The organism is Labrenzia sp. OB1 (genome assembly GCF_001624695.1).
Classification (GTDB): domain Bacteria; phylum Pseudomonadota; class Alphaproteobacteria; order Rhizobiales; family Stappiaceae; genus Roseibium.
On sequence record NZ_JSEP01000010.1, the window covers coordinates 57074 to 113949 of the forward strand.

The 56876-nt window shown below is 60.3% G+C and carries 51 protein-coding genes and 1 pseudogene (1 of these 52 cut by a window edge); 34 read left to right on the forward strand and 18 right to left on the reverse strand.

All coding sequences use genetic code 11. The features are described from left to right. On the forward strand, positions 1–881 hold the 3' portion of the coding sequence (locus tag OA90_RS14830) for an FAD-dependent oxidoreductase (RefSeq protein WP_068413220.1). The gene continues 568 nt to the left of window position 1, outside the view; 881 of the gene's 1449 nt are visible here — the last part of the coding sequence; the start codon falls outside the window, past its left edge; the stop codon is at positions 879–881. Beyond that, entirely contained in the window at positions 878–2068 is a 1191-nt protein-coding gene (locus OA90_RS14835) for an MFS transporter (RefSeq protein ID WP_068413223.1), read from the forward strand. The genes OA90_RS14830 and OA90_RS14835 overlap by 4 nt, the downstream gene beginning before the upstream one ends. 204 nt (positions 2069–2272) lie before the next feature. Here the strand turns inward: OA90_RS14835 and minE are convergent, their stop codons facing one another. Genes minE through minC form a run of 3 tightly spaced genes read right to left on the reverse strand, consistent with a single transcriptional unit; the run spans position 2273 to position 4230 of the window. Next, entirely contained in the window at positions 2273–2533 is a 261-nt protein-coding gene (gene minE, locus OA90_RS14840) for a cell division topological specificity factor MinE (RefSeq protein WP_068413226.1), read from the reverse strand. After that, entirely contained in the window at positions 2530–3351 is an 822-nt protein-coding gene (gene minD, locus OA90_RS14845) for a septum site-determining protein MinD (RefSeq protein ID WP_068413229.1), read from the reverse strand. The genes minE and minD overlap by 4 nt, the downstream gene beginning before the upstream one ends. Positions 3352–3405: 54 nt before the next feature. Further along, positions 3406–4230, reverse strand: a complete 825-nt coding sequence (gene minC, locus OA90_RS14850; protein WP_068413232.1) for a septum site-determining protein MinC — start codon at positions 4228–4230, stop codon at positions 3406–3408. 342 nt (positions 4231–4572) lie between these two features. Between minC and OA90_RS14855 the strand changes: the two genes are divergently transcribed. Then, entirely contained in the window at positions 4573–4905 is a 333-nt protein-coding gene (locus tag OA90_RS14855; protein WP_068413235.1) for a helix-turn-helix domain-containing protein, read from the forward strand. A gap of 26 nt (positions 4906–4931) precedes the next feature. On the opposite strand, the gene OA90_RS14860 is transcribed toward OA90_RS14855, so the two are convergent. Together OA90_RS14860 and OA90_RS14865 are read right to left on the reverse strand one after the other, a co-directional pair. Further along, positions 4932–7439: an ATP-binding protein gene (locus OA90_RS14860; protein WP_068413240.1), complete on the reverse strand. Its 2508-nt coding sequence runs from the start codon at positions 7437–7439 to the stop codon at positions 4932–4934. Then, complete coding sequence (locus OA90_RS14865) at positions 7436–8167, reverse strand: response regulator (protein WP_068413243.1); 732 nt, start codon at positions 8165–8167, stop codon at positions 7436–7438. Before OA90_RS14865 ends, OA90_RS14860 begins: the two co-directional genes overlap by 4 nt. A 347-nt stretch (positions 8168–8514) precedes the next feature. Between OA90_RS14865 and phnD the strand changes: the two genes are divergently transcribed. From phnD to OA90_RS14890, 5 genes are all read left to right on the forward strand, one after another. After that, positions 8515–9492, forward strand: a complete 978-nt coding sequence (phnD, locus tag OA90_RS14870) for a phosphate/phosphite/phosphonate ABC transporter substrate-binding protein (protein ID WP_068413246.1) — start codon at positions 8515–8517, stop codon at positions 9490–9492. 62 nt (positions 9493–9554) lie between these two features. Further along, a complete protein-coding gene (gene phnC / locus OA90_RS14875) occupies positions 9555–10328 on the forward strand; it encodes a phosphonate ABC transporter ATP-binding protein (protein WP_068413249.1) in 774 nt (257 codons plus the stop codon). Beyond that, on the forward strand, positions 10325–11119 hold the full coding sequence (gene phnE, locus OA90_RS14880) for a phosphonate ABC transporter, permease protein PhnE (RefSeq protein ID WP_068413253.1): 795 nt from the start codon (positions 10325–10327) through the stop codon (positions 11117–11119). The genes phnC and phnE (OA90_RS14880) overlap by 4 nt, the downstream gene beginning before the upstream one ends. Then, positions 11119–11916 (forward strand): phosphonate ABC transporter, permease protein PhnE, encoded by a 798-nt coding sequence (phnE, locus tag OA90_RS14885; protein ID WP_068413256.1) that lies wholly within the window; start codon positions 11119–11121, stop codon positions 11914–11916. The genes phnE (OA90_RS14880) and phnE (OA90_RS14885) overlap by 1 nt, the downstream gene beginning before the upstream one ends. A 329-nt stretch (positions 11917–12245) precedes the next feature. Further along, positions 12246–13166 (forward strand): DMT family transporter, encoded by a 921-nt coding sequence (locus OA90_RS14890; protein WP_068413259.1) that lies wholly within the window; start codon positions 12246–12248, stop codon positions 13164–13166. 36 nt (positions 13167–13202) lie between these two features. On the opposite strand, the gene OA90_RS14895 is transcribed toward OA90_RS14890, so the two are convergent. From OA90_RS14895 to OA90_RS14910, 4 genes are all read right to left on the reverse strand, one after another. Next, positions 13203–14348 (reverse strand): ABC transporter permease, encoded by a 1146-nt coding sequence (locus OA90_RS14895; protein ID WP_068413262.1) that lies wholly within the window; start codon positions 14346–14348, stop codon positions 13203–13205. Then, entirely contained in the window at positions 14345–15283 is a 939-nt protein-coding gene (locus OA90_RS14900; RefSeq protein WP_068413265.1) for an ABC transporter ATP-binding protein, read from the reverse strand. The genes OA90_RS14895 and OA90_RS14900 overlap by 4 nt, the downstream gene beginning before the upstream one ends. Next, positions 15280–16236, reverse strand: coding sequence for an HlyD family efflux transporter periplasmic adaptor subunit (locus OA90_RS14905; protein WP_068413269.1), 957 nt, complete (start codon positions 16234–16236; stop codon positions 15280–15282). The genes OA90_RS14900 and OA90_RS14905 overlap by 4 nt, the downstream gene beginning before the upstream one ends. 360 nt (positions 16237–16596) lie before the next feature. Further along, complete coding sequence (locus OA90_RS14910) at positions 16597–17301, reverse strand: ParA family protein (protein WP_068413640.1); 705 nt, start codon at positions 17299–17301, stop codon at positions 16597–16599. Positions 17302–17726: 425 nt separating this feature from the next. On the opposite strand from OA90_RS14910, the gene OA90_RS14915 reads away from it, so the two are divergent. Continuing rightward, positions 17727–18635 (forward strand): alpha/beta hydrolase, encoded by a 909-nt coding sequence (locus OA90_RS14915; RefSeq protein ID WP_068413271.1) that lies wholly within the window; start codon positions 17727–17729, stop codon positions 18633–18635. A 107-nt stretch (positions 18636–18742) separates the two neighbouring features. Here OA90_RS14915 and OA90_RS14920 read toward each other — a convergent pair whose 3' ends face one another. Continuing rightward, positions 18743–19654, reverse strand: coding sequence for a LysR family transcriptional regulator (locus OA90_RS14920; RefSeq protein WP_068413275.1), 912 nt, complete (start codon positions 19652–19654; stop codon positions 18743–18745). A gap of 95 nt (positions 19655–19749) precedes the next feature. Between OA90_RS14920 and OA90_RS14925 the strand changes: the two genes are divergently transcribed. Together OA90_RS14925 and OA90_RS14930 are read left to right on the forward strand one after the other, a co-directional pair. Further along, positions 19750–20400: a class I SAM-dependent methyltransferase gene (locus tag OA90_RS14925; RefSeq protein ID WP_068413278.1), complete on the forward strand. Its 651-nt coding sequence runs from the start codon at positions 19750–19752 to the stop codon at positions 20398–20400. 130 nt (positions 20401–20530) lie between these two features. Further along, positions 20531–21697 carry an MFS transporter gene (locus OA90_RS14930; RefSeq protein WP_068413281.1) on the forward strand — a complete coding sequence of 389 codons (1167 nt, stop codon included), beginning with the start codon at positions 20531–20533 and terminating at the stop codon, positions 21695–21697. A gap of 6 nt (positions 21698–21703) precedes the next feature. On the opposite strand, the gene OA90_RS14935 is transcribed toward OA90_RS14930, so the two are convergent. Then, a complete protein-coding gene (locus OA90_RS14935) occupies positions 21704–22648 on the reverse strand; it encodes a LysR substrate-binding domain-containing protein (protein WP_068413284.1) in 945 nt (314 codons plus the stop codon). 275 nt (positions 22649–22923) lie between these two features. On the opposite strand from OA90_RS14935, the gene katG reads away from it, so the two are divergent. The 8 genes from katG to OA90_RS14970 all read left to right on the forward strand — a co-directional run bounded on the left by katG (position 22924) and on the right by OA90_RS14970 (position 33063). Beyond that, positions 22924–25101 carry a catalase/peroxidase HPI gene (katG, locus tag OA90_RS14940; protein ID WP_068413288.1) on the forward strand — a complete coding sequence of 726 codons (2178 nt, stop codon included), beginning with the start codon at positions 22924–22926 and terminating at the stop codon, positions 25099–25101. A 453-nt stretch (positions 25102–25554) separates the two neighbouring features. Further along, positions 25555–26319, forward strand: coding sequence for an enoyl-ACP reductase FabI (gene fabI, locus OA90_RS14945; protein WP_068413291.1), 765 nt, complete (start codon positions 25555–25557; stop codon positions 26317–26319). Positions 26320–26328: 9 nt separating this feature from the next. Next, positions 26329–28566, forward strand: a complete 2238-nt coding sequence (locus OA90_RS14950) for a DUF3141 domain-containing protein (RefSeq protein WP_244274636.1) — start codon at positions 26329–26331, stop codon at positions 28564–28566. Positions 28567–28596: 30 nt separating this feature from the next. Beyond that, on the forward strand, positions 28597–28980 hold the full coding sequence (locus tag OA90_RS29515; RefSeq protein WP_244274638.1) for a hypothetical protein: 384 nt from the start codon (positions 28597–28599) through the stop codon (positions 28978–28980). A gap of 338 nt (positions 28981–29318) precedes the next feature. Beyond that, on the forward strand, positions 29319–30680 hold the full coding sequence (locus OA90_RS14955; protein WP_068413643.1) for a DUF2157 domain-containing protein: 1362 nt from the start codon (positions 29319–29321) through the stop codon (positions 30678–30680). Next, on the forward strand, positions 30677–31255 hold the full coding sequence (locus tag OA90_RS14960) for a GDYXXLXY domain-containing protein (protein WP_068413294.1): 579 nt from the start codon (positions 30677–30679) through the stop codon (positions 31253–31255). Before OA90_RS14955 ends, OA90_RS14960 begins: the two co-directional genes overlap by 4 nt. 58 nt (positions 31256–31313) lie before the next feature. Further along, positions 31314–32357 carry a class I SAM-dependent methyltransferase gene (locus OA90_RS14965; RefSeq protein WP_068413297.1) on the forward strand — a complete coding sequence of 348 codons (1044 nt, stop codon included), beginning with the start codon at positions 31314–31316 and terminating at the stop codon, positions 32355–32357. Between the two features lies 1 nt (position 32358). After that, positions 32359–33063 carry a 16S rRNA pseudouridine(516) synthase gene (locus OA90_RS14970; RefSeq protein WP_068413300.1) on the forward strand — a complete coding sequence of 235 codons (705 nt, stop codon included), beginning with the start codon at positions 32359–32361 and terminating at the stop codon, positions 33061–33063. A 124-nt stretch (positions 33064–33187) separates the two neighbouring features. Here the strand turns inward: OA90_RS14970 and OA90_RS14975 are convergent, their stop codons facing one another. Then, positions 33188–34309 (reverse strand): TauD/TfdA family dioxygenase, encoded by a 1122-nt coding sequence (locus OA90_RS14975; protein ID WP_068413646.1) that lies wholly within the window; start codon positions 34307–34309, stop codon positions 33188–33190. Between the two features lie 265 nt (positions 34310–34574). Then, positions 34575–35138, reverse strand: a complete 564-nt coding sequence (locus OA90_RS14980) for an HdeD family acid-resistance protein (RefSeq protein WP_068413303.1) — start codon at positions 35136–35138, stop codon at positions 34575–34577. A 138-nt stretch (positions 35139–35276) separates the two neighbouring features. Between OA90_RS14980 and OA90_RS14985 the strand changes: the two genes are divergently transcribed. The 7 genes from OA90_RS14985 (at position 35277) to OA90_RS15020 (ending at position 42019) form a co-directional block, all read left to right on the forward strand. Further along, positions 35277–35696, forward strand: coding sequence for a MarR family winged helix-turn-helix transcriptional regulator (locus OA90_RS14985; protein WP_082837064.1), 420 nt, complete (start codon positions 35277–35279; stop codon positions 35694–35696). A gap of 102 nt (positions 35697–35798) precedes the next feature. Then, complete coding sequence (fabF, locus tag OA90_RS14990) at positions 35799–37061, forward strand: beta-ketoacyl-ACP synthase II (protein WP_068413649.1); 1263 nt, start codon at positions 35799–35801, stop codon at positions 37059–37061. A gap of 435 nt (positions 37062–37496) precedes the next feature. After that, entirely contained in the window at positions 37497–38054 is a 558-nt protein-coding gene (locus OA90_RS14995; RefSeq protein ID WP_082837065.1) for an XRE family transcriptional regulator, read from the forward strand. Next, positions 38051–38647 carry a GNAT family N-acetyltransferase gene (locus OA90_RS15000; RefSeq protein WP_068413312.1) on the forward strand — a complete coding sequence of 199 codons (597 nt, stop codon included), beginning with the start codon at positions 38051–38053 and terminating at the stop codon, positions 38645–38647. The genes OA90_RS14995 and OA90_RS15000 overlap by 4 nt, the downstream gene beginning before the upstream one ends. 482 nt (positions 38648–39129) lie before the next feature. After that, complete coding sequence (locus tag OA90_RS28040; RefSeq protein ID WP_082837066.1) at positions 39130–39714, forward strand: hypothetical protein; 585 nt, start codon at positions 39130–39132, stop codon at positions 39712–39714. A gap of 131 nt (positions 39715–39845) precedes the next feature. Then, positions 39846–41018 carry a hypothetical protein gene (locus OA90_RS15015; RefSeq protein ID WP_208986147.1) on the forward strand — a complete coding sequence of 391 codons (1173 nt, stop codon included), beginning with the start codon at positions 39846–39848 and terminating at the stop codon, positions 41016–41018. Next, positions 40955–42019, forward strand: coding sequence for a DegT/DnrJ/EryC1/StrS family aminotransferase (locus tag OA90_RS15020; RefSeq protein ID WP_082837067.1), 1065 nt, complete (start codon positions 40955–40957; stop codon positions 42017–42019). Before OA90_RS15015 ends, OA90_RS15020 begins: the two co-directional genes overlap by 64 nt. A gap of 330 nt (positions 42020–42349) precedes the next feature. Here the strand turns inward: OA90_RS15020 and OA90_RS15025 are convergent, their stop codons facing one another. Then, complete coding sequence (locus OA90_RS15025) at positions 42350–44161, reverse strand: ATP-binding cassette domain-containing protein (protein ID WP_068413327.1); 1812 nt, start codon at positions 44159–44161, stop codon at positions 42350–42352. A gap of 217 nt (positions 44162–44378) precedes the next feature. Between OA90_RS15025 and OA90_RS15030 the strand changes: the two genes are divergently transcribed. From OA90_RS15030 to OA90_RS15050, 5 genes and pseudogenes are all read left to right on the forward strand, one after another. Next, the gene (locus OA90_RS15030; RefSeq protein WP_208986148.1) at positions 44379–44903 is read left to right on the forward strand and encodes a BA14K family protein; all 525 of its coding nucleotides are present in this window, start codon (positions 44379–44381) and stop codon (positions 44901–44903) included. A 221-nt stretch (positions 44904–45124) separates the two neighbouring features. After that, positions 45125–46711, forward strand: a complete 1587-nt coding sequence (locus OA90_RS15035; protein ID WP_068413331.1) for a peptide ABC transporter substrate-binding protein — start codon at positions 45125–45127, stop codon at positions 46709–46711. 88 nt (positions 46712–46799) lie between these two features. Further along, on the forward strand, positions 46800–47723 hold the full coding sequence (gene oppB, locus OA90_RS15040) for an oligopeptide ABC transporter permease OppB (RefSeq protein WP_068413334.1): 924 nt from the start codon (positions 46800–46802) through the stop codon (positions 47721–47723). Positions 47724–47738: 15 nt separating this feature from the next. Continuing rightward, positions 47739–48862 (forward strand): annotated as a pseudogene (locus tag OA90_RS15045) (ABC transporter permease subunit). A 10-nt stretch (positions 48863–48872) separates the two neighbouring features. Next, the gene (locus tag OA90_RS15050; protein ID WP_068413656.1) at positions 48873–50498 is read left to right on the forward strand and encodes an ABC transporter ATP-binding protein; all 1626 of its coding nucleotides are present in this window, start codon (positions 48873–48875) and stop codon (positions 50496–50498) included. Positions 50499–50606: 108 nt separating this feature from the next. On the opposite strand, the gene OA90_RS15055 is transcribed toward OA90_RS15050, so the two are convergent. Then, a complete protein-coding gene (locus OA90_RS15055; RefSeq protein ID WP_199823720.1) occupies positions 50607–51344 on the reverse strand; it encodes a GntR family transcriptional regulator in 738 nt (245 codons plus the stop codon). 500 nt (positions 51345–51844) lie between these two features. Continuing rightward, positions 51845–52912, reverse strand: a complete 1068-nt coding sequence (locus OA90_RS15060) for a dipeptidase (protein WP_068413340.1) — start codon at positions 52910–52912, stop codon at positions 51845–51847. A 150-nt stretch (positions 52913–53062) separates the two neighbouring features. On the opposite strand from OA90_RS15060, the gene OA90_RS15065 reads away from it, so the two are divergent. Further along, positions 53063–53794: a L,D-transpeptidase gene (locus tag OA90_RS15065; RefSeq protein ID WP_068413659.1), complete on the forward strand. Its 732-nt coding sequence runs from the start codon at positions 53063–53065 to the stop codon at positions 53792–53794. A gap of 162 nt (positions 53795–53956) precedes the next feature. Here OA90_RS15065 and OA90_RS15070 read toward each other — a convergent pair whose 3' ends face one another. Further along, on the reverse strand, positions 53957–54586 hold the full coding sequence (locus OA90_RS15070) for a hemolysin III family protein (protein ID WP_208986149.1): 630 nt from the start codon (positions 54584–54586) through the stop codon (positions 53957–53959). Positions 54587–54932: 346 nt separating this feature from the next. Between OA90_RS15070 and OA90_RS15075 the strand changes: the two genes are divergently transcribed. Continuing rightward, positions 54933–55517 carry a nitroreductase family protein gene (locus OA90_RS15075; protein ID WP_068413347.1) on the forward strand — a complete coding sequence of 195 codons (585 nt, stop codon included), beginning with the start codon at positions 54933–54935 and terminating at the stop codon, positions 55515–55517. 109 nt (positions 55518–55626) lie between these two features. Further along, positions 55627–56181: a DUF2867 domain-containing protein gene (locus OA90_RS15080; protein WP_068413351.1), complete on the forward strand. Its 555-nt coding sequence runs from the start codon at positions 55627–55629 to the stop codon at positions 56179–56181. Here OA90_RS15080 and OA90_RS15085 read toward each other — a convergent pair. Continuing rightward, positions 56140–56805 carry a cupin domain-containing protein gene (locus tag OA90_RS15085; RefSeq protein WP_068413354.1) on the reverse strand — a complete coding sequence of 222 codons (666 nt, stop codon included), beginning with the start codon at positions 56803–56805 and terminating at the stop codon, positions 56140–56142. The two genes, OA90_RS15080 and OA90_RS15085, sit on opposite strands and share 42 nt — an antisense overlap. Positions 56806–56876 lie beyond the last annotated feature (71 nt).

Sequence of the window (56876 nt, forward strand, 5' to 3'; positions counted from 1 at the left end):
AGGGCGCGGCGCGGCAGCGTTACGAGGGCAGGCACACGCTCGTGGTCGGAGCGGGGCACTCGGCCATCAATGCGGTGCTCGATCTGGTCGACCTTCAGGAAGATGCCCCACAGACCCGGATAACCTGGGCAACCCGGGCAGGCGGCATTTCCAGACTGCTCGGAGGCGGGCTGAACGATGATTTGCCAGGCCGAGGCAGGCTGGGTTTGCGCTCTGTCGAAGCCATCCGCGCGGGACGGGTGGATCTGAAATCTCCCTTTTCGATCCGGCGTATCCGGAATTTGGAAGAGACGATGCTCGTGGAAGCGCTTCACGGGGAGCAACCGGTCGAGATCGGAGTGGACAGAATAATCGTTGCGACCGGGTTCCGTCCGGATCTATCTATCTTGAGTGAATTGCGCCTGTCCCTTGATCCTGCGGTGGAGGCAACGCCTGCGCTGGCGCCGTTGATAGATCCGAACCTTCATTCATGCGGAACCGTGCGTCCGCATGGCGTCACCGAACTCACGCATCCGGAGAAGGATTTTTACATCGTGGGATCCAAAAGCTACGGGCGGGCCCCGACCTTCCTCATGACAACCGGATACGAGCAGGTGCGCTCCGTGGTTGCCGAACTCGCCGGTGATCATCTTGCGGCTCGTGAAGTTCATCTCGTGCTGCCCGAAACCGGCGTTTGCAAGAGCGAGCCGGCGGAAAGCAGCGTCAGTTGTTGCGGGGCTGGCGGTGTAAGTGAGTCTGCCGGGGAAGCCGGCTGTTGTGGCGGAGCGCCACTGAAAAATGACGATGCCTGTTGCCTGAAGGACGAACAGGCGAAGGGCGAGGGGCAAGCCGGATGCGGCTGTGGCACGGCCGGTCAGCTCGCAGAGCCCGTTCCGGTATGATCAGGAACGAGCGGGCGCGCACGATTTCCGTACTCGGTATTGTCGAGATCTTTGCCTGGGGCAGCTCCTTTTATCTGCTGGCGGTTCTCGCCGCCCCGATGGCCCGGGATACCGGCTGGAGTTCCGCGGCGATTACGGGAGGGATTTCGCTCGGCCTGCTCGTTTCCGGGATGTTCGCAAGGAAAGTGGGCCGTCTGATTCAGGCCGAAGGGGGAAGGCGGGTCATGGCCGTGGGCATGCTCTTGCTTGCCTGCGGGCTTGCCTTGCTGGGCTTTGCCACGAACTTGCCGACCTACTACGCGGCCTGGTGCCTTCTGGGCTTGGGCATGTCGGCGGGTCTGTATGACGCGGCTTTCTCCACCCTGGGTCGCCTCTACCGGCGCGACGCCCGGTCCGCAATCACGGTCCTGACGCTCTGGGGCGGGTTCGCCAGTACCGTTTGCTGGCCAATCTCGGCGTTTCTGGTCGAAAGCTACGGCTGGAGGGTGGCCTGCCTGGTCTATGCGCTTGTCCACCTGTTGATCACGGCGCCCATGTGCTGGTTTTCAGTGCCGGACAAGCAAGACGATCCGGCGATGGACGTCTCTTCCGAACCGCGCGGCGGTAAGGTCGGCAACACATTCCGGTTGCGGTTCTGGTGCATTGCGGCTGCAGGGACAGTGCTTGCCATGGTTGCCTCGATCTGGTCCGTCCATCTCATCACGATCTTGACCGCACAAGGGTATGCACTTGCCGTCGCTGTCGGCCTGGGAACCCTGATCGGCCCGGCGCAGGTCGGCGCACGTGTTCTGGAGATGCTCGGCAGAGAACGGCACCATCCGGTCTGGACGATGATCGCCTCCACAACGTTCGTTTTCTTCGGCTTTGCCGGCCTGCTGACGGGCGTTCCGGCAGCGGTGGCTCTTCTGGCCTACGGCGCAGGCAACGGGCTCTGGTCGATCGCACGCGGAGCGCTGCCGCTCGTTGCCTTCGGGGCGGAGGATTACCCGCGCATGATGGGACGTCTGGCAATGCCGATGCTGATAGCGGCCGCCGTCGCACCCCTGATCGGATCCGTGCTCATCGATCGGTTCGGAACACAGGGCACCCTGCTTACCCTGACGTTTGCCTCAATCGTTCCCTGCCTCGCTGCGGCCATTCTCTGGCTTGATCTTGCCAAAAGCCGACATCGAATGTCTTTCGAATGAGAAGAGCGTGCCCGATTTCTCGAGGTCACTCCCTGTCCGTCGGGAGGAGGGCGCCAACGAAACGGCGACAAGAATACGACCCCGGTCGACAGCCCTTCCAATCAAAAGAGATTGGCGGGCTGCCTGCAGGTTGAGTTCAGCATGCCGGACCGCCCTGCGTTCAGCCGCAGGCGGAAAGGCAGCGTATCCGGCGGTTTTGTCCGCTCAGGATGCCCGCGCGGCGGGCAGTTCGATGTCGATCCCCAGCGTGGTGACGTCGCCCGTCCGGTCCATTTCGAGCCGCACGGAGTCCGGGTCGATATCGACGCGCTTGGCGACCACGGCGAGAATGTCTTCCCTCAGGCTTGAAATCAGCAACGCGTCGGAACCGTCATCCGCCCGTTCGTGGGCCAGCAGGATCTGCAGACGGTTTTTGGCAACGGAAGCGCTCTCATCCCTTTTGCCGAAGAAGCTCAGGATATTCATGCGGCCCTCCCCTTGAAGAACTTGCCGAGCAGGCTCTTCTTCTCTTCGGGAATGGTCACCGGGATATTCTCGCCCAGAAGCCGGCGTGTCGCTTCCGTATAGGCCTTCGCGGCCGGGGAATTTTCGTCCGACACGGTGACCGGCACGCCGACGTTGGAAGCTTTCAGAACGTCCTTGCTTTCCGGAACGACCCCGATCAGCGGTACGGAGAGAATATCGACAACATCGTCGGTCGCCAGCATGTCGCCGGCCTTCGCGCGTTCGACGTCGTAACGTGTGATCAGCAGATGCTTGGGCATGCGCTCGCCGTCTTCCGCGACCTTTGTCTTGGCGTCCAGCAGGCCGATGATCCGGTCGCAGTCCCGCACAGAAGAGACTTCCGGATTGGAGACGATGATCGCCTCATCGGCATATCGCATGGCAAGCGTCGCGCCGCGCTCGATACCGGCCGGGCTGTCACAGATCACCCAGTCGAAATACATGCGCAACTCGTTGATGACGCTGGCAACGCCTTCTTCGGTCAGGGCATCCTTGTCGCGGGTCTGCGAGGCAGGCAGCAAAAACAGGTTGTCGAGCTTCTTGTCGCGCACCAAGGCCTGTTTGATGGAGGCTTCGCCGCGCACAACATTGACCAGATCGAACACGACGCGCCGCTCGGCACCCATGATCAGGTCGAGATTGCGCAGACCGACGTCGAAATCGACCGCGCAGACCTGATAGCCTTCCTTGGCGAGCGCCGAGGCAATGGCGGCGGTGGAGGTGGTTTTGCCCACTCCACCCTTGCCTGACGTGACCACGACGACTGTGGCGTTGCTCATGCGTTTATCCTGTTTTTTGTCGCCGCCGGTCTCTTTCAGAAAGCCGGCGCGGTGTTAAGTCAGTTCTTCAAAGACCAGCGTCTCGTTCTCGAACCGGATTTGCGCCGGCGCGTTGAGCAGCGTTCCGTCAAAATCGTCCGCGACCTTGTAAAGACCGTTTATGGAGACAAGCTCCGCATCGAGCTTCGAACAGAAGATGCGGGCGTTGTCCTTGCCCGAGACCCCGGCAAGCGCCCGGCCGCGCAAGGCGCCGTAGACGTGGATCGAGCCTCCGGCGATGATCTCCGCGCCGGAACTTACGGAGCCGATCACCGTCACATCGCCATCGGGATGCAGGATGCTCTGTCCCGAACGGACCGGTTCGGTGATGACTATGGACGCGCCATCCGCGAAACCGGTCGGTCCCGATAGCGTGTCGCCGCCCGCTTCGCCCCCGTCACTCCTGTACTGTCCATTTGTCTTCGCAGTTTCCGAGCCGGAGTTTGCCGATTTTCCGTTGCTCCTGGCTGCTGTCTTGCCCTCCTGGAGGGGGTCCGAAGCGCCGTTGCTTTTTTTGTTCGCTTCGCCCGACGGGTCCGGGACGTCCACATCCGATGCCAGACGGCCGCCGGAAAAGCTCGGCGGCATACCGGGTTTCAGCCGGGTTCCAGCAACCCCGTCGATGCCCATCACCCGGACGGATCTTTCCCCAAGTCCGGCGAGCAGGTCTTCAAGCTCATCTATCGGGATCTTGCTGCCGCGCACATCCAGAATGATGGGCCTGTCGATGAAAAAACCGGGCGAGCGCGCAATAATGCGATCAATCTCCTTGAACCAGTCCGGAAAGGGCGGTTCAGGTGTCAGAACGATTGCAATGAAGGATTTTCCCTTGAACTTCATTAAGAGGTCCGGCGGCACGCGAAAAGTCAGGTTGATTTGCTTTCATAAACTTATCATTAACCGAACCGGACATTCGGGCAGGCATCCGTTTTCCACCGATATCGATTTTGTTCAGGTATTTCATGTGATTGGTGGAACCAACAGCCCCCTCCGGACATTGCCCGGACAGCTCCTCCGCAGAAGTGCCGGGCCCATGCGCGAGAATCGCGGGTTCCTGCCAGATGCGGATCGTTTGCCAGTGCAGGAGTTAACTAAATTCTTGTAAAGGGCTGGAAATTTGCCATATTGCAATGCAATATAGATTTTCGAATGTCGGCGACGCATAGGCGTCTGGGAAAATTAATGAGCAATTTCAGCGATATCATGAGCTATGTTGGCCTCAGCACCAAAGAGGCTGCAGCGGCATTGAATGTATCGGAAGATGAAATTGTTCGCTGGTGCAACACGAATGAGGCGCCGCCACTGCACATCTGGCAGGGGTTGGTGAAGATGCTCGACGAAATCCGCTTTTCCGCCGAGGAAGCAGCAAAATCCGCTGATCTGGATCAACTCGACGCGTCCGATCTCAATCGGGTCAAGTTGATGGTTCCGGGGCAGGCGGCATCAGAGTTCGCCGGCCCAAAACGCGCTGCGACCGCCCTGGCCGTGGCGGCGCTTGCCCGCGTGTTCGTTTAAAGGACGTTCCGGGCTTCCTGCCGGTTTCAAGGATTTGGGGGGCCGATACCCAGGTGCCTGCCAAGATCTTCTGCGGTAACCGGTTTCGGGAGCTTGGCGAACCTGTCGCGAAAAGCATTGGAAACCGGGTCCTTTTCCGGCAGATGTCCGGAAACAGCCACAACCCTGCAGTCCTGATGCGTTTCCAGCGCCTCCTGCACCAGCGACCAGCCGGAATGCCCGTCATCAAGTTGCAGATCGGTTATGACGGCTGAAAGCGGCCGGTCGGACCGGACCTGAAGCAGCGCCTCGTTGTACGAATGCGCGGTGACGACCGAATACCCGAGATCTTTCATGAGCAGGGTGATCGCCCTGGCCGACTTGACGTCATCGTCGACGACAAGCACCTGCTCCTGATGGGAAGGGAGGGGCTGCTGTCTGCAAGGCCCTGCCTGCTCGGGAAACAGCAGGGTGACGCAGGTTCCCTGCCCGGGGGTGGAGTCGATCCGGATCGACCCTCCGGACTGATGCACGAAACCGTGTACCATGGACAGGCCGAGACCTGTCCCTTCGCCATCGGAGCGGGCGGTGAAAAACGGTTCGGCCGCCTGCCGGAGCGTGTCCATATCCATCCCGCAGCCATCGTCCCTGACCGAAAGCGCAATGCGCCCGTCCGCCTGCCTGGCAACGCCGATCTCGATCTCGCCGCGATCGGGGATCGCCTGACCGGCATTGACGCAAAGGTTCAGGATGGCGCTTTCCAGCTGTCCCGGATCGATGCGGGCAAACATCGGCCCGTCATCGCATGCGATGGACAGGGCAACCGTTTCCGGCAACGCCATGGACAGAAGATCCTCCATTCCCTCGGCGATTGCGGCGATATCGGTCTGTTGTGGCTCCAGATGCTGTTTGCGGGCGAAGGCCAGCAGGCGTTCAATCAGGGACACGCCGAGTTCCACCGCATCGTTGATGCGCGCACGCAAGACCGATGCCTTTGGCGACAACTCGCCTTCCAGCATGTGCAGGTTGCCGGAAATGGTGGACAGGATGTTGCCGAAGTCATGCGCCACTTCGCCGGTAACCTTGCCCAGGCTTTCCACGCGCCGGATTTCCTCAAGACGCTCGTCGATGCGCTTGCGTTCCGTGGTCTCGGAAAACAGCCACACCGATCCGCCATCGGGCAGCGAAGACTGGCGGACTTCCAGGACGTGCCCTGAGGCATCGGCATATTCGCCGAACCCTGCGCGGTCGTTTTCATTCGCGCGCCGCTTGAAGGCGGATCTCCCGATCAGCTCATGCAGCGTGAGACGGCCATTCTCCCGGGCCGGTTCCAGCCGCAGAAGTTCGCGTACCCGGCCGTTCTCTGCCAGGATCTGCCCCGTGGGCGACAACACGGCGACGCCGTCGCTGATGTTCTGAAACACCGTGATGAACAGTTCGTTGCGCTGCCAGACTTCCCTGGTCTTGCGTTCCAGTCGCAGGGCGTTTGAGCGGAACTTGCGGAACGCCTCCGACAGCTGCCCGATTTCATCGGAAGAACTGCTTTTCTTCGAAAGCCGTGCCTTCAGGTCGCCAGCGGCAAGCCGGCGCATGACATCGGTGATCCGGTGAAGATTGGCAGTGACATATCTCGAGACGAACAGGGCGGACATCGCGGCGACGATCATGCTGATCACAGTGAGCACCACGATCACAGCCTTGGCGAAGGTGAGGCTCGTGGTCGTCCTCTCGCGTGAGGCCTGCAGTCTGACCTTGGCGTCTGTGACCTTCTGCAGCGCATGGGCGTTCACCTGGGCAACTTCCGTACGGATGCGGAAAAGCGCGTTTTCCGCATCCAGCTTCGCCGCCAGTTCGGAATAGCGGAGCGAAAACAGGTCGCCCCGGTTGCGCACGGCACCCTCGACCTCCGCCAGCGCTGCATTCACGTAACGCGGCGGATCGGCGTCGATCTCCTGGCGGATACGGCGATAGTTGCTCTGGTGTTCGCCAACCTTGATCAACTCGCGGCTGCGCAGGGCGCCGGTGGCGGCCATGACGAGCTGTTGCAGCGATGACCAGGCCTGGCGTTCCTGCGGCGACGCCGCGGAGGCCTGGGCCAGTGTGCGGAAGCGCCTTTGCAGGCGTTCGAGATCCTGATCGATCAGCGCAAGGGTCGCCGCGTATTTCACCTGCGGGGCCATGGCCCGGACGAGATCGTCAATAGCTGCATGGATCCGGGCAAGCGGCATCGCCACGTCCGGATCGCCTCCGCCCAGTTTCTGGATGTGTTCCAGCGTCTGAAGGATTTCCGCAGCCTCGCTTTCCAGTTGGAAACTCGGGCTCAAGGTCATCAGAAAGGGAGCTGAAGTCGCCAGTTCGGACGCACTGCCGGAAAGTTCAAGCGCATCGGACACCTCAATCAGCGTCTGGTCATGAAACGTCGCGAGCCGGTCCTCCGCACTGTGGAGGGTCATCAGGGCGATCGTCCCGATCACCATGATGACGACCAGCAGGAGCCCGATTGCCGAAAGCAGCAGCAGCCGGATACTCGGTTGCCTGATGCGGGACGCCTTCATGTGCCCTCGGCCTGAAGCACAAAGATGTAGCCTTGCCCTCTGCGGGTCTGCAGATGGACGGGTTTTGACGGCACACTCTCGATCTTGCGGCGCAGGCGCAGGATCAGGACATCGATGGTCCGGTCCACATAGCGCTGCATGTCGCTGCCGATCTCCTGCATGAGCTCGATGCGGGGAATGATGCGCTCGGGGTTTTTGACGAAATACTCAAGCAGCACGTATTCCGCATTGGTGAGCGGGATCTCGTCGCCGTTGCGGTCGAGAAGCTCCCGGCGTTTGAGGTTGACCCGTTTGTCGCCGAAGGCGATCTCAGGATCCTTGCCGGCTTTGGGGGCTGCGGACAACCCGTGGCCGTAGCGGCGCAGAACCGCCCGGATGCGCGCCACCAGTTCGCGCGGGTTGAACGGTTTCATCAGGTAGTCATCGGCGCCGGTTTCCAGACCGATGATCTGATCGATCTCATCGCCCACGCCCGTCAGCATGACGATGGGAAGTTCGTGGAACTCGCGGATGTGAATGGCCAGTGACAGGCCGGATTCGCCCTTCAGGCGCAGATCGATCAGCGCGAGGTCGAAATCTTCCGGATTGCCGAACGCCTTGAACCCGGCGCTGTCGGCAAATGCGACCGGCGCAAAGCCGCTTGTCTCCATCAATGCGGAGAGGGTTTCGCGCACATCTGCATCGTCGTCGACGATGGCGATTAGCGGCCGTGCCGCGTTTGCGTCCATAGCATTGCTCTTCTGCAATTCCCTGAGGTGTCAGTGCGCCTGATCGGGCAAATGGCCCTTTGAGCACGCTCTTCCTCCCGCAATTCTGCCATTCCGGCCACTTCATATTCGTTCATGAGGTCCAGACCTAGCATGAAGATCTGAGCGGGGAGGGCGGAATCTCGTTACATTTGTTTCAGCCGGAAACCCGGCGCTGTAACATTGTTAACAAAAAAGGCCGGGTGCCTGTGTTCTGTTAACATATCTCCGCTCGCTTTCCTCCGTTTCCTGTCGCTAGCCTGAGGGCGATCTTTCAAGGTGCCTTGCAGCCTCTGCCTGGCGGGATCGATCCATAATGGGAGGAAAATATGAGAAACTTGTTGGCCCGGCTCGGATCCGTGGCTTTCGTGGCCGGTTTTGCCATGACGGCGGCACATGCCGCCGATTGCGCAAATCAGGGCGCACTCGACAGCATCTATTGCGATGCGAACGGAGACCTCGTCGCCGATGCGCCGGCGGATCCGGCCAAACTGAGCAATCCCGACACGCTGGTATTCGCCTATACGCCCGTGGAAGACCCTGCGGTCTATGCGGATATCTGGGCGCCTTTCATCGAGCATCTGGAAAATGTCACCGGCAAGGATGTCCAGTTTTTCGCCGTGCAGTCCAACTCCGCCGAAGTTGAAGCCATGCGGTCCGGCCGTCTGCATATCGCCGGTTTCTCCACGGGGCCGACTCCCTTCGCGGTGAACCTTGCCGGCGCGGTGCCATTCGCGATCATGGGCGGGGATGACGGTCAGTTCGGGTACCGCCTGCAGGTCTTCACCCAGGCCGACTCGGACATCAAGACACCCGCCGATCTGGCCGGTAAACGCGTTGCCCATACGTCGCCGACATCCAACTCCGGCAACCAGGCTCCCCGCGCCCTGTTCCCCGCGCTCGGCGTCGTGCCGGACGAGGACTACGAGGTCATCTATTCCGGTTCGCACGACCAGTCGATGCTGGGCGTTGTGGCCGGTGATTACGATGCTGCTCCGGTGGCCTCCGAAGTTGTGGAACGCATGGCCGATCGTGGCCTCTACGATACTGCCGATGTCCGGCTTATCTGGGAAAGCGATCCGTTCCCGACCACGTCCTTCAACTACGCCCACGATCTCGATCCGGCGCTGGTTGAAAAGGTCAAGGAAGCTTTCTTCAGCTTCGACTTCAAGGGCAACAAGCTCGGCGAGGAGTTTGAGGGCGTGAGCAAGTTCATCCCCATCACCTACAAGGATCAGTGGGCCGTCATTCGGCAGATCCAGGCCAGCAATGGCGTCGAATACACCCCGCAGGGCCTCGCGAAATAAGGTCTCCTGCTTTCACGGCCCGCTGTCTGCCGGACAGCGGGCCGCTTCATTTGGGGAAAAACATGCTTAAAATCAAAAGCCTTGTAAAACGATACGGGGCAGGGGATCCGGTGCTGAAGGATCTCAACCTCGAGATCGAGGGTGACCAGGTCGTTTCGGTCATCGGCTCTTCCGGTGCGGGCAAGAGCACGCTGCTGCGCTGCATCAACCGGCTGGTCGAACCCACCTCGGGCACAATCTCCCTGAACGGGACCGATTTTACCGCTCTCGGCAAGCGTGACCTTCGCATCGCCAGACGCCGGGTCGGGATGGTTTTCCAGAGTTTCAATCTGATCGACCGGCTCACGGTCATGGAAAACGTGCAGAGCGGACGGCTCGGATACATTTCGACCTGGGCAGCCTTGACCCGCCGCTATCCGAAGGAGGATATCCGGCGTGCGTTTGAACTGATGGAGCGCGTCGGCATCGCTCATTATGCCGACAAGCGCGCCGATGAACTGTCCGGCGGCGAACGCCAGCGTGTCGGCGTTATCCGGGCGCTGATGCAGCAGCCGGAAATTCTGCTGGCCGACGAACCGACGGCATCGCTCGATCCAAAGACGTCCGAGCAGATCATGATGCTGCTGCGCGATCTGGCAAACGAACTGAAGTTGCCTGTCATCATAAACATTCACAACGTGCATGAGGCCAGGGAATTCAGCGACCGGATCGTCGGCATGCGCTACGGACGCATCATTTTCGACGACCTGCCCGAGGCGCTTTCCGAGGAAGCCATGCATGACATCTATGCGGGCATCCCGCATGCGGACCGGCAGGTCGAAGGCGAAGCGGCATGACGGCCGTCAGGAATCATTGGCGCAAGCAGCCCTTCATCGCCAGCCCGCTGCTGCGCTACGGCCTGTATGCGGCGGTGATCGCTTATGTCGCCGTGACGGTGACGACGTTGCCAATCGACTGGACGCGCGCCTCGCAGGGCCTGGAACGCGCGGGACGGATCTTCGGCGGTGCGTTTCCACCCAGCTTCCAGCGCAGCGGACTGCTCATCGACGGCTTTCTCGAAAGCCTCAAGATCGCGCTTCTGGCAACCGTGGGCGGGGTATTCCTGTCGATCCCCATCGCCTTCATGGCCGCCAGGAACATAGCGCCTCTGCCAATCTACTATCTGGGCAGGGGCATCATCGTCGTCGCGCGCAGTTTCCATCCGGTGATCGTGGCCATCGTCTTCGTGAAAGCTGTCGGCTTCGGCCCCTTCGCCGGCGTTCTGACCCTCGTCGTCTATTCCATCGGTTTCGTGGCGAAGCTTCTGGCCGAGCGGATCGAGGAGATTGATCCCGGTCCCGTGGAGGCGATGAAGTCCGCGGGAGCCCCCTTCCTTTCCGTACTGATCTATGCCGTCTTTCCGCAGATCATGCAGCGCCAGATCGGCCTGGGCATCTATCAGCTCGACAGCAATCTCAGGGCATCGGCCGTTGTCGGCATCGTGGGTGCCGGTGGCATCGGTGCCACGCTGGCCAATGCCTTCGGCCGCTACGACTACGATTTTGCCCTCGCCATCACGATGGTCATCGTCGGGGTCATCCTGATTTCCGAAGCCGTCAGTGGTGCAATCAGGAAGCGGATAGCGTGATGGAACAGCTAAGTTTGCACGAGTGGTCGCGCTACACGCCGCGGCAGCGGTTTCAGCGCTACGCTTGTTTTGCCCTTGCGACGCTGGTCGTTGCCTGGGCGCTGGGCAGCGTCAACATTGTCTGGGCCTGGGTGTGGGACGCACCGAACCAGATGGGCGACCTTTTCAGCCGCATGGTGCCGCCCGATCCGGCCAATCTGGATCAGATCCTCAGCGCCCTGCTGGACACGGTCAATCTTGCGACGATTGCAACGGCGCTGGCGGTGGTGCTGGCGCTACCCGTCGCCTATATCGCCGCCCAGAACACCACGCCGAATGCGGTTACCTTATGGATCGGCCGGTTCATTCTGGTCTCCTCACGGTCCGTCAACACGATCATATGGGCGCTGCTTTTCGTAGCCATCTTCGGTCCGGGCATCGTTGCGGGCATTGTCGCCATCATGTTCCGGTCGATCGGTTTTCTCGGCAAGCTGCTGGGAGAAGCCATCGAGGAAATCGACCCCAGGCCGGTCGAAGCCTTGCAAGCCTGCGGCGCGTCTCATTTCAAGGTCGTGCTCTATGCCATCGTGCCTCAGGTAATGCCGACATTCTTCGCCGTCAGCATCCTGCGCTGGGACATCAACCTGCGTGAATCGACGGTCCTGGGGCTCGTCGGCGCCGGCGGCATCGGTGTCATCCTGCAAGGGGCCATCGACACGTTCAACTGGCAGGAAGTGTCCACGGTGCTGATCGCCATTATCGTTCTTGTGGTGACCGGCGAGGTCGTATCCTCGTACCTGCGGCGCAGGATCCTGTAGGCACGGAGGCGTGAGATCTCCAGATAACATCGGTTTCCGGCCTTCTGGTCGCAGGACCTGATCAGACGGATCGTGTCGCAGCGGGGGAGATAATCTTCCCCGCTGTTCGTTTCACCATGGGCAAGGCATGCATCCGCACACAGAAATTCGCCCTGAAACAGACCGGGCTTTCTTGAACTTTTTTCCTTTTCAGCGATGATCTTGAGAACAGGCGGTGCGGTCCGTTGATTTTGCGCGAGACGCGGGGCTGTCTGGTATTGCCGCGCCGCGTCCCGACCAGATGGTCGGGGTCCGCGCCCGGCCTGCTCTAAACCCGAGAAGGCTCCGCCATGACTGAAACGCTGAAGGGACTGGTCGCGGCGCTCGTGGCTTTCGCCATTTTTTCCAGTCATGATGCCGTCATCAAGTCGCTCGGTGGGGCCTATCCGGTCTTCCAGATCATCTTTTTTTCGATGCTGTTTGCCTTCGTGCCTATGTCGATGATGATGCTTGCGGACAAGGCGGTCGATAACTTTCGTCCCCGTCATCCCTGGCTTGTTCTGCTGCGCTCGTGCCTCACCATCTTGTCCATGTCCTGCGCGTTTTACGCCTTCACCACGCTGCCTCTGGCCGAGGTCTATGGTCTCTTGTTTACGATGCCGCTTCTGATCACCGCCTTCTCCGTGCCCCTGCTTGGCGAGACCGTGAGGGCGCAGCGGTGGGCGGCGGTTGTTGTCGGATTGATCGGCGTGCTGATCGTCCTCAGACCCGGTATGGTCTCCATGTCACTGGGGCATCTGGCCGCTCTGACGGCTGCCTGCGCCAACTCCCTGGCGACCATCCTGATCCGCAAGCTCGGTGGGCAGGAACGCTCCGCGGTGCTGATCCTGTATCCGATGATATTGTCGATGGTCGCGATGTCGCTGACCCTGCCGTTCATCTATGTGCCCGTCGATCTGACCGATCTCGGCCTGATGGCCACCGTCGGCTTCCTTTCGGTGACGGCCCAGCTCTTTATCATCGGAGCGTATCGTGCGGCGCCCGCCGCCGTGGTCGCGCCGCTGCAATACAGTCAGATCCTCTGGGCGAGTTTGTTCGGGGTGCTGTTCTTCGCCGAGATACCCGACATGTATGTTGCCGTCGGTTCCGCGATAATCATTGCCTCCGGCATCTTCGTCGTCTGGCGTGAAAGCCGGGAAAATGTCTCCATGCAGACACCGGTTCTGCGGACAGCCAACCCGCGCTTCGACACCGGCCCGCAGCCGAAGTAGTGCCAAAGAGCGTTTCACCGAGGAGCCGGTGGCGTATCAGTCCAGCCGTTTCTTGAACCTGAAGGCGGCAACCGCGAGGCCGAGCACGAAGAAACCGCACATCCACAGGACGTCGCGGTACAAGTCGAGAAGGCCCGCGTCCCGGAGCACGAAGCCGCGGACCATGCGCATGAAATGCGTCGCCGGAAGCACTTCGGCGATATATTGCGCGGCCAGCGGCATGCCTTCATAGGGAAACATGAAGCCGGACAGAAGGATCGACGGAACCAGCAGGAACACGGTCATCTGCGTGGCCTGCAACTGGGTCTGGGCAATGGTGGAGAGCACAAGTCCCAGCGACAGGCTCGCGCCGATGAACAGCAGGGTTCCGACCAGAAGGTCGAACGGCCTCAGTCCCAGGGGAACATTGAACAGGAAATACCCTAGTCCCAGAATGATCGCGGTCTGCAGGAGGCCGATGAAGATATAGGGAATGATCTTGCCGATCATCAGCTCCATCGAACGAACCGGGGTATTGATCAGCATTTCCATGTTGCCGCGCTCACGCTCGCGCACGATGGCGGCGGAAGTGAACATTATCATCGTCATGGTGAGTATGATGCCCACCAGCCCCGGCACGATATTGACGGCCGTCCGCTGTTCCGGATTGAAGAGCAGGGCGACCTCGAAGGTTGGTGTGGACCGGTTCGGGGCCTGCCGGAACATCTCGGAGAGCGGCATGTTGCGCAGGCCCTTGATGGCCCCGGCGATCATGGTGTCCGAACCGTCGACAATCCATTGCGCCACCGGACGGCTGGTTTCTTCATCACTCGAGGGGGGCGTCTCGAACCCGGTCGCCGGGGAGCGCACGATGCGCTGGGCAAGGTCGTCTGGCAATATGAAGGCAGCCCGCACGCGCGCCGATTTGATGGCCGCTTCCGCCTCTTCGATCGTATCGTAACGTTCGATGACCTCCACCACCCGGGTGGCTTCGACCATCTGGATCAGGATGCGGCTGATGGCTGTCCGGTCCTGGTTGACGACAGCAATCGGGATGTCGCGGATATTGGTGTTGATGGCGTAGCCAAACAGGATGAGTTGTATCAGCGGGATCATGATCACCATGCCGAACGTCATCCGGTCGCGGCGCAACTGCGCCAGTTCCTTGAAAAAGATGGCGGCAATCCGGGACAGCGATCTCATTGGCGTCCCTCCCCGGTTGCGGTGACGAAAACGTCCTCCAGAGTGGGCCGCACCTTTTCGATCAGGCTGGCGCCGCCGGTCTCCTGTTTGGCTTTCAGGAAGCCTTCCGGATCGGCGATGTCGTCCTTGACAAGCACCCGCAGACGCGCGCCCAACTGGGCAGCGGCCACGATGCCGTCAGTTCCCAGAAGCTTGCGCCGGATATCGCGCAGGTTTGCGCCTTCGATTTCAACCACATTGGCGCCCATGGCGGCCATCAGGTCCTTGGGCGAGCCGTCCGCGCGCTTTTTCCCCGCTTCCATGATCGCGATCCTGTGGCAGCGCTCGGCCTCATCCATGAAATGGGTGGTGACGACAATCGACGTTCCCCCCTCGACAAGGTCGAAAAGCTGTTCCCAGAAGTGACGGCGCGATTCCGGATCGACGGCAGAGGTCGGTTCGTCCAGAAACAGCAGCTGCGGTTCATGCAGGACCGCAGCCGCCAAGGCGAGACGCTGGCGCTGACCACCGCTCATCTTGCCCGCGAAGCGGCCCTTGAGATCAGTCAGCTCATACCGTTCCATCACTTCGCCGATCCGCTGTTTCCGTTTCTTGCCGGAAAGACCGTAGATCGTCGCCATGAACCGCAGGTTTTCCTGCACCGTCAGATCGCCGTAGAGCGAGAAGGTCTGTGTCATGTAGCCGATCTTGTATTTCAGCGTCTCCGCGTTCTTGGGCACGGAAAGACCGAGGACCTCGACCTTGCCCTCTGTCGGGGTCAGAAGTCCGGTCAGCATGCGCATCGCCGTGGTCTTTCCGCAGCCGTTGGGGCCAAGGAAACCGTAGATCATGCCGCGCTCGATGGTCAGATCCAGGCCATCGACGGCTTTGAAATCCTTGAATTTCTTCACGAGGCCTTCCGCTCGAACGACGACTTCAGGCTTGTCCGCGCTCACGGCAGCAGCACCTGCGCCGGAACGCCATTCGGCAGATCGGACGCGCTGTCCGGCAGCAAAACCTCGGCGACATACATCAACCGTGCGCGTTCCGTCTGGTTGAGCGCGTAATAGGGCGTGAAGGACGGTTCCGAGCTGATCCAGCGAACGGAGCCTTCGATGAGTTCTTCCAGGCCATCGACGCGCACCTGCAGCTTGTCGCCTTCCTTGACCTTCACGCGATAGGGTTCAGGCACGTAGACGCGTGCATAGGGCGCCGCACCCGCAAGCAGAACCGCGACCGGACTGCCCTGGGTGACCCGTTCGCCGAGGTTCCACGGCAAATTGTCGAGCAAGCCGTCCCGCGAGGCGGTGATCGTCAGTTCGGCGAGAATCGTCTCCCGGGTCTCGAGGCTGGCTTCCGCCGCCGCGAGTTCCGCCTTGGCAATGGAGAGGTCCTCCGGCCGCGTGCCGGCTATGAGTTCCTTCAGTTGTTCTTTGGTGCTCTGTAGCGTGGCCTCCGCGGCGTCGCGGGTGGCGCGGGCACTGTCGAGTTGGGCCTGGCTGGTGGTGCCACGGCCGGTCAGGTCCTTGACCCGGTCAAAGGTGCTTTGTGCATCGAGCAGCGACGCCTTGGCTCCGGCAACATCCGCCCGGGCCTTGGCAATGACCTCATCGCGGGCACCGTTTTCCAGCTTGTCCAGATTGGCCTTCGCCTTCTGCACTTCCGCGCGGGCCTGATTGACGATGGCCTGCTGCTCCGCCGGGTCGAGTTGGGCCAGAACGGTTCCCTTCTTCACGAAGGTTCCCTGGGCGACCGGCAGGTCGATCAGGACCTGGCTAGCGGTCGCCGTCAACGCCACCCGGTCCCGCTCCAGCGTGCCCAGCGCGACATTGCCGTCCTCGCCATTGCAGGCGAGCAGCAGCAGACAGACGGAAACGGCAAGGGCAGGGCGCAGAAGGGATGACAGCATGAAAACCTCCCTGAGGGGTGATGCGTTGGCGGGAGAAAAAGAGTGGCGGCGACTTTAGCGCGCCCGAGGAGCGTGCACCATGGCTGGAACCGGAAAATCCCGGGAATGCGACATGGAACGGGCTGTCTCGTTGTTTCACGGTCCACGACAGTCAAGGCAATCAGGCAGGAAACCAAAAATATGTATGCAGAAACATTGATTATATTGGGAACAAAGGCGTTCCGGACGCCGAAAGGGCGCTTCTGTGTGTTGTCCCGGTCCGGCGGGTCAGCAGCAAGGCCGGAGCCTGTTGGCTGTCGGGGCTGAGACCGGAACAAACGTCAATTCGGCGAGGACCAGGCCTCTTCAGGAGTTTACGCCCTAGCTGGCGCGTTTGAAGACGTTGTACCAGCGCTTCTGAGGTACGGCGATTGCCCGCTCAAGCAGTTCGGCGGCATAGAGCGAGGCGTTTTCCTTCGCCTTGGCGACGCCGGATACCTGCTTGGGATTAAGATCTGCCAGCCCGCCGCCGAATTCGAACAGATCACGGAACGCGGCGCGTTCGACGATCGGCGTCATCAGAACATCGATATCCTGGGCGCACAGGAAATCCTGCACGGCTTTCATCGCGCGCGTCGTCACGGCGGCATTGGTGCGGGTGAGGACCACGCAATGCTTGATGTCGTGGCTAACGATTTTTTCGAGTTTCTTGATCAACGTAAGGATCTTGGCTCCGCCGCGCGCATCCATCGACGAGCCCTGGATCGGCACCACAACCAGGTCGGAGACCGAAAGCGCGTTGGCAACGATCAGGTTTTCGGTGCCCTCAAGGTCGACGATGACGTAGTCGGAGTTCGTGGCGGCATAGGTGATCTGCTCGGTGATCGAAGCCGGTGAGATCTGGTTCACCACCGTGATACCGGGGCAATTCAGGGGCAACTCATGCCATCTGGAGATCCATTTTTGCGGGTCGGCATCGAAAATGGTCACGCGCTTTCCCCGTGCGGCAACTTCTGTCGCCAGCAGCAATGCGGCGGTGGTTTTTCCGGCGCCGCCCTTTGCGTTTGCGAAGGAAATGACTGGCATTTTGGTTCTCCTGAACTTGCCGAGCATCGTCTTGCGATATGGTCTTTATTGGACCTGACTGATTGGCAGTCTTGGAAGTTTATGGTTACCAAATAATTAAATTCGCATATTGGGGATCTCTTATTCAGAAAGTCTTAGGACTTTCGGCAAATATGGCGGAATGACCTGGAGAAAAATCGCAAGGTTCGGCGATTGGCGATTGAAGTAGTTGAGGTTCAGGAGCCGATGACACTGTGTGAAATGTCCTCCGGATGAACGGCGATTGAATCGTCAGGTGTGGCATCTGCAGCCGGCAATCCGGGTCTGGCCGGGACAGGAATGTGCGTGGATTACCGTAGGGCTGCCGATTGCATGTACCGGGGGTGCCGCGTAGGCTGTGGCCATACGGGATCGATCCCCTGATCTGCTTCGACAAAGGATGCTTCATGTCGCACCGGTTCCCGGCTGTCCGCTCCGTCCGTTTCGCCCGGAACCTTCTGCTGGCGGCCACAGTCCTGCTTGCCGGAACTCTCGGAGCAGCCGAGGCCGAAGCCCTGAAGCCCTACAAGGACCGGCTTTTCCGCTACAAGAACGTCACCGAAAGCCTCTATGACGGTGCCTTTATTGTCGTGGAATACTCCAAGCAGCGCGACCTGCGCGACCGCGACGAGGTCGACGAACGCAAAGTCTTCGGCAATTACGTCTCCTATCGTCCCAAGCGGGGGAGGGGTAGTGCCGAGCTGACCGCCAACGGGCGGACGGTAAGTTATATGGGCAGCGGCAAGTGGAAGGGCGGCGCCAATACCATCGTCATCTACGTGCACGGCCAGGGCGGCAACCGCTTCCAGGGCATGAACGATGTCTCCTTCGGCGGCAATTTCAACCGTATCCAGAACCTGATGGCCCGCAACGGCGGAGCCTATCTCACCGTCGACGTCAAGGATTTCGACGGCCGGGGTACGGGCGATGTGGCCGCGCTGATCCAGCACCAGAAACAGTTGTCGCCCCGGGCGAAGGTCGTGGTCGCTTGCGGCTCAATGGGCGGCATCATCTGCTGGAACCTTCTGAAGAACGGCAACACTGCCCGGATGCTGAGCGGCGTCCTGCTGCTCGGCTCTCCTAGGGATCCCGGGTTTCTTTCCTCCGGAGCACTCTCCCGAAACGTGCCGATCTACATGGGCTACGGCACCCTGGACAGCGTCTACAACTGGGAAACCCAGGCCAATTTCTTCAAGCAGATCAAGTCGGCGGCGCCGAACTACCCGATCTGGTTCACCCTCTTCGACACCGGCACCCACGGCACCCCCATCCGCATGACCGACTGGCGGCTGGTGCTCAACTGGATGCTCAGGTGAGTTTCCAGGCAGATCGGCGCCTCACCACGCTGTCCCGGCCCTGAGCCGGGACCTGCTTCCGTCACAAGGATGCTCGACGAAGATCAAGTGATCTGGAGCGATCCGGGTTATCGAACGCGGGTCTCCGGCATCACCCGCAACAACCCCTCCGCCAGATGATCGAACACGATCCTGATCCGCCGGCTGGTGTGCAGTTCCCGGTGGGTGACCAGCCAGATCGGGAAAGTGATCGGTTCGACATCCTCGAAGGCGGGCACGATGTCGGGAAATCGCGCGGCGATCTCGTCGGCCATGATGGATAGGCCGAAGCCCTGTCGCACGAATTCCCAGGCGACCACGCCATTGGGAGAACTCAGCCGGATATTGGCCTCTCTGACATCGAGGCCGAAGGCGCGCAGGTAGATGACCAGTTCCGCATTGTTGTCGAAGCCGATGAAATCGAGCGTCGGGGCGTCCGCCTTTGTGAGCTTCCGGCCGTGACCCTCCACGAACGACCGGGCACCGAAGATCCGGGCTGGGGCCTCGCGTATCTTGCGGGCATAAAGGTCCGGATGGTCCGGTTGCACATGACGGATCGCGATGTCCGCCTCCCGCCGCCGCAGATCGCTGAGACTGTTTGTGCACAGGAGCCTGATTTCCACGCCGGGCGCCTTCTGGCGCAATTCGGCCAGGATATCGGGAAGCACATGCGCTGCCATGAGATCGGTTGTCGAAATTGTAACCAGCCCCTCGATCTGCTGCGATTTGCCGGAGGCGGATAGCGAAACCCGGCCGGCGGCATCGCCCATGGTGCGAACATGTTCGACAAGTTCCACGCCGGCTTCAGTCAGGACAAGCGATTTGGCGACCCGCTCGAACAGCGTCACACCAAGAGTTTGCTCCAGCGCTGCGACCTGTCGGCTCAGGGTCGGCTGGGTCAGCCCGAGTGCGCGGGCCGCTGCCGACAACGTCCCTTCCTCAGCGGTCACGAGAAAGGCGCGGGCCTGATTCCAGTCGAAGGTGATATTCTGCCAGTTCATGCAAATATGTATATCACTCAGGCAAATTTTCGCAATTTACCTTCGAAAAACGTATCGATATGACGGTGCCATAAGCTTTTGACCCGCAGGACACGATGACCCAAAACGCACAATTCTGGACCCGGATTTCCCGCAAGTATGCTGCCGATCCGATAAAGGACGAGGCAGCCTATGAAAAGACGCTCGCCCGCACCATCGAACATCTCGGGCCGGACGATGCGGTTCTCGAGCTCGGATGCGGCACGGGCACCACGGCGATGCGTCTGGCAGACAACGTCAGATCCTACCTGGCAACCGATTTCGCCGGCGGCATGATCGAGATTGCCGAGGAAAGGCTCGCCGATGCGCGCGGGCAGGGGACAGCACATGAAGGTTTGGGGTTTCTCGTGGCCGACGCTTTTGACGAACGGGTGGTGCCGGCAGGCGACCGGGCGGCAGGCTATGATGCGGTGCTCGCCTACAACTTCCTCCACCTGGTCGAAGAACCGGACGAACTTCAGGCCCGGGTTCATGCTCTGCTCAAACCTGGTGGGCTCTATATTTCCAAGACAGTTTGCCTGAAGGACCGTGCCTGGCTGTTCGCGCCGCTTATCGCCATCATGCAGCTGATCGGCAAGGCGCCATATGTCAACATGCTGTCTTTCCGCTCGCTGGAAGAGATGATCCGCAAGGCAGATTTCGAAATCATCGAGACCGGCAACTACCCTGAGCCGCGCAGCCGGTTCGTGGTGGCCCGGAAACTGTGACGCCGCCGGTTTCCGGCGCTGGCCGGAGAGGCGCACCAGCCGGTTCTACCTGACGGGAGCGCTTGTTGCGTCGCAGGACGAATGCTACCAGTACAGGCCCTTCTGCAGTCATGTTTCCGAAAGCCTGCACATGCTGGTTCGCGACCGCGCGTTTTTCGCGTCCATGTTCCTGACGGTCCTGGCAGACCAGATCCTGCTTTTTCTGGTGCCGCTGGTCATTTTCCAGATCACCGGGAACGTCGCCTGGTCCGGCCTGGCGTTCTTTTTCGAGACGCTGCCGCGCTATCTCACCTTTCCCGTTGCCGGGGTCCTGTGCGACCGGTTTCCGCCGGTCCTGCTGCTGCGGATCAGCCGTCTGCTGAGAGCAGCCGCCTGTGTCATCGGCATTACCGGGCAGATGGTGTTCGGCGGCGTCTGGTGGCTGATAGGCCTGTCGGCGGTGGTGGGCATCCTGACGACACAAGGCATGCTCGCCCTGGAAATGGTTCTGGTGCGGGCTTTTTCCGATCAGCGGTTTGAAAAGGTGGCAAGCTACGGCCAGCTGGCCTCGCAGATGGGGGTGATGCTCGCCCCGCTGGTCGCCGCCTATCTGATGATTTTCTGGCCGTGGGAGGCTGTCGTGGTCGTTGCGACGGGGCTTTTCGTACTCGCAGACGTCGCCTTTGTCTTCTGGCCGGGGCAGACCCGCATGGAAAACCTGCCTCCGGAGCGCGAGCAGCGCCATCCCGTAGCGGATCTGAAACATGCGCTGTTGCTTGTCTGGCGTCTGCCGGGCCTGATGCGGGCCATCCTGCAGGCGTCCGGCGTCAACCTGATTATCGGAGCCACGCTTGCCACGGCCGCGGCGATGATGACCGGATTTTTTGCACAGAGCGAACAGACCTATGCATGGCTGCAGGTCGGCGGCGCCGTTGCGACGCTCGCTGTCCTCAGTCTGACCGCCCACGTGCATCTCGGTCTCAGCACGCTCGGCCGCACCGCCTATGCGCTTATCTGCGTCGGAGCGGTCCTGACCGGTTTAGGCGCTCATCCGCTCGTATACGCCCTCGGTTTCCTGCTGATTGCCGGTTTCGACAAGATGTTCAACATCTATGTGCGCACGCTGCGCAAGGAAATCATTCCGCCAGAGGATTTCGGCAAGACCACCGGTGTCATCATCTGCCTCAACAACCTGTCCCAGCCGCTGGCGGGGCTGCTTGTGGCGCTGTTTGCGGCAGGTGACGATGCAAGGGTCGTGCTTCTCGGGCTTGCGGCGGTCATGGCGGTTCTGGGTGGGGTGACCTTCCGGCGGAGATAGGGGGTGTCAGGCCAGCAGGTTGTCGTTGGTCTGCGAACTGAAAGGCTTCGGGTCCCTGGCGGCATTTTGGCCCGCCTCGCGGACAATTTCCGCGAAATCCGACAGCTGGCCCGCGAGCGGGCTGGACTTGCGCCAGACCATGCCGACGGTGCGTTTCGGCTCCGGCCCCTCGAAACGGGAAATGGCAACGGACGCGGAGCGCGTTTCCACCGGCACGGCCATTGCCGGGATAAGGGTAACGCCCATCCCTGCGCTGACCATCTGCACCAGGGTGGACAATGAGCTGGCATCGAGAACCTCTCGCGGCGGTCCCGAGGGCAGATTGCAGAACGACAGGGCCTGATCGCGGAAACAATGCCCTTCTTCCAGCAGCAGCAGACGCATTTCACGCAAACTGTCTGCGCTCGGCAGCGGTGCGTTTGCCTCCCGGGCCGAACGGACCAGCACGAATGGTTCCTCGAACAGAGGCGTTTCTTCCAGGGAAGTTTCCGAAACGGGCAGGGCGACGATCGCCGTGTCCAGACGGCCGTCCGCGAGCTCCTGAATAAGCTTCGGTGTCACTGTCTCGCGCACATGGATGTCGAGGCCGGGAAAGCGCCCGGTCAGTTCACCGACCACTTTCGGCAGCAGGTAAGGGGCGACCGTCGGAATGACACCGATGCGCAGACGGCCGACCAGCCGCTCGCGCGAGGCACGGGCAAGGTCGCCCAGTTCGTCCGCTGCCCGCAGAATGTCGCGGGCCCGTTCCGCGGCGACCTCGCCAAAATGGGTCAGCCGGACCTGCCGGGCGCCACGTTCGAACAAGGTAGCCCCAAGCGCATCCTCCATATCCTTGATCTGCATGGACAGGGCCGGCTGGGATATCGCACAGGCTTCGGCAGCCCGGCCGAAATGTCTGTGGCGGGCCAGGGCCTCGAAATAGCGGAGTTGTTTGAGGGTGATATTGATCATAAGAATATCTTATCAAACGTATCAGTAAATTCAACTTCCTCTGATGGATCGGTTTTGCTAGTGTGATTTCAGGATAGGCTGAAAGGATGCGGTCGCCGGTTCGCCGGCGGCAGAAATTTGGGCCTCTTCCATCCGAAATTTGAAATTCGTTGGTCTTTCGTCAGAACAGAAACCGCCGGAGCGCCTCATTGAGGGTCAACTCCATGTGGTCAAACGGCTGATTCCAGCGATGCAAGGATTGGTGCCTGGCACCGTAAACTGAACTGGAGAGGTAAATGGACGCTAAGGTGGAAAAGACAGGCGGTTGTCCGGTCATGCACGGCGGCAACACCGCAATGGACAAGCCGGTCACCAAATGGTGGCCGAATGCACTGAACCTCGACATCCTGCACCAGCACGGTGCGCGCACCAACCCGATGGATCCGGACTTCGACTACAAGGAAGCCGTCAAGAGCCTCGACCATGAAGCGGTCAAGGCCGACGTCCGCGCGCTGATGACCGAAAGCCAGGACTGGTGGCCGGCCGACTGGGGCCATTATGGCGGCCTGATGATCCGTCTGGCATGGCATTCTGCCGGGTCTTACCGCATGCAGGACGGTCGCGGCGGCGCCGGTTCCGGGAACATCCGGTTCGCGCCGCTGAACTCCTGGCCGGACAACGCCAGCCTCGACAAGGCCCGCCGCTTGCTGTGGCCGGTAAAGAAGAAATACGGCAATGCCCTGTCCTGGGCCGACCTGATCATTCTGGCCGGCAACATGGCCTATGAGTCCATGGGCTTCAAAACCTTCGGCTTCGGCTTCGGCCGCGAGGACATCTGGGGTCCGGAAACCGATGTTTACTGGGGCTCTGAAAAGGAATGGCTGGCTCCGGCCGAAGGCCGTTTTGAGAGCACCGACGACGCTGCCAGCCTCGAGAACCCCCTGGCTGCTGTGCACATGGGCCTGATCTACGTCAACCCGGAAGGCATCGATGGCAAGCCGGACCCGGCCAACACCGCCATGCAAGTCCGCGAGACCTTCCGCCGCATGGCGATGAACGACGAAGAGACCGCGGCGCTCACCTGCGGCGGCCATACGGTCGGCAAAGCCCACGGCGGCGGTCAGAAGGCCTTTGAGAACATCGGTGTCGAGCCCGAGGCCGGCGGCGTCGAGGCACAGGGTTTCGGCTGGGCCAACCCGGGCCAGGACGCAAAGGCTACGAACGCCTTCACCTCGGGCATCGAGGGCGCCTGGACGCAATTCCCGATCCAGTTCGACATGGGCTATTTCGACTACCTCTTCAATTACGATTGGGAGCTGAAGAAATCGCCCGCCGGTGCCAATCAATGGCAACCGGTGAACATGCCGGAGGACAAGAAGCCCGTCGACGCGACAGACCCGTCCGTCCACCGCAGTCCGATGATGACCGATGCCGACATGGGCATGAAGGTGGATCCGGTCTACAACGAGATCTGCCGCAAGTTCATGGCCGACGAGGCGTATTTCCGCGATGCTTTCGCCCGCGCCTGGTTCAAGCTGACCCACCGTGACATGGGCCCGAAGGTCAACTACATCGGCCCGGACGTCCCGGCCGAAGACCTGATCTGGCAGGACCCGATCCCTGCGGGCTCCACGTCCTACGACGTCGATGCCGTAAAGGCGAAAATCGCTGCAAGCGGTCTGTCCGTTTCGGAAATGATCGCAACCGCATGGGACAGTGCCCGTACTTTCCGTGGGTCCGACAAGCGCGGTGGCGCCAATGGAGCGCGGATCCGTCTGGCTCCGCAAAAGGACTGGGAAGGCAATGAGCCGGAACAACTCGCCAAGGTGCTCGGCAAGCTGATGCCGATTGCGGCGGAAACCGGCGCATCTGTCGCGGATGTTATCGTTCTGGCCGGCAACGTCGGACTGGAGCAGGCCATCAAGGCGGCGCGCTTCAACGTGGCGGTTCCGTTCGCACCGGGCCGGGGCGATGCAACGGATGAACAGACGGATGCGGAATCCTTCGATGTGATGGAACCGCTCGCAGACGGCTTCCGCAACTGGCAGAAGGAAAAATACGCTGTCAGCGCGGAAGAGATGATGCTCGACCGGGCGCAGCTTCTGGGTGTCACCGCTCAGGAAATGACAGCTCTGGTGGGAGGCATGCGTGTGCTGGGCGCCAATCACGGCGGCAGCAAGCACGGTGTCTTCACGGATCGCGAAGGGGCTCTTACAACGGACTTCTTCGTCAACCTGACCGACATGAAGTACAACTGGCTTCCTGTCGCGGACGGCGTCTATGAAATCCGTGACCGCAAGCTGAACACCCTGGAGTGGACAGCAACCAGCGCGGACCTGGTGTTCGGCTCCAACTCGATCCTGCGCGCCTATGCCGAGGTCTATGCCCAGGACGATAACAGGGAGAAGTTCGTCAAGGACTTCGTTGCCGCCTGGACGAAAGTCATGAACGCGGACCGGTTCGACCTGAACTGACAGCAGTCATTCCGGTAAAATTCGAAACGGCGCTCCGAACCTCCGGAGCGCCGTTTTTTTTGAAAAACCTTCAATCCGTCTTCACATGGCTCGGCCAAATTTCGGTGCAAGGCTCTCAATCCCCTGAACTTTCCCGGTCACTGCAGCGCTCCGAACGTCCGGCGCCTTTCCCTGAGTGGCTTCTGTGCCAGGTGTGGCATTCGACAAGCCGGCAAGCCGCAAATCGCAGCGGCCGGTTAGCAAGCGATACCTGTCAGAACTATGCCGGTACAGGGCAATTTGTTTGCGATGCAGCAAGGGTCCGGCATCAGGACTATTCCGTATTTCTCAAAAAGGTCATTGTTCCGACATAAGGATCATGCTGCACTGCAAACCGACCTTGGGTTGTGTTTGCAATCGCCTGAGGCAGGGCTGGCCCTGAGGCCTGCCGAGCGGTTTTGGAGCAGAATGCGAATGTTCGATTTGACGGGTCAAAAAGCCCTGGTTGTCGGGATCGCCAACGATCAGTCCATTGCTTACGGCTGCGCGAGGGCTTTCAGGGCACAGGGCGCCGATCTCGCCGTGACTTACCTGAATGAAAAAGCCGAACCTCATGTCCGTCCGTTGGCCGAGGCGCTGGGAGCGGAGATCATCGCGCCGCTGGATGTGCGCGATGCAGCTCAACTCGATGCGCTGTTTGCGCAAATCACGGAAAAATGGGGAAGGCTGGATACGCTGCTGCATTCCATTGCCTATTCCAGGAAGGAAGACCTCCACGGCCGGGTGATCGATTGCTCCGCCGATGGCTTCGGTGAAGCGATGGACATTTCCGTGCATTCCTTCCTGCGCATGATCGGCAAGGCGGAGCCTCTCATGAGCCATGGCGGCACCTGTATGACGGTTTCCTTCATGGGCGCGCAGAAGGTGGTCGACAACTACGGCGTGATGGGACCGGTCAAGGCAGCGCTTGAAGCCGTGACCCGCTCCGCAGCGGTGGAACTCGGGCCAAAAGGCATATCCGTTCATGCCCTGTCGCCGGGACCGCTTAAGACACGCGCCGCCTCGGGAATTGCGGCGTTCGACGCGCTGCTCAACGACGCCGCCGAACGCGCGCCGACCCATCAACTCGCAACGATTGACGATGTTGGCGCCTATGCGGCGTTTCTTGCCAGCCGGGAGGCTTTCAATGTTACCGGCGTCGTTCATCCGATCGACGGCGGTTACAGCATTCTTGGATAGGAGGTCCCGATGAAGGACATGTTCGACGCTTTCGAAAAAGGCCACAACGAATTTTTGAATGCGCTCAATGACAGCACCGCATGGACACCATCCGCGCGCTTCACGGCGCTGCAGGCCCAGGCCACGGAACTGTCCAATCTTGCGGAACTGATGGGCCGTGGGCTGGGCAAAAATCTGACCAAGATCACCGAAACCCATAAGGAACGCTGGCAGAAAAGCCTGTGGGACTTCAACCAGGCCATGGAAAGCATGGGCCGGACCCAGAAAGCCGGAGGGCTTTTCGGTGCCTGGGAAGACTACTGGAAGGATGCCTCCCAGCGCATGGTCCTGACGATGGACACCCTGCGCCAGCGCGGCGACAATTTTCTCGAGCACGAGGAGGCGGGATGTCCGCCGGTTCTCAAATACGATTATGACGTGGTCCTCGACGGAGCGGATCTGCCGCACCCGAGCTGCTATAGTCTGCTGAAGATCGTACCTCCCAGGGATGCATACTGCCGGGAGCACAAGCCCTGGAAACGGCCCTATATCATCATCGATCCGCGTGCGGGCCACGGCTCCGGCATCGGTGGGTTCAAGCCGGACAGTCAGGTTGGCGTCGCCTTGCGTGACGGTCATCCGGTCTATTTCGTCGCTTTCAGCCGGATGCCGGAAAAAGGTCAGACCCTGGCAGATGTCACCCGTTCCGAAGCGGCATTCGTCCGCAAGGTGATGGAACTGCACCCGGAGGCGCCACATCCCACTATCACCGGCAACTGTCAGGGTGGCTGGGCAACCCTGATCCTGGCGGCAATGAACCCGGACCTGACGGGACCGATCCTGCTGAATGGCGCTCCGGTATCGACCTGGTCCGGCCGGGTGGGAGAAAACCCGATGCGCTACAATGCGGGCGTTCTGGGCGGAACCTGGAACGCGATGTATTATTCCGACCTCGGACACGGTGTCTTCGACGGGGCTGACATCGTCCAGAATTTTGAAATGCTGAACCCGGCGCGCAATTACTTCGGCAAGTACTACGACCTCTATGCCAAGGTCGACACCGAGCCGGACCGGTTCCTCGAGTTCGAACGCTGGTGGGGCGGTTACTTCCTCCTGAATGAAGCTGAAATGAAGTGGATTGTCGAACAGCTCTTCGTCGGCAACCGGCTGTCCAAGAACGAGGCCCAGCTTGAACCGGGTGTCAATATCGACATCAGGCAGATTCGTGCGCCCATCATCGTCTTTGCCAGTTGGGGCGACAACATCACTCCGCCGCAGCAGGCAATCAACTGGATCATGGACACCTATACGGACGAGCGGGAAATCGCCATCCGGGGGCAGCGGATCATCTACATGATCCACGATCAGGTCGGACATCTCGGCATCTTCGTATCGTCGAAAATCGCCAAAAAGGAACACACCGAAGTCACATCGACCCTGAAAACCATCGAAGCGCTGGCTCCGGGTCTATATGAAATGACCATCGACGATTACGAAGGCGATCTCCTGGAGCGCGAATTCACGGTCAGCTTCCATGAACGCACGATGGACGACCTGAAGCTGATTGACGATGGTCGGGACGATGAAATCCCCTTTGCCGCCGTCGCCCGGGCATCTGAACAGCAGGCCGAATTCTACGATGTGTGCGTCCGGCCTTTCGTTCAGGCAGGGGTCACCGAACAGAGCGCCGATCTGCGCCGCAAGACGCATTCGCTGAGGGTTCAGCGGGCTTCGTTTTCAAGTCTCAATCCTTTCCTGAGCGCGTTGCCGGGCTGGGCCGAGCGTGCACGTGAGCAAAGAACGCCCGCCGCTCCGGACAATCCGTTCGTCGAACTTCAGCATGTCAACGCGGCGCTGGTGGAGCAATCGATGGATCTCTATCGGGATCTGCGCGACACGATGTACGAGACTCTCTTTTTCACCATCTGGGGTTCACCCTATATGCGCTGGTTCGGCCGTCCCAGGCAGCCGGGCAGGACACTGAAAGGCAAGGACGAAATGCGCAGTCTGCCGCCGGTGCAGGCCGCGCTGATGCATATGGAGGAAGGCGGGTTCTGCGAAGCGGTGATCCGTATGCTGATCCTTCTGGCCGAAAGCCGTGGCACGGTTCGCCGCGACCGGCTGGAACGCTCCGCCCGGGTACTGAACCAGGACGAGCCGTTCAAGTCGCTGACGCCGGATGAACGCAGTTTCATGCTCCGCGAGCAGACCCTGATCGTGGAATTTGCCCGCGATCAGGCAATCGAAGCCCTGCCCAAACTTCTCTGAACGAGGGAAGACCGTGAACTGGCGTCAAAGGTGGTGCGTTACGTGCCGGGGATCATCGAAGAGATGGCACCCCATACGCTTGAATTGCTGAAAACGTTCAATCAAGTCTTGGGCCTTCCGCCCGTCTCGGGAGACATCACCGAGGATCCGCTCCTGTCAGCGGGCCCGAACGGCGGTGCGCAGACGGTACGCCTGCCGGATCGGCAGAGCGAAGATACACACGGCAAGTTCATGGACGAGGCGGCCGCCCTTATGGAAGAGAAGGTGGTTTCCACGTCTCCTGCACCTGAAAAAAGGTCACCCCGCAAACCTGCCGGCTGCAAGGCGTCTGTTCGCAAGACCACCAGGCCGGCAACCGCCAAATCGGCTGCCTTGCGCAAACCGGCAAAGACTTCCGAAGAACCGGCCGAATAGGACGTGGCGAACAAGGCCTTGCGAATGGGGCGGCCGAACAAGGAAAAGCGGGACGTCCGGGCCTCTCGAACGTCCCCAGAGCCCCTCTGGATTTTATTGGAGTTAGGCTCTGATCTGGAAAAAATTTCGTTTTCCGGCTTATTTGGCAGGGTGCGATATGGCTATCAGCCCATCTGTTCAGGCCACGACAAAAATTAGCTATGTCAGAATAGCAAGAACACCGGGCACGGCAAGTCCGTTGCGGACGGAAAACCGCTATATCGGTATTGCGCCACACGCACCAATTGGCCAAAGGTGAAAACCGACCGAAGTGCCACATCAAGGCGGAACCATCCTGCATGTTTGACTGGGCCTACAAGAAACGCCTGAAAGACGATCTGGAAATATGGGCCGCGAACGGCTGGGTAACCTCCGAAGGCGCGTCAGCCATTCTCCGGGATCAGGAGCGCGACGATGGCCGCTCGCGGTTGCCGATGGCTCTTGCGGGCATCGGCATGGTGTGCGTCGCTCTTGCGGTGTTTGCCTTTATCGCGGCGAACTGGGACGCGATCCCGAAATTCGTGAAGCTCGCGGGAATTGCCGCTCTGGTCGCCGGCAGCCACTGGCTGGCGGCCGTCGCTGCCGTGAAAGACCGAAAGGGCATATCGGACCTGGCAACCGGATTCGCAACGCTTGTGTTCGTCGGCGGCATGGCACTTGTCGGCCAGATATTCCATTTGCCGTCCGACTGGGCTGGTGGGGCTTTTCTGGTTGTTGTCGGGGGCCTTGCCGCCGCCTGGCTGACCGGATCGAAAACCGCACTCGTCGTCGCTTGCGTCGCGGCTGTCATCTGGCAGGTGACCCGGTCTGATATCGGTGCGCCCGATCCGCTGCAGGACCTCATCGGGCTGGTGTTTCTTGTGGCCGTCGCCGCCCACGCTGTCGTTTACCCGGCCCGTCTGTCGCGCTGGGCGGCAATCAGCCTGCTTTGGGTGGCCTATGGCCGCTGGTTTGGCGATACCGCGGATCTGTTGGGTGGCGGGGACGATGCCGTTTCGGCCATGGCATTGGCCGGCGCGGGCGGGCTTGCCGCCATTCTGTTGCAGCTCGACGCCGTTGCGGACCTGTTCGTCAAGTGGTCCAGCGGCAGGCCTGAGCGCCGCCATGGTCACTGGCTGATGACACGTTCGCTGCAGGACGCCGGTCTTCTGGTGCTCTGCGCACTGATTGTGCTCTGTCTGGTTCTTGAACCCGAATTCCACGGCAACCACTATTCGCTCGGCTTGATGGCCATACCGGGCCTGGTGCCTCTGGGGCTGGCGGTTTTCCTGTGTGGCACGGGGCTGCTGTTGTCCTTCAAGTCCGCGAAATCCATGGCGCTGTTCGCGGTGGCCGGGCTCTCACTCCTGACACTTCTGGTGCCTCTTGCAACGGCCAATGTCCCGATCCGTGCCGCAATGTGCCTGGCGGCGCTGACCGCACTTTGCGCGCTTGGGACATGGTACAACAACCGCTTCTGGATGCTGTGTGCCTATCTCGGCCTGACGGCGGTTGCTCTCTGGCTGTTGCAGGTCACGGTCGGATCGCTGCTCGGCCAGTCGCTGTTCTTCCTGGTTGCCGGCCTTCTTCTGCTCGCCATGGCGATCTGGCTTGCACGGGTATTCCGCAAGAAGCAGACCCTTCCCGAGAGCCCGGAGAACGCCCGGGAGACCCGCTCATGACACAGTCTGCCGATGCGATCCCTTCAACCAAGCTGTTTTCCATTCGCGCGATCTACCTGCGCTGGGGGCTGCTTGCGCTCATTCAGCTCGCCCTGATTTCCATTCCCCTTGTCGATCGCCTCCAGGTCCAGTTCACGGGTAAGGTCGTTCAACTGGAAACCGTTCCGGTCGATCCGCGCGACCTCCTGCGCGGTGACTATGTCGTCATCAATCTCGCAATCACCAGCGTTTCAACAGATCTTCCGGGGAGCGACGGATTGCGATCCGGCGACAGGGTCTATGTCGGGCTTTCGGCGGACGACGGCGGCATTGCACGCCCTGTCCTCCTTGCAAAGAGCCGGGACAGCGCAGGCCCATTGGCGATTGCCGGGACGGTTCGGAGCGCGACTGGAGAAACCCTTCGCATCGATTACGGCATCGACGCATTCTTTTTGCCGGAAGGCGAGGGCCGGGTCATCGAACGGCTGGACACGAAACGCGTGCTTCTGGAAGTCTCTATCGCCGAAGACGGGCGATCCCTGCCGCTGACTCTGCTTGTCGACGGAAAAGCCTTCCGCTCCGACAGCATATTTTGACGGATGCCTCGTCTGGCGGTATGAGCGCTGCAGCTCTTTCCTCCGTCCAGGGTATGAAATGTCCGATCCAGCGCTCGAAACGCTTTTGCTGCCTTTAGAAACCGAAGCCGTTGAGCTTGCCGCCGGCTCGAAGGTCCTGTTCCTGCGCGCCCGCGCGGGCCGGGCGCTCGCCGCTTTGCAGGACCTTGAGACGCTGTGCGTCCAGAGTTTCGCGCCGGACCGGGATGCCCTGATGAAAGCGGGTTTCCGTGTGGAAGCTGAAACGGACGAGGACGGCTTCGACGCGGTGCTGCTTCTGCCCGGACGCCAGCGCCAGGAGGCCCGGGCGCAACTTGCGAAGGCTGTTTCCAGCGCGAGAGAAGGCGGGCTGTTCATCGCCTGCGCACCCAACACGGAAGGCGCGAAGACCCTGGAAAGCGATCTGGCCGACCTCATGGGCGGATCGGAAAAGCTCTCCAAGAACAAGTGCCGCGTTGTCTGGCATCGTGTCGCGGCGGATGCCGTGAACAGGGACCTTCTGGAAGACTGGCGGGGGCTCGATGCGCCGCGGCAGGTTCTGGAGGGCAGCTATATCAGCCGACCCGGTATTTTCGCCTGGGACCGGATCGATCCGGCATCGAAACTGCTGGCCGGCCTGTTGCCGGAAACCCTGAAGGGACGCGGCGCCGATCTGGGCGCCGGCTTCGGCTACCTTGCCCGCGCTGTTCTTGAAAAAGCTCCGAAAGTTACCTCCCTGGATCTTTATGAGGCCGAAAAACGCGCGCTCGATCTGGCGGAACAGAACCTTGCGGCCTTCAAGGGGCAAAAGCCGATGACCGGCATCTGGTCCGATGTGACCAGGGGCATCGAGGGGCCTTATGATTTCATCGTCTCCAACCCGCCGTTCCATCAGGCGGGCAGGGCCGAGCGTACAGACGTCGGCCAGGGTTTCATCCGTGCTGCCGCAGCCGGTCTCAGGCCCGGTGGCGATTTCTACATGGTCGCCAACCGGCATCTGCCCTACGAGAAGACGCTTGGTGAAGTCTTCGCCAACATCACCCAACTGGCCGACGAGGGCGGTTACAAGGTGATCAGGGCGGTCAAGGCGAAGGGAGGGCGCTAGGATGCGGCTGGTAAAGCTTCTCGCCAATCTCGGCTATGGCAGCCGCAAGGAAATGCAGACCGCGATCCGCAACGGCTGGGTGACCGACCGCGAAGGAAACCGGCTGAAGGCGGACAGCCCGGCTGCGCATGATGACATTCTCTTCGACGACGAGCCGCTCGATCCAGCTCAAGGCGTGGTCCTGCTGATGAACAAACCGCTCGGCTATACCTGCTCCGTCAAGGATCACGGGCGGCTGGTCTATGATCTCCTGCCGGACCGGTTCCGCATGCGCAAGCCGGTGCTGTCCACCATCGGCCGCCTCGACAAGGAAACCGCCGGTGCGCTGCTTTTTACCGATGACGGAACGTTCCTGCACAAGGTGATTTCTCCCAAGGCGGAAGTCCCGAAGGTCTATGAGGTCACGCTGGACCGCCCTATGAAGGGCGACGAAGCCACGCTGTTTGCTTCGGGCGGGATGATGCTGGAAAGCGAGGTCAAGCCCTTGAAACCTGCGGGCCTTGAGGTGCTGGACGAAACCCATGCCCGCCTGACCCTGCACGAGGGCCGCTATCATCAGGCCCGGCGCATGTTTGCCGCAACCGGCAATCACGTCACTGCGCTCGCCCGCAGCCGCATCGGCGCGCTTGGCCTTGACGGTCTGGAAGAAGGCTGCTGGAAGGTTCTGTCGGAAGACGAGAAGGCGCTGATTTTCACCGCCGAATGAGTTTCTTGAACGCACCCGCAATTTAGCGGTGCGCAACCCCGGCCTTGAGCCGGGGTCTTGGTGATGGTCCCGGCTCAAGGCCGGGACAGCAGGTGGGTCCACTGGGCAAAAGGTTCCTGCGTTGCTATCCCGTTTTCTTTCGGCTGAGCACGCGGATGCGGCTGTCGAATTCGCCGCGGTCCACGTAGCAGCCGCGCAGGTGGCGGAAGCCGGTGTTCGGGTCGAACGCGGTCCGCCCGTGCAGAACCCGCCGGTTGTCGAAGATGACCATCTCGCCGCTCTCAAGGCGTGTCGTCATCACGTGGCTTTTCGACCGGGTCATCTGCATGATTTTTCTGTAGGCCCGGTAGTAGGCCTCCATCCGATCTGCCGGCAGGTCGAAGATCCCGGCCAGATGGGCGTTGAAATGCAGCTCCTGCAGGTTTCCGAAAGGGTCGAGGTCGATCACCAATTGATGGCGGCGGATGTCGTAATCCTCATCCTGAAACCGGAACGGCACGGGTGTCACCGACAGTAGTTCGAAGGCTTCCGGGTCATCTTCCCGGAGATCGTTCGCGACGGCGAACCCGTCACAGAACGTCGATCCGCCTCCCTGTGCTTCATTGGCGAGGAAATGCAGGAACTGAAAGCCCGGTGGCAGCTCCTGGTTGGCAAGGTCGGTGTGCAGCGGCAGGGCGTGCGACGTATAGGCGAGATTGTTGGGGTTCGGCTTCGACATCACTTCGAATGTGGTACCGAAATTGGTCTCGCGCAGAAACCCGACCCGCCGTGCCATGGCCATGCCGGCGTCCTCGTCATTCGCCATGCCGTCGACAATGGCAAGACCGGTCTTTTTGGTTTCGATCAGGAACTCCAGCAGGGCATCGTCCCTGGACATCAGACTGTCCGCCGAGGCGCGCGGCAGGCTCTCCGGCGCAAGGTCGCCGCGCCACAGAACCGGCTCGATGCGGGCGGGGTCCGCAAGACCGATGCCGGGCCGGTGGCCATGCAGCCACGCCGGGTCATAGCGGCTGACGTGACCGTCGTCATCCCAGGTCAGGACGATCGAGCCGTCGTCCACGCTAGCTTGAGTGACTGCGATGTTGGCCGGGATGCCGGTCAGATCGAATTCCCGTTCCTGGGTCTGCGGGTGAAAACCGCTCGGGCAGTTGTCCCTGAGCCAGAGGAAAGGAAAATCGGCGCTGGTCCCGTCCGGCCAGGCAACATGAAGCACGCGGTCATCACCGCGCAGGTCGAGCTGTGTCATATGAAATCGTCCGTTGATGTCGTTGGAAAGAGGGAACACGCCCGAAGGCGCGCGCATCAACGGCTGGCGGGGGGCGGCCACCACCAATAGGCTTTGTTATGCGGATTTCCGGGATTGCGCCCGAGGATTGCGAACATCCGGCCAAGCCCTTTGGCAAAGCACTGCGTGCTGTGGAACGTCTTTGAAAAAATACCTCAAAAAAACCACCCGGCAAAAGGAAATCTGCCGGGTGGGAAAGAACTTCTTTTATCGGGACGTCGCCGTATCAGGGTTTTGCCGCCCGCGCCGCCAGAGCAATAGCGATGTAACTCCAGCCGTTCACGAGCACCGAGATCCCGGCGATCAGGCCAAGCGCCCATGCGGCGGAGCTTGGCAGGTCCATCCAGATCATGACACCGGCCGCCAGCGAGACGATACCTGCGATCAGCACCCACACCCAGCCCTCGTGGGGACGCAGCTTGAAGGCCATCAGGATCTGGCTGATTCCCTGGGCGATAAAGATCGCCGCGATCACCAGCGTCAGCGCGAAGGTTCCGGCCAGCGGGTTCACATAGATCACGATACCGCCGATCACGGCGATGATGCCGGTGATGAGATGCCAGAAGAAACTCGAGGTGCCCTTGGTCTTGAACGCGTTGTAGATCTGCACCAGCCCGCCGACAAACAGGATGACGGCGATCAGGATCGTCACGGCGATGGACGTCGCAAGGGGGGCGGCGATCAGGATCAGGCCGCCGATGACAAGGGCGATCCCGAGCGCCAGGAACCAGCCCCAGTTCTCCTGGATCTTCGCTTTCATATCTTCCATTGCCTGTACCGCATCTGACATATCGATCTCCTCACTTCGGTTGTTTTGCGCAAATGTAACCGAGTCGGGGGCCGACGCTAAATGGACTTGGCAATTCCTGCAAGGTTCGCTTTCGAAACAGCAGGTTGACATATGGTGTGTATATGCACACAAGAGGGCATGGAAAAAGACGACCTGTCGCTCTGCGTGCTGGACAACGCCCGGAAGGCCGCTCGCGCGGTCAGCCGGCACTATGACCGGCTGGCACGCAGCATGGGCATAACGGCGGCACAGTTTTCGGTCCTCGCGGCGATTGCCCAAATGGAGCGCAGGAGCACCGGCGAACTGGCGGACCGGCTCTCCATGGAGCGGACCACGCTGGTGCGCAATCTCGCGCTTCTGGAGAGGAAAGGCTTCGTAAGATCTTCGCTTTCCGGAAAGACCAGAGGCAAGTGCCACCAGTTGACGGAGCGCGGCGCGGCATTGCTGGAAGATGCCATGCCGCTTTGGCGACAGGCGCAAAACGATGTGAAGGAGCATCTGGGCAGTGAGGAATTCCTCAAGACGATCAGTGCGTTGAAAAGACTTTCGCAAATCTGATCGAGGGGTTTCATGCTTTGGCTGAACACCCTGGCAATTTGCCTGAACAGACATTATCTGCCGGCTGAGTGAAGGCCGGACGCAAACTTGATGAGGTTGAAAATGCGGCGTGTAGTAGTGACGGGAATGGGGGTCGTTTCACCGGTCGGAACCGGCGTGGAGGCGTTCTGGAAGCGGGTCAGCGATGGGGCGAACGGCATTCGCAGCATCACCCGGTTCGACGCCGGCGAACTTGCCTGCCAGGTCGCGGGTGAAGTGCCGACCAGGGAAGAAGACGAGCACGGCTTTGATGTCGATGCGGTGATGGACCCGCGCGAACAGCGCCGCTCCGACCGGTTCATTCACCTCGCCATGGGCGCCGCGCAGGAAGCTCTGGAAAACGCCGGATGGGCCCCGAAGAGCGACCGGGAAAAGGAACGAACCGGCACCATCATCGGAACCGGTGTCGGCGGGTTCCCCGCTATGACCGCCGGAACGCGCCTCGTGGATGAAAAAGGCCCGCGCAGGGCGTCGCCTTTCCTGGTGCCGTCCTTCCTCGCCAATCTGGCCGCGGGTCAGGTCTCCATCCGGCATGGCCTCAAGGGTCCGCTCGGCGCGCCGGTGACAGCCTGCGCCGCCAGCCTGCAGGCACTTGGCGACGCCGCGCGGATCATCCGCGCGGGCGAAGCTGAAGTCATGGTGGCCGGCGGGGCGGAGGCCTGCATCGACAAGGTCTCCTATGCCGGGTTCTGCGCCGCCAAGGCAATGTCCTCCAAACGCAATGACGACCCGGCCCATGCCTCGCGGCCTTTCGATCAGGACAGAGACGGTTTCATCATGGGCGAGGGCGCCGGAATTCTCATTCTGGAGGAACTTGAACACGCCAGGGCCCGCGGCGCGACCATTCTGGCGGAACTGGCCGGCTACGGCACCAGCGCCGACGCCCATCACGTCACCGCCTCGCCGGCGGACGGGGAGGGCGGCCTGCGGGCCATCCGCCAGGCACTTGCGACGTCCGGCCTCACGCCGGCGGATATCGGCTATGTCAACGCCCATTCCACCTCCACACCGGTGGGGGATGCCGCCGAAATCGCTGCCCTGATGACGGTGTTCGCCGAGCGCGGCAAGGATCTGGCTGTCTCCTCGTCCAAATCCATGTTCGGCCACCTGCTGGGCGCCGCCGGTGCGGTGGAGGCGATTGCCTGCGTCAAGGCACTGACAAGCGGCATGCTGCCGCCCTCGCGCAACCTTGAAAACCCCGACGAGGCAATGGCGCGCTTCGAGATGATCCCCGGCAAGGCCATCTCCCGCGAGGTCTCCCACGTCCTCACCAACGGCTTCGGCTTCGGCGGTGTGAATGCCAGCGCGGTGTTCTCGAAGATCTGACCGGGGCTGATCTCGTCATCCCTTGTGTCCGGAACAGCCTTCTCGGACAGCTGCTGGGGGCAGAGAAGCAAAGCGTTTCTGCTCCCCGCGGTGTCTGATGTTTAAGGCAGAACTTCGTCCTCCACCCCTCTCCCCCTTGAGGGGGAGATGTCGGCTTTGCTGACAGAGGCGGGAAGCGGCGCGGCGAATTCCGGAAGTGCCGAACTCTTCCGAGAGGCCTACCCCCCCCCTCTGTCTCCTGACGGAGACATCTCCCCCTCAAGGGGGGAGAGGGGCGCAAGCCGCAGGTTCCCTCATAAAAAATATCGTTCAAATCGGACAGCAGCGCGACAAGCCTGTAGCGACGCGGCGGGCGGCCGCGTTTCACGTCAAAAACAAATCTTGGCAACACGGCAATTCCTGTATATGAGATAATTCTCAAATATGGGAAATTGCATGACGAACCTTGAACAGGACCTTGCCCGCCGGCTGACGGAGCTGCGCCGGGCGCGGGGCTGGCCGCTGGAAGAGCTGGCGGAAAAGACCGGCATCAGCCGGGCGACGCTGTCGCGCATCGAGCGCGGCGACACCAGCCCGACGGCAAATGTGCTCGGCAGGCTCGCCGGGGCCTTCGGCCTGTCCATGGCCGAGCTTTTCGGCGCGGCGTCAGGTTTGGCCGAGCGTCACATCCCCAGGGCTTCGCAAACTATCTGGAAGGACCCCGAGACCGGGTTCCAGCGCCGGGCGCTGACACCCGCCGCGGGCGGTTACAGGGGCTCGGTCATCGAGGGCTGTCTGCCGGCGGGTGCAACGGTCGCCTATGCTGCGCCGCCGATTCCGGATCTTGAACACCATCTCGTGCTTCTCGAAGGCAGCCTGCGCTTCACCCTCGGCCCGGACATCTATGAATTAGCCCCCGGCGACGCGCTGCGCTTCCACCTCAATGCCTCCAACAGCTATCACGCCTCCGGCGATGCGCCGGCACGCTATATCCTGACGGTGATCACCCCATGACCCCTTCCGCGTCCGCGACCCCGCCTGAATTCCGTCCCGAACCGCCGGTTTCCCTGCTGTCTCCAGAAGAGGCCCGCGCCGCGCTGACGCAGCTCGGAAGTCTTCTGAGAACCTGTGTGGAGGACGGCGCGGGCATCGGCTTCATTCTGCCTCTGCCTCAGGAAAACGCTGAAGGTTTCTGGCAAAGCCGCCTGCCGCTCCTGAACAGTGGAGAGGCCTTTCTAATGGCCGTGAAAGAGGGGGAGGAGATCGCCGGGGTCGTCATGCTGATGCTGGCCGGCCAGGACAACGGCCGCCACCGGGCCGAAGTCGCCAAGCTGATGGTCCACCCCCGCCACCGCAGAAAAGGTCTCGCCCGCAAGCTCATGACCGCTATTGACGGCCTTGCCCGCGCGCAGGAGCGCTGGCTGCTGGTGCTCGACACGGTCACCGGCGACCGCGCGGAAAAGCTCTACCCGGCCTGCGGCTTCCGCAAGGTCGGCGTCATCCCCGATTTCGCCTTCAACAGTCACGGCCATCTCGACGCGACGACCGTGTTCTACAAGGACCTTCGCAAGGCATCCCCCAGTACCGCTATGCCGTCCCGGACCTGATCCGGGACCTTGTCCCGAGGTTTCATCTCCAGAGGCCCGGTTCGAGACCTGGGCGGCGCCATTTTCCGGCGTGTTGGAGAAGATGGTCGTGTTGCCCCTCAGGCGTGGTTTGGCTCCGGAACGCGGGAAGCAAACTGAATTCCAAGTGTTTCGGTGCAGTAAACTCCGGACGGAGATGCGTCGCCAGATACCAGTTTGATTCTAAAGTCATTTTATATCGATTCCTTATGCTGGATACGTCCGCACGGCCAAGCAACGGAGGAGATCTCCAATTTGCATGATCACCACTCGATTGAATTTCATAGATAACCAAAGATAGAATTACGTTGCGTAATGTAACTTTTGGTAGTATTCGAATTATTCGCTTCCGGCGTATGGGCCAGCGATCTGGGACATTGAATTTCAGCGCGATCCCAAGACCGGTCGCGACCAAACTGGGAACTTTAGCAAATTCTATCAAGCCACATTGAGAGGACCGCATCATGTTGGACGTACAGCCTCTATCTTCAAGAAACCTGCCGAGTTTCGATCATGCCGAACCGTTGGCTCACGGCGATGAAGCGTTTCTGCAGGACATCGTTGGTGTAATGGAAAAACATGGCAACCTTGGTCGGTTCGGCCTTTGCCTGATCCATGATCATTTCGACGTCGGCGTTGACGAAATTTTGCTTGAGACCAACGATCCTGAAACGCGTACTCTTCATCTTGAAACGGTCAAGCTGGCGGATCTGAATGCCGACATGAAGTTCACCAGTTGGGACGTATCGAAGTGGGACGGATCTGACCTGAGAGGCGCCGACCATAGCTATGCGCTGTCGGCTTGCGACCAGGACAAATGCAAGTCTCCGATGGAAATGACCGCCTGTGATCAGGACAAGTGTAAGTCCCCGATGGAAATGACGGCTTGCGACCAAGACAAGTGTAAGTCTCCTATGGAAATGACGGCCTGCGATCAGGACAAGTGTAAGTCTCCGATGGAAATGACCGCCTGCGACCAGGACCATTGTAAGTCGCCGATGGAAATGACGGCTTGCGATCAGGACAAATGCAAAAGTCCGGTAGTCTAGGCCTTCGGCACGCAGGGGCCGGCAAGAATGACGGCCCCGTTCCCTTTGTGACAAGCCTGGTCAACAAGTGGGATGCGTTCGACAGGCAGTCTGTATCGTGGGAGTTTGCCCAACGCATCAGGGGCGCCAGATTGGTCTGGGCGGATACTGAGGCACTGGCGGCAGACTACGGCGACACGATACCCGGTCTTTCAACAGCAACTAGGGACGACCCAGCGTTACATAAGTGGCTGATCGACAACGGAGCGATCCTTTCCCTCTCCCAGGCGCGGCAGACAGATGTGAACGATCCTGTCTCTACATCTTCGGAGACGGTTGAAACCGTTCGCCCGCCCCGATACGGCCGCGCGGCGATTCTTGCACCTGAAGTGCCCGGCGGAGTGGCGGACGCGGCAGGTCCGCTCCCTTTTTTCGACATCAAGGGATGTGGCGTTCCGAATGACGAGGATCCGGTTCTGCCGCATTCAAACGGCCTTCTGACGCTTCGCGAGGCCGTCTATGAAGTCATTCTCCAGAAACTCGTAAATTCCGTATTGCGCCACGACAGACGCTCCGAAGCGGTCTTGCCCTGTTATGCGATTCTGGATCTGGGTTTTTTCGCGCGCTTCAAAGGGCATCGGCCCGATGGGAAAGCCGCGGTGCTGTTGCGCAGGACACAAACGCGGCCTGCTTGGCAATGGGGGACTGAAAACCCCGGTCGGCGCCGCGCTGGGCGCCTTCTTGACTTTGAGTCCCTGTTGCGCCGCCGCGGTCTCAGCGCAAGTTCCTGCGGAGCGGTGCGTTTTAAACTTGAAAGGCAGGGAACGCAGCTGCTTTTGAGCCGGGATGGAGAGCCTATTGCCTTATCCGATCTCAAGCTCCGGCATTTGGCCCAGATCGGCGGATTGCAAAACAGTGGCGGCGCGGACACCGTCATCTTCGACGGCGTGAATGTCCAGGTTGCCGACGGTCTGGATGACGAGCCGGAACGCTTTCAGGTCATGGATTTTGGTCGATACCGCTTCGCCGGCAGTTTCGATCAGGTTCTTTATTCCTGGAGTTTGCGGGACTATTGCGCACTCGAAGGCACATTCAGCCGTCCTGCTGGCTCCGTTGCCGGGTTTCACCCGGATGTAACGCACGACTACGCGCAACCGGACCCCGGTGCAAACTTGTCGACGTTACCCGAAACGCAAGCCTATCGCGATATCTGGGAATGTGTGGCCGCATATGAGGCTGGCAGCATAGCTTATCCGGCCATATGGCGTGCAATGGACAGGCTGGAACAAACTGCGCTGCATATGCTGGGCGCAAGCCCGTGCTGAACAGTGAAGGCGGCTCCCCTTGCCCTGCGTTGCGAACCGCTCTTGGCCGGCTAATCGCCGGCGAATTCGGGAAAAGTCATGGTGCGTTGACGGTGAGTGGTTCGGCGGCCCTGGATCTTGCCCTTGCCTCGATCGGCCTCAGGCAGGGGCAACGGGTCGGGATACCGAGTTTCGGCTGTCACGAAATGGCTGCGTCCGTTCTTCGATGTGGAGGCGTTCCGGTGGCGCTGCCTGTGGATGACATGATGTTGCTAACGCCATCGTCATTAAAAGCTGCCTCGGGCGCCAACCTGTCAGCGGTTCTGGCGGTGCACCAGTTCGGTTTTATCTGTGACATAGCAGGCCTTCGCGCTTCGCTGTCTCCAAACGTCGCGATCATTGAAGACGCTGCTCAACTGCTGCCCCTTGCTAACCACACTCAGCCGGCGGAGGTCACGATAACGTCCTTCGGATCGGGAAAACCGGTCTGTCTGGGCGAGGGAGGGGGCGCGTTCGCCAACGCGGACCGCGTGGAGCGGCTGACAGATCGCTGGACCGGCCCGCAGCGCACGCGCCTGGAACCGGTTATGCCGATCGCAATGTCCACTTTTGCCGTCAGACCGCTTGAGGAGGCCTGGAGCCGGATGATGGACGCCAGGTCTGAGATAACAAGGCAGGTGAACCGTGTGACGGAAAAACTCTTCGCAGCGGGGTTGATTGAAGCTCCCTTGTTCAAAAAAGTGAGAGCTTCTGTGCCATTGGTCATTCCGGTCCGGTGTGCTCCGAAGCAGGAAAGGAAACTCCTCGATATCGCTGCTCAGGACAGGCTCGAGACGAACAAACCCCACCCGATACCCTTGTGGGAGTTGCCAATGCTCAGGGGTCGTCTGGACACATCCTTGTTGCCGCTGAAGCAGCTTTGCAACGAAGACGTCCGGCTCCTGGACCTGAGGCCGCTGTTTTTGAAATGCAACTCTGTGGCAGCTCTGTTCAGCGAAAAGCGCTTATGCCAACATCAATGAGTGTGGACCTAGTTTAGGTGGTTGGTATCAATTCGCCAGAGTTGTTCTTGAGCGCCGTTGATTTACCAGAAGCTCGCTAGGATGCGGACTCAGAAATGAAGACGAAATGGCCTGAGTTGAATTCGATTGCGTTTATTAGTGCATGTCGCGTTCAATTGAATTCAGGAAACCACCCGAACCCATTTGCAATGCAAACACTGCCTCGGGTGTTTTCCAGAACAGGCGAATCCGTCTAAACGCGACACGCCCTGAATCACCCCCAAGGTGACATCAAAACACTGCGCTCATGCTGGAGTTTTTCTCTATTGGAAGCGGTCCGCTTCCATGAACTCAGCTCTCGTTCAGCATTTCCAGCTCCAGCCACTGCTCTTCGGCGGAATCCTTTTCTTTCGTCAAATCAGTGATTTGCTGCGAAAGCTTTGCAAATTTGTCGGGGTTCTTCACATAAAGCTGCGGGTCGTTCATCTCGGTGCGAAGGGCTTCAAGCTTTGCTTCAATTTTTTCGATCTGGTCGGGCAGCGTCTTCAGGAGATGCTGCTGGGTGAAGCTGAGTTTGGATTTTTGCTGCGGCTTTTGCACCGAAGTGTTTGACGCTGCAGCCTTTTCCCTCTTTGCAGGTGCTGCTGTCTTGTCGATCTTGCGGGCGGTGACGCCTTCGCCGCGCTGGGCGAGCATGTCGGTATAGCCACCGGCATATTCGCGCCACAGGCCGTTGTCCTCGGCGACGATGACGGAGGTCGCCACCCGGTCGAGGAAGTCGCGGTCATGCGAGACGATCAGCGCGGTGCCGGGATAGTCCGCCAGAAGTTCCTGCAGCAGGTCGAGGGTCTCCAGGTCGAGGTCGTTGGTCGGCTCGTCAAGCACCATCAGGTTGGAGCTGTTGGCGAGCGCCCGGGCGAGCATGGCGCGGGCGCGTTCGCCGCCGGAAAGCGCGCCGACCGGGGTGCGCGCCTGTTCCGGCGAAAACAGGAAGTCCTTCATGTAGGACATCACATGTTTGGTTTCCGCACCGATGACGACCGTGTCGCCGCGCCCGCCGGTCAGAACGGAGGAGAGGGTGTCGTCGAGATCGAGATTCTCGCGTTTCTGGTCGAGCGTGACCATTTCCAGGTTGGTGCCCAGCCGCATGGATCCGATGTCCGGGGTAAGCTCGCCGGTCAGCATTTTCAAGAGCGTGGTCTTGCCCGCGCCGTTCGGGCCGACGAAGCCGACCCGGTCACCGCGCTGGATACGGGTGGAAAAGTCCTTGACGATCTCCCGCGTGCCATAGGTCTTGGAAATCCCCTTTGCCTCGATCACCAGCTTGCCGGAAACCTCGGCCTCCGTGGCGCTGAGTTTCGCCGTGCCTTGCGGGCCGCGATGCTCGCGCTTCTGTTTGCGCAGGTCCGCCAGTTCGCGCACCCGGCGCATGTTGCGTTTGCGGCGCGCGGTGACGCCGTAAGTCATCCAGTGTTCTTCGCGCTTGATCTTCTGGGCGAGCTTCTGCTGGTCGATCTCTTCCTGTTCGAAAACCTCGTCGCGCCAGGTTTCGAAATGGGCGAACCCCTTGTCCATGCGCCGGCAGGTGCCCCTGTCGATCCACACCGTGGCCCGCGATAGGTTTTCCAGGAAGCGCCGGTCGTGGGAAATCAGCACCAGGGCGGATTTCAGGCTCTTCAGTTCCTCTTCCAGCCATTCGATGGCCGGAAGATCCAGGTGGTTGGTCGGCTCGTCGAGCAGCAGGATGTCAGGTTCCGGGGCAAGGCAGCGTGCGAGCGCCGCGCGGCGGGCCTCGCCGCCTGACAGCGAATTCGGGTCTTCCTGGCCTGTCAGGCCGAGCACGTCCAGCAGATAGGCGCCGCGGTAAGGATCGTCGCCTTCCGTCAGGCCTTCGTTGACGTAATCGAGGGTGGTCGCATAGGCGGAAAGGTCCGGATCCTGCGGCAGGTAGCGCAGCGTGCGGCCCGGCTGGAGGAACCGCTCGCCGCTATCCATCTCCACCATGCCGGCTGCGATCTTCAAAAGCGTCGATTTGCCGGAACCGTTGCGGCCCACGAGGCCCAGGCGATCGCCCTCGGAGACGGAAAGCTCCGCTCCGGTGAGGAGCGGCGTGCCGCCGAACGTCAGGTGAATGTCGCGCAGGATGAGAAGGGGCGGGGCCATGAGTGCCTTGCTGGTGGCTTGGACAAGCGGATCGGATCGGCGCCCGGTGTACTGGCCGGACCGGAGCCGTGCAAGCGTGTTGGTGGCGCGCGCCAGTTTTTTTGATCAGGGCCGTCGAGATTTTCGCGAATTAATCGGGTATGATCCCTGAACGTGGACAGGGGCCGATCACCAGTTTGCAGTCCGGGGGCAAGCCCGGCTGTCAGGAGGAAGCACCATGCCTGATCAGATGAAACGGATCAAAAAGGCCGCGGGAGAAATCCTGCGCCTGGCCGGAGCGGCGAACCTGTTCCGGTTCGTCAGGACTTTTTCCGCAGTGGCGCTGCTTTGCGCTGCCATTGCCGGCTTTACCGCGCTGACATTGCCGGGCCAGGCTCGGGCCGACGGAATTTACTTCAGCGGCAACGGTTTCAGCATCGGAATTGGAAGCCGGGGATTCCGCGGCGCTTACTTCAACGGGCCGATTGGTTTCTACGGTCCGCCCTACCGGCCCTACGGCGCTCCCTATTATTATAACCCCTATGACTCGCGCGCTTATCCCTACCGGTCCCGGGTCTATGTCAATCCGCCCCGGCACAGAAAGTATCGCGGCCGGCAGCCGGCGCGCGTTCCCTACACCAAGACCGGACTGGCTCCCTTCACGCCAGCCTGGACGGTCTATTGCGCGCGCAAGTTCAAGTCCTTCAATCCCAACACCGGCACATATCTCGCCTATAGCGGAAAATATCGTTTCTGTCGTTAAAATTGAAATAAAATTACTTGCAACTGAGAAGGGAAGCTGAGTCAGGTGATTGGAGCGGGGAAAATTATTCTCACTAACCCGGAAGAGCGGCAATAACATCGCCTTTTTAGGGGGGTGAACGGAATGTGTCGTTGGAGAATGCTTGATTGCACGTAAAGAGCGTGAAATCTTCTGACCCATCGTTCCTGGATGTCAACAATAACCCTGGAGGGGAGAGCGATATGTCCAAGTCCATACGCGTCACCGCGCTTGCAGCCGTTCTGATGGCTGCCACCACACTGACCGCCGCTGCGGAGGTGGTCTACCACCGAGGCAACACCGCCGATCCGGAAACCCTGGACCAGCACAAGACCTCGACAACTTATGAAGCGCATATCCTGCGCGATCTTTACGAAGGCCTCGTCGCCTACAGCGCCGCCGGCAAGATCATTCCGGGTGTCGCCAGCGACTGGACTGTCTCCGATGACGGCAAGGTCTACACCTTCACGCTTCGTGACGATGCCAAATGGTCCAACGGCGACCCGGTCGTCGCCGGCGATTTCGTCTATTCCCTGCGCCGTATCATGACCCCGGAAACTGGCGCCAAATACGCCAACGTTCTCTATCCGATCCTCAATGCCGAAGCGGTCAACAAGGGCGACATGAAGCCGGAAGATCTCGGCGTCAAGGCGCTCGACGATCACACGCTGGAAATTTCGCTTGCCGCGCCGACCCCTTATTTCATTGATCTGCTTGGCCACCAGACCGGCCTGCCGGTGCACCCGGCCTCCGTTGAGAAATTCGGGTCCGACTTCGTCAAGGCGGAAAACATCGTCACCAACGGGCCGTTCACTCTGGCCGAGTTTGTGCCGAACGCGCATGTGAAAGCGGACAAGAACCCGCATTTCCATGATGCCGACAAGGTGACGATCGACACGATCTATTTCCATCCGACCGAGGATCGGGGCGCAGCGCTGCGCCGTTTCCAGGCGGGCGAACTGCACACCAACAACGATGCACCGACCGAACAGGTCGCCTTCATGCGCGAAAACCTGGGCGAGCAGTTCCGCGTCGCACCGTATCTTGGCACCTACTACTACGCCCTGAACCATGAAGACGAGGCGCTGAGCAATCCGGACGTCCGCCAGGCCCTGTCCATGTCCATCGACCGGGAATTCCTGGCCGACGAAATCTGGGGCTCCACAATGGTCGCCGGTTATTCCTTCGTGCCGCCGGGGATCGGCAACTATGGCGATCCGGCTTTTGCCGACTACAAGGACATGTCCCAGATCGACCGCGAAGAGAAAGCGCTCGAGCTGCTTGAGAACGCCGGTTACGGTCCGGACAATCCCTTCCAGCTGACGATCAACTACAACACCTCCGAAAACCACAAGAACACGGCCGTTGCCGTCGCCGACATGTGGAAGCCGCTGGGTGTCGACGTGTCGCTGGTCAATACCGACACCAAGACGCATTACGCCATGCTGCGTGATCGTCAGGATTTCGATGTTGCCCGTGCAGGCTGGATCGGTGACTATTCCGATCCGCAGAACTTCCTGTTCATGGTCGAAAGCGACAATGACGGCTTCAACTACGCCCGCTACAACAATCCGGAATATGACGCGCTGATGGATGAGGCCGCCGTGACGGTCGATCTGGAAAAACGCGCCGACGTCCTGAAAAAGGCCGAGGAGCTCTTCATGCGGGATCTGCCCTTCATTCCGATGATGTACTACGGCTCAATGAACCTTGTTTCCGACAAGGTCGCGGGATTTGAGGACAACCTCCTCAATATCCACCCGAGCCGCTGGATGACCATCTCCGAATGACCTGACACGACCGGACCGGCAGGCCAAACCTGCCGGTTCCGGCAAGGCGGCGTTGCAAGACCGCCGTGGAACAATAGGGGCGACACCTATGCTGCGCTACGTGCTCGGTCGATTGCTCGGCGCAATCCCGACCGTCTTTCTGATCGTGACAATCTCCTTCTTTCTGATCCGCATCGCCCCGGGCGGTCCGTTCGATCTGGAGCGGCCTCTCGAGGCCAAGGTGATGGAAAATCTGAACAAGATCTACCACCTCAACGAACCGCTCTGGAACCAGTACCTGCTCTATCTGAAAAGCGTCGCGCAGCTGGATTTCGGCCCGAGTTTCTATTTCCGTGACTTCACCATCAACGAGTTGTTCGCGCAAAGCCTGCCGATCTCGATCCAGCTGGGCCTGTCTGCGCTGTGTCTGGCGCTGGTCGCCGGTGGGACGATGGGTGTCTTCGCCGCGCTGCGCCAGAACAAGTCGGCCGATTACGCTGTCATGGCTGCCGCGACCCTCGGCGTGACTGTTCCCAATTTCGTCGTCGCACCGATCCTCACGCTGCTTCTCGGCGTTTGGCTCGGCTGGCTGCCGGTCGGTGGCTGGAACGGCGGCAAGTTCGTCAACATCATTCTGCCTGTCGTCACGCTGGCGTTGCCACAGATCGCGGTGGTCGCCAGACTGACGCGCGGCTCGATGATCGAAGCTCTGCGCTCCAACCATGTGCGCACCGCAAGGGCCTACGGCCTGACCGGCTTCATGGTCGTTGTGGTGCATGCGCTCAGGGGGGCGATCCTGCCTGTGGTCTCCTATCTCGGTCCCGCGGCCGCGGCGCTTCTGACGGGCTCCGTGGTGATCGAAACCATTTTCGGCATTCCGGGCATTGGCCGTTACTTCGTGCAGGGCGCCCTCAACCGCGACTATACGCTGGTGATGGGAACTGTCGTGGTCGTCGCCTGTTTCGTCATCCTTTTCAACCTCATCGTGGATCTGCTTTATGCGCTGCTCGATCCGCGTGTGCGCTACGATTGAGGAGGAGGCTGCCCCGTGACCCTAACCGTGACAAACACTGAAGTGCCCGCCAAGGGCCGCTCGCTGTGGGATGATGCCCGGGACCGCCTTCTGGCGAACCGCGCAGCGGTTGCCAGTCTGATCGTGCTGGCTTTCATCGCTCTTGTTTCCCTCTTCGGACCGATCCTGTCGCCGCACAACTTCGACACCGTCTACCGCGACTACGTGAAAGTTCCTGCGAGCCTTGAAGCTTATCCGCGCGCCGACCAAGTCGAGCCGGGTTTCCTGTCCGCTGCCCGCAGGGCGCGGGTGAGCGTGGAAAGCTATGAGCGCGACGGCGACAATGTGATCGCCAAGGTGACCTCCAGCCGCGAGATCGACCCACGCTCCGTACGCTACATCGACCGCAGTGACCTGTTCAGGAATGCCGAACTGACTGACGTGTCTGCGGACGACAAATCCGCGACCCTGAGCGCCGAAATCAACTTCATGCATTTTTATTTCGGACCGACGCCAATGGCCGGGACATGATGACCCGGACGTTCATTGCCGGCAGGGTGTCGCTGACCATCGGGCTGCTGGCGACTGTCGTGGCGATCTCGATCGGCGTGCTTTACGGTGCGACGTCCGGCTATCTTGGCGGCCGGATCGATCAGACGATGATGCGGGTCGTCGATATCCTCTATTCGCTGCCTTTCATCTTCTTCGTGATCATGCTGGTGGTGTTCTTCGGCCGCAACTTCATCCTGATGTTCATAGCGGTAGGCGCGGTGGAGTGGCTTGACATGGCGCGTATCGTGCGCGGCCAGACGCTCACCATAAAGCGCCAGGAATACGTCCAGGCGGCGGAAGCCCTGGGCGTTTCGGACCGCGGCATCGTGCGCCGGCACATCATTCCGAACACCCTTGGCCCGGTGGTGGTCTACATGACCCTTCTGGTGCCCAAGGTCATTCTTCTGGAAAGCTTCCTGTCCTTTCTGGGGCTGGGCATCCAGGAGCCGATGACAAGCTGGGGCGTTCTGATTTCCGAAGGCGCGCGCAACCTGCAAGGGGCCGCCTGGATGCTCATCTTCCCGTCCATCTTCCTGACATCGACACTGTTCGCGCTGAACTTCATCGGCGACGGGCTGCGCGATGCGCTGGACCCGAAAGACCGGTAAGGAGCGCAACATGAGCACACAAAGCAAGACGCCGGTCCTTGCCATAACCAACCTGACCGTCGATTTCGAAACCGCGACGGGGACGGTGAATGCGGTTCGGGGTGTCGATATTCACGTGAATTCGGGCGAAACGGTCGCCATCGTCGGTGAAAGCGGGTCCGGCAAGAGCCAGGCCATGATGGCGGCGATGGGCCTGCTGGCCTCCAACGGGCGCGCGGGCGGCGAAGTCATTTATGAGGACCGCAATATCCTCGGACTACCAGTGAGCAAGCTCAATGCTGTACGCGGCAGGAAGATCACCATGATCTTTCAGGAGCCGATGACCTCTCTCGACCCGCTTTATACCATCGGCCGGCAACTTGCCGAACCGTTGGTGGTGCATGGCGGGCTTTCATGGAGAGCCGCAAGGGCGAGGGCTCTGGAGCTTTTGAAGCTCGTGAACATTCCCGAGCCGGAGCGCAAGATAAAGTCCTATCCGTACGAAATGTCGGGGGGGCAGCGTCAGCGCGTGATGATCGCCATGGCGCTTGCCAACGATCCGGATGTGCTGATCGCCGATGAGCCGACAACGGCGCTTGATGTGACCACGCAGGCCCAGATTCTCGATCTGTTGGCCGATCTGCAAAAGCGCCTCGGCATGTCGGTCATCTTCATCACCCACGATCTCGGTATCGTCCGGCGTATTGCCGATCGGGTCTATGTGATGAAAACCGGGGAGGTGGTCGAAAGCGGAGAGACCGCGGCACTCTTCACCAGCCCCGAACATCCCTACACCAGGATGCTCCTGGATGCCGAACCGACAGGCCACAAGTCGCCGGTTCCCGAAAGTACGCCTGTCCTTCTGGAAGCACAGAAGATCAAGGTCGAATTCGAATTCGACACCGGGTTCCTGCAGCCGAAGCACATACTGCGGGCGGTCGACGATATCAGCTTCTCCCTGCGCCAGGGCCAGACGCTGGGAATTGTCGGCGAAAGCGGGTCCGGCAAGTCGACGCTCGGTCGGGCGGTCCTCAACCTGCTCCCGGCGACGGGACGGGTTGTCTTCAAGGGTCAGCAGATTTCAGGCCGGGACAGGGCGGCCATGCGGGCGGTGCGCAAGGATATGCAACTCATCTTCCAGGACCCTTTCGGCTCCCTCAGTCCGCGCATGACCGTTGGACAGGTGATTTCGGAAGGCCTGATGGTGCACGAACCGTCGCTGACGGCCCGCGACCGCGATGCGCGTGCGTGCCAGGCGCTGGAGGAGGTGTCTCTGGACCCTGCGATGCGCAACCGCTATCCGCACGAGTTCTCAGGCGGGCAGCGCCAGCGGATCGCCATCGCCCGCACTATGGTGCTCAAGCCGGAGCTTGTGGTGCTGGACGAGCCGACATCGGCCCTGGACCGCACGATCCAGAAACAGGTGGTGGAACTGCTCAGGGACCTGCAAAAGGCTCACGGCCTGACGTATCTCTTCATCAGCCACGACCTCGCGGTGGTGCGCGCCATCGCCGATACGGTGATGGTCATGCAGCGTGGCAAGGTCGTTGAAGCGGGAACCGTGGATGCGATTTTCGAGGCGCCGAAAAGTGACTACACCAGGGAACTGATCGGCGCGGCCATGCTGACCCAGCGGCAGATGATGGAAACCGCCTGACATCCGATGGAGCGCTTTCCGGTCATGTTGGTTCATTTGATCGGAAGGCGCTCTGGTTCCGGAGTAATACCAACCGCAATCAGTTGCCGGACAGACCGGTCGCCTCGATCAGGCGTTTTCATATTCGTCCCGCAGAAGCTCAAGATCCCTGCCGTAGAAATGGGGCGCCAGCAAAATGGCGCTCGACAGGATATGGGACTTGAGCGCATCGATTGTCTGCTGGACATCCTTCGCTTCCAGTGCGTCGAAAATGGCGCGATGCCGGGTGACGGGAGGCTCGGCCCAGGAGGCAGCCGGGCGGGGTGTCGGCAGCATGACGCGTTGCAGGATCATCGAGGTTCTGACGAGCGTGGGTTCCAGGATCGGCATCTCGGCAATCTGGAAAAGCTTCAGGTGCAGGAACCTGTCCACTTCTGCGCAGCCGAAGACGTCGCGCTGCATGCGGCACTCCTCGAACATGCGATCGAGTTCACGCAGTTCGGCCAACTGGCAGGACGTGACGCGCTTGACCGCCTCGGTAATACCTGTTGCTTCGACGTCGATACGCAGCTTCAGAAGCAGGCGTGCCTCCAAAATGCTCGGGTCCGTGACATAGGTTCCCTGGTACCCTCGCCGGATGACCAGACCATGTTGCTGAAGCTGCATCAGCGCTTCGCGAATCGTACCCTGGGAGCAGCCATAGTCATGAGCGAGCGACTGTTCGGTTATCGGGCTGTGCGATGTCATTTCACCGGTCAGGATCTTGCGCTTGAGATCCTGATAGACTGAGTCCGATTTGCGTGGCCGTTTGTCTCCCGCTTTCGGACTGGTCTGCAAATCCTGGTTCGCAGAAAGATGTATGTTCACGCCTTTGCCCTCGACAATACCAATTTTGAGCGGCAAGACCCGACAAACATGCAGATGGAGACCCATCGCACTGGCTGTTATTCGTCTACATCCGTTCCTCACCTCAAGGGGAGGAAGCGGTCGTTGGGGCGCGCTACTCTAATCCAGCCACTCTCCCGGTTTTCAGTCCCTGCTGCGTCTTTTCCCGGTCGAAATAGGGAACCCGAACGAATGCACAGATCAGGGACCAATCCAGGCTCGAAAGTCCGGTGGCTGATCAAAATTACAATGAATGCATTGTTTCTGGCTGTTCAATCAAAAGCAATTGTTTATTCAAAGCATTTAGTAAATAAATTGCGAGCGTGGAGGCTGATTTGCGGCGGATCCGGACGCTCGTGGACGCCGGAGCCTTTGTACGATTCCGGGTTTATGTGCACCCCTTGCGGTCATGCTGGATTTCGACAAGGAGGCAGGTCCGCGGCAATCTTCGACGCTGGCCTCGCCAAGCATAAAGAAGTCTTTTAAGCCGCCGCCTTTTCCAGGGCCGCCATCCAGTTCCTGAAAGCGATTTTTTCCAGCACCTGCGAACTGATTCCTCTGGCGTCCAGCACCTCCATGAGGCGGGCAAGGCCGGTTACGTCGCCCAGGTCCGTGGGCAACATGCAGCCATCGAAATCCGACCCGAAGGCCACACAGTCCTCTCCCATTCTGTCCAGAAGATAAGCCGCGTGATCGGCGAGAAGCTCCAGTGGTGTGTCGCGGGAAAAGCTTCCGTCAGGGCGCAGGAACGCCACGTGGAAATTGATTCCCACAAGCCCGCCGCTTTCCTTGATGGCATCAAGCTGCTTATCCGTCAGATTGCGGCTGCTGGCGCAGATTGAGTGGGCGTTGGAATGGCTCGCCACGATCGGGCGTTCGGTGATTCGGGCCACATCCCAGAAGCCCTTTTCGTTGAGGTGGGAAAGATCGAGCATGACGCCAAGCCTGTTGCAGGCCCGCACGAGATCCCGTCCGGCTCCGGTCAGGCCCGAACCGATGTCCGGGGAGGAGGGATGGGCCATTGGAACGCCGTATCCGAACGTATTCTCCCGGCTCCAGACAAGTCCGAGGGAACGCAGTCCGCGCTTGTGAAGCTCTTCCAACTGATAGAACTGAGGGTCGATAGCTTCCGCGCCTTCAATGTGAAGACTGATGGCAAGCTGTCCGTTTTCGATGGCTGACAGGTTTTCTTCAGGTGTCCGGCAGATCACCACGGCGCCATTGGAGTCCGCTGCGATCCGTTCCGCGCGTTCCAGAAGCCTCATGGTGAAATCGAGAGCCTGCTTTTGCGGAACCGGCTGAAAATTGACCGCATCCCTGGGATTGAAGGGCCGGGAGAAATCCTGCTGCGGATTTGAGGGAACGAACATTGCGAACAGCCCGCCGGCAGACCCGGCTTCCTGTGCACGTACAAAATCCAGATGGCCGTTGTCCGACCGGTCGAAAAAGCTGCGTTCGCTCCCCTTGATGGCCTCGATTTCCAGCTTGAGAAGCGTATCGTTGTGGCCGTCGAACACGGGAAACGGGGATTTGATCGTTTCGTTTTGCACGAATTTTCCTTGAAAAAACAGTCAGTCGCCGGTTGTTTGCCGTGGCCTAATCTAGGTATTCCGGCAAAGAATGTAAGGCACTTCTACGGAATGTGACTTGCAACTGTTGAAAAGGTGCCCCAAGAAAGAGCCGAAATTTCCGGAGGTTCCATGAAGCGCCAAGAAATGCCGTTCGAACAAGAGCAAGATGAGAAAGGCCGCAAGCTGGATCGTCGCATGTTTCTGGCCGGGGGGCTGGTCCTGGCCGGGGCTTCGCTTGCTGGCTGTCAGACGTATCCGGGGTTGCCGGATCAGGCTGAGCTGCCCGATGAGGAGTTCGATTACGCAGCGGCTTATGCGGCTTTGCCGGATGGCGACTACACCTGGCCGACGATCAACTACAAAAGCTTCGATCGCCAATACTGGCGGCAGGTGGTCGAGTACAAGACGCGCGAGAAGCCCGGCACGATCATCGTCGATCCCTACAACAATTTTCTCTACTGGACGCTCGGCAACAAGAAGGCCCTGCGCTACGGCATCGGCGTCGGCAAGGCCGGCTTCGCCTGGTCCGGAGATGCGCTGATCCGCGTCAAGCGGGAACATCCCATCTGGCGCCCTCCACGGGAAATGATCGCCCGCAAGCCCTCGCTAGAGCGCTATTGGGTGAACGGCTATCCGGCTGGCCTGAGAAATCCGCTCGGCGCGCGCGCAATGGATCTATGGCAGGGTGCGACCGATACGCTCTACCGCATTCATGGCACCAACCAGCCAACTTCCATCGGCAAGAGCGTTTCTTCCGGCTGTATCCGCATGTGGCAGCAGGATGTGATCGACCTGTTCGGCAGGGTGCCCCTGCGGACAAAAGTCATCGTTCTTGCGAAGGATCCGAACGCCGAGGCGTAAAGCGCTTGCGTTTCGTTTCAGCCTTCAGGATGGAGTGTCCCGTAGATACCACGTCCTGACGCGACGATCATTTGCCGATGAACGCATAAGTGCGTTCATCGGCGGGCCGGTTCAACCGGCTGGGCGTTCGAATGGCCCGGCAACCCCGATAAATTCAAACTTTCAGAGTGGCAGGGCCACGTCGTGAAACACGGTGCCGAAGTGGCAGATCGCGGCGGCGAGCACGAAGGCGTGCCAGATCGCGTTCTGGAAGGGCAGGCGCTTCCAGGCATAAAACAGAGTGCCGACCGTGTAGTGAAGCCCGCCCGCCAGAATCATGAAAAATCCGAATGTCGAGGCGCGTTCGATCAAGGGCTCTATGGCGAATACGACAACCCAGCCGAGCGCCAGATAAATCGGAACGGAGAGGCGCTCAAGGCCGCTCAGATGGGCCAGCCTGACGATTGCTCCCGTTAGGGCACCGGTCCACACGATGGCCAGAATAATACCACCTGTCCAGCCGCCGATGATGATGGCAGCCAGCGGCGTATAGGTGCCGGCAATCATCAGGAAGATGGCGGCGTGGTCAAATCGCCTGAGAAGGCCGCTCTTGTGATCTTTCGCCAGCATGTTGTAGAGCGCCGAGCAGATCAGCATTGCCATCAGGCACGCCGCATAGATCGTCACGGAAATCTGCCGTGCGGCGTCGCCGCTGTTCCACAGTGTAGCCGCCAGGATCACTGTCGCGGTCGCTCCGAGGCCGATCCCGACAACGTGTATGGCGCCGTCGGCGACGAATTCAGCGAGGCTCAAGGGTCTGGCTGTTGTTGTCGAACGGGGCTTGTCTGGATTGCTGTGCATTGTTCTGGGTCTGACGATCTTGCTGTCCGAACGGAAATTCGGAATTTCAGGCAACTTGTGTCGTGCCTGTCACTGGCATGAAGCCTGCGAATTATGGACAGGGCATGGCGACGGACGACACTCAAAGCCCATCGCCTGACCTATACAGACCTGTGGGGGGGTATGACAATGCGATCTTGAAGGCCGGTACGGGGCGGGCAACATCATCTTCAAATGAAACTATCTTGATATAAAGATAAATATAACCTATGTCCGGCGCGACAGGGCAATCTGATGCCCTAATTTTTGGAGACAGATCATGACTTCCCGTAAACCAGATCATCCCGTCAACGACTTGTTCGTCAATCGCTGGTCGCCGCGCGCCTTCGATGGCTCGGACATGCCCGAGACGGATCTGAAGACCATTCTGGAGGCCGCGCGCTGGGCGCCGTCGGCTTTCAACATTCAGCCGTGGCGTTTTGTCTATGCGCGCCGTGACGACGACAACTGGGGCAAGCTGCTGGAACTGCTGAACCCGTTCAACCTGGGCTGGGCGCAGCACGCTTCCGCGCTCGTCTTTCTTTTCTCGGACACGGAGATCGACGGCAAGGACGGGGATCCCAACCGGCCAAGCGGAACGCATTCCCTGGATGCCGGAGCCGCCTGGGCCCAGGCGGCCCTGCAGGCGTCGATTCTCGGCTATCACAGCCACGCTATGGCGGGCATTCTGAAAGATGAGGTTCATGAGAAACTCGGCGTTCCGGCCCGCTTCAAGGTCGAACTCGCGTTTGTTGTCGGAAGGCGCGGTGATGCCACGGTGCTGAACGAGGCATTGCAGGCCCGGGAAGTCCCGAGCCCGCGCAAGCCACTTGACGAGATTGCCTTTGCTGGCAACTGGGGCTGACCGCGAACTTGTGAATCCGCAACGAGGGACGTGCTGCTGCGGCAATCCGCGCAGTGCGTTTTTCTCGGGACCGGCGCAAGCTGTCCGCACAGGATTGGCGGAGCGTCCCATGAGCAAGAGTGACGAACTACCGGAGGAAAGCCTCCTCCACGCGTATGTCGCGTCAGGAGACTATCTGGATGTGTTTTCCGTTTCGCTTGAAGGGCGAACGGATTTACAGACAGCCGACATGCGGGTCGTGGCCGATCATATGCTCAATGCAGACATCGGCTGGATGAAGTCGTTGCTCGCGATGCGCGACAAGATGGCGGTGCCTCTCGGTATGAAGACCACGGCTGACCTGGCCCGTGATCAGCGGGCCGGTCCGGTTACAGAAAGACACGCCGGAGACAGAATCGGATTCTTCAAGGTCTATGACATTCGCGAGGACGAGATTGTTCTCGGTGAGAATGACTGGCATCAGGATTTCCGTCTGTCGATTTTCCGCACGTCAGGAGACCGGCCCCGGATTTTCGCGGCGACCTGCTGCAAGCGGCACAATGCCTTCGGCTATCTGTACCTTGCGCTGATCCTGCCATTTCACAGGAAGATCGTCACCACGGTGTTGGACACGGCTGTCGGATCACCGGTCCGGGGTGTCCAGGTGCCCGGTCTTGCGCCATAGGCGCGCCCCGCCGGCTGTCTCGACCTTCTGCCGGCTTCCCGGCGGCAGGCGCATCCAGGTGCCCTGCTCGTAGCGCCCGTCCTTGTCCTCGAAGCTGCCTTCGACGACGAAGTACTCTGCGCCTCCGGGAAAGTCCTGTTCCGCGAAGCGTGTCCCGCGCTCCCAATCGAGCATGACGACTTCCTCGTCCGGGCGCACGTGAAGCGGCAGGATGCTCTCGCCGGGCCGGCCGGCCTGCCAGCCGGTCGGGTCAAGCGTGTTGACCCTCACGAATGTATCGTCGTCCGGGCGCATCTGGCGCAGCTTGACGAGAATGACGGCTCCCGGTTCGCTGGCGGGCACATGCCGCGAACCGGGCGGATTGCGCACATACATGCCCTTGGGAAAGTCGCCGGTCTCGTCGGAAAAGATCCCGTCGAGAACCAGAAACTCCTCACCCAGATCATGGCTGTGGCCGGAGAAGGCGGATCCTGGCGCATAGCGCACCAGACTGGTTGCCCGGGCCACTTCTTCACCGTCCCTTTCCAGCATGCGCCGCTCCACCCCCCCCATGGGTGAAGGCACCCAATCGAGTTCGGTGCTGTCGACAACGACGCGCTGTGTCAGGTCCGCATGAATTTTCATTCTGAATGTCTCCCGTTCCAGGACACTTATAAGCCATCTGAAAAGCCCTGTTTCCAGAAATGGTGTCCCGG

What these genes read in the sequence shown, in the direction of transcription:
- OA90_RS14835 (WP_068413223.1), top strand. Translation starts at nt 878, where the DNA reads ATGATCAGGAACGAGCGGGCGCGCACGATTTCCGTACTCGGTATTGTC.
- minE (WP_068413226.1), bottom strand. Translation starts at nt 2,533, where the DNA reads ATGAATATCCTGAGCTTCTTCGGCAAAAGGGATGAGAGCGCTTCCGTT.
- minD (WP_068413229.1), bottom strand. Translation starts at nt 3,351, where the DNA reads ATGAGCAACGCCACAGTCGTCGTGGTCACGTCAGGCAAGGGTGGAGTG.
- minC (WP_068413232.1), bottom strand. Translation starts at nt 4,230, where the DNA reads ATGAAGTTCAAGGGAAAATCCTTCATTGCAATCGTTCTGACACCTGAA.
- OA90_RS14855 (WP_068413235.1), top strand. Translation starts at nt 4,573, where the DNA reads ATGAGCAATTTCAGCGATATCATGAGCTATGTTGGCCTCAGCACCAAA.
- OA90_RS14860 (WP_068413240.1), bottom strand. Translation starts at nt 7,439, where the DNA reads ATGAAGGCGTCCCGCATCAGGCAACCGAGTATCCGGCTGCTGCTGCTT.
- OA90_RS14865 (WP_068413243.1), bottom strand. Translation starts at nt 8,167, where the DNA reads ATGGACGCAAACGCGGCACGGCCGCTAATCGCCATCGTCGACGACGAT.
- phnD (WP_068413246.1), top strand. Translation starts at nt 8,515, where the DNA reads ATGAGAAACTTGTTGGCCCGGCTCGGATCCGTGGCTTTCGTGGCCGGT.
- phnC (WP_068413249.1), top strand. Translation starts at nt 9,555, where the DNA reads ATGCTTAAAATCAAAAGCCTTGTAAAACGATACGGGGCAGGGGATCCG.
- phnE (WP_068413253.1), top strand. Translation starts at nt 10,325, where the DNA reads ATGACGGCCGTCAGGAATCATTGGCGCAAGCAGCCCTTCATCGCCAGC.
- phnE (WP_068413256.1), top strand. Translation starts at nt 11,119, where the DNA reads ATGGAACAGCTAAGTTTGCACGAGTGGTCGCGCTACACGCCGCGGCAG.
- OA90_RS14890 (WP_068413259.1), top strand. Translation starts at nt 12,246, where the DNA reads ATGACTGAAACGCTGAAGGGACTGGTCGCGGCGCTCGTGGCTTTCGCC.
- OA90_RS14895 (WP_068413262.1), bottom strand. Translation starts at nt 14,348, where the DNA reads ATGAGATCGCTGTCCCGGATTGCCGCCATCTTTTTCAAGGAACTGGCG.
- OA90_RS14905 (WP_068413269.1), bottom strand. Translation starts at nt 16,236, where the DNA reads ATGCTGTCATCCCTTCTGCGCCCTGCCCTTGCCGTTTCCGTCTGTCTG.
- OA90_RS14910 (WP_068413640.1), bottom strand. Translation starts at nt 17,301, where the DNA reads ATGCCAGTCATTTCCTTCGCAAACGCAAAGGGCGGCGCCGGAAAAACC.
- OA90_RS14915 (WP_068413271.1), top strand. Translation starts at nt 17,727, where the DNA reads ATGTCGCACCGGTTCCCGGCTGTCCGCTCCGTCCGTTTCGCCCGGAAC.
- OA90_RS14920 (WP_068413275.1), bottom strand. Translation starts at nt 19,654, where the DNA reads ATGAACTGGCAGAATATCACCTTCGACTGGAATCAGGCCCGCGCCTTT.
- OA90_RS14925 (WP_068413278.1), top strand. Translation starts at nt 19,750, where the DNA reads ATGACCCAAAACGCACAATTCTGGACCCGGATTTCCCGCAAGTATGCT.
- OA90_RS14930 (WP_068413281.1), top strand. Translation starts at nt 20,531, where the DNA reads ATGCTGGTTCGCGACCGCGCGTTTTTCGCGTCCATGTTCCTGACGGTC.
- OA90_RS14935 (WP_068413284.1), bottom strand. Translation starts at nt 22,648, where the DNA reads ATGATCAATATCACCCTCAAACAACTCCGCTATTTCGAGGCCCTGGCC.
- katG (WP_068413288.1), top strand. Translation starts at nt 22,924, where the DNA reads ATGGACGCTAAGGTGGAAAAGACAGGCGGTTGTCCGGTCATGCACGGC.
- fabI (WP_068413291.1), top strand. Translation starts at nt 25,555, where the DNA reads ATGTTCGATTTGACGGGTCAAAAAGCCCTGGTTGTCGGGATCGCCAAC.
- OA90_RS14950 (WP_244274636.1), top strand. Translation starts at nt 26,329, where the DNA reads ATGAAGGACATGTTCGACGCTTTCGAAAAAGGCCACAACGAATTTTTG.
- OA90_RS14955 (WP_068413643.1), top strand. Translation starts at nt 29,319, where the DNA reads ATGTTTGACTGGGCCTACAAGAAACGCCTGAAAGACGATCTGGAAATA.
- OA90_RS14960 (WP_068413294.1), top strand. Translation starts at nt 30,677, where the DNA reads ATGACACAGTCTGCCGATGCGATCCCTTCAACCAAGCTGTTTTCCATT.
- OA90_RS14965 (WP_068413297.1), top strand. Translation starts at nt 31,314, where the DNA reads ATGTCCGATCCAGCGCTCGAAACGCTTTTGCTGCCTTTAGAAACCGAA.
- OA90_RS14970 (WP_068413300.1), top strand. Translation starts at nt 32,359, where the DNA reads ATGCGGCTGGTAAAGCTTCTCGCCAATCTCGGCTATGGCAGCCGCAAG.
- OA90_RS14975 (WP_068413646.1), bottom strand. Translation starts at nt 34,309, where the DNA reads ATGACACAGCTCGACCTGCGCGGTGATGACCGCGTGCTTCATGTTGCC.
- OA90_RS14980 (WP_068413303.1), bottom strand. Translation starts at nt 35,138, where the DNA reads ATGTCAGATGCGGTACAGGCAATGGAAGATATGAAAGCGAAGATCCAG.
- OA90_RS14985 (WP_082837064.1), top strand. Translation starts at nt 35,277, where the DNA reads ATGGAAAAAGACGACCTGTCGCTCTGCGTGCTGGACAACGCCCGGAAG.
- fabF (WP_068413649.1), top strand. Translation starts at nt 35,799, where the DNA reads ATGCGGCGTGTAGTAGTGACGGGAATGGGGGTCGTTTCACCGGTCGGA.
- OA90_RS14995 (WP_082837065.1), top strand. Translation starts at nt 37,497, where the DNA reads ATGACGAACCTTGAACAGGACCTTGCCCGCCGGCTGACGGAGCTGCGC.
- OA90_RS15000 (WP_068413312.1), top strand. Translation starts at nt 38,051, where the DNA reads ATGACCCCTTCCGCGTCCGCGACCCCGCCTGAATTCCGTCCCGAACCG.
- OA90_RS28040 (WP_082837066.1), top strand. Translation starts at nt 39,130, where the DNA reads ATGTTGGACGTACAGCCTCTATCTTCAAGAAACCTGCCGAGTTTCGAT.
- OA90_RS15020 (WP_082837067.1), top strand. Translation starts at nt 40,955, where the DNA reads ATGGCGTGCAATGGACAGGCTGGAACAAACTGCGCTGCATATGCTGGG.
- OA90_RS15025 (WP_068413327.1), bottom strand. Translation starts at nt 44,161, where the DNA reads ATGGCCCCGCCCCTTCTCATCCTGCGCGACATTCACCTGACGTTCGGC.
- OA90_RS15030 (WP_208986148.1), top strand. Translation starts at nt 44,379, where the DNA reads ATGCCTGATCAGATGAAACGGATCAAAAAGGCCGCGGGAGAAATCCTG.
- OA90_RS15035 (WP_068413331.1), top strand. Translation starts at nt 45,125, where the DNA reads ATGTCCAAGTCCATACGCGTCACCGCGCTTGCAGCCGTTCTGATGGCT.
- oppB (WP_068413334.1), top strand. Translation starts at nt 46,800, where the DNA reads ATGCTGCGCTACGTGCTCGGTCGATTGCTCGGCGCAATCCCGACCGTC.
- OA90_RS15050 (WP_068413656.1), top strand. Translation starts at nt 48,873, where the DNA reads ATGAGCACACAAAGCAAGACGCCGGTCCTTGCCATAACCAACCTGACC.
- OA90_RS15065 (WP_068413659.1), top strand. Translation starts at nt 53,063, where the DNA reads ATGAAGCGCCAAGAAATGCCGTTCGAACAAGAGCAAGATGAGAAAGGC.
- OA90_RS15075 (WP_068413347.1), top strand. Translation starts at nt 54,933, where the DNA reads ATGACTTCCCGTAAACCAGATCATCCCGTCAACGACTTGTTCGTCAAT.
- OA90_RS15080 (WP_068413351.1), top strand. Translation starts at nt 55,627, where the DNA reads ATGAGCAAGAGTGACGAACTACCGGAGGAAAGCCTCCTCCACGCGTAT.
- OA90_RS15085 (WP_068413354.1), bottom strand. Translation starts at nt 56,805, where the DNA reads ATGAAAATTCATGCGGACCTGACACAGCGCGTCGTTGTCGACAGCACC.